The organism is Stenotrophomonas sp. GD03654 (assembly GCF_029845105.1).
In the GTDB taxonomy this organism is placed as follows: Bacteria; Pseudomonadota; Gammaproteobacteria; order Xanthomonadales; family Xanthomonadaceae; genus Stenotrophomonas; species Stenotrophomonas africana.
In genome coordinates, this window is sequence record NZ_JAOCLC010000001.1 from 170,379 (window position 1) to 228,049 (window position 57,671).

At 64.1% G+C, this 57,671-nt stretch carries 46 protein-coding genes (2 of these 46 cut by a window edge); 39 read left to right on the top strand and 7 right to left on the bottom strand.

All coding sequences use genetic code 11. The features are described from left to right. The 4 genes from N5J73_RS00805 to N5J73_RS00820 form a co-directional block, all read right to left on the bottom strand. A protein-coding gene (locus tag N5J73_RS00805) for a DUF736 domain-containing protein (RefSeq protein WP_154352398.1) crosses the window boundary here: on the bottom strand, positions 1–168 show its 5' portion. It extends 147 nt beyond the left edge of the window; only the first 168 of its 315 coding nucleotides appear in the window; its start codon is at positions 166–168; its stop codon lies off the left edge, out of view. A gap of 264 nt (positions 169–432) precedes the next feature. Next, positions 433–3,426, bottom strand: a complete 2,994-nt coding sequence (locus N5J73_RS00810) for a Tn3 family transposase (RefSeq protein WP_099539826.1) — start codon at positions 3,424–3,426, stop codon at positions 433–435. A 23-nt stretch (positions 3,427–3,449) separates the two neighbouring features. Continuing rightward, positions 3,450–4,721: a site-specific integrase gene (locus N5J73_RS00815; protein WP_017355000.1), complete on the bottom strand. Its 1,272-nt coding sequence runs from the start codon at positions 4,719–4,721 to the stop codon at positions 3,450–3,452. Next, positions 4,718–5,131, bottom strand: a complete 414-nt coding sequence (locus N5J73_RS00820) for a helix-turn-helix domain-containing protein (RefSeq protein WP_014159604.1) — start codon at positions 5,129–5,131, stop codon at positions 4,718–4,720. The genes N5J73_RS00815 and N5J73_RS00820 overlap by 4 nt, the downstream gene beginning before the upstream one ends. Before the next feature lie 105 nt (positions 5,132–5,236). Between N5J73_RS00820 and N5J73_RS00825 the strand changes: the two genes are divergently transcribed. From N5J73_RS00825 to N5J73_RS00875, 11 genes are all read left to right on the top strand, one after another. Continuing rightward, positions 5,237–5,854 carry a cation transporter gene (locus N5J73_RS00825; RefSeq protein WP_014159605.1) on the top strand — a complete coding sequence of 206 codons (618 nt, stop codon included), beginning with the start codon at positions 5,237–5,239 and terminating at the stop codon, positions 5,852–5,854. Positions 5,855–7,039: 1,185 nt separating this feature from the next. Further along, positions 7,040–8,755 (top strand): phosphoethanolamine--lipid A transferase, encoded by a 1,716-nt coding sequence (locus tag N5J73_RS00830; RefSeq protein WP_055765228.1) that lies wholly within the window; start codon positions 7,040–7,042, stop codon positions 8,753–8,755. A gap of 71 nt (positions 8,756–8,826) precedes the next feature. Continuing rightward, on the top strand, positions 8,827–9,198 hold the full coding sequence (locus N5J73_RS00835; RefSeq protein ID WP_027080084.1) for a diacylglycerol kinase: 372 nt from the start codon (positions 8,827–8,829) through the stop codon (positions 9,196–9,198). 141 nt (positions 9,199–9,339) lie between these two features. After that, a complete protein-coding gene (locus N5J73_RS00840; RefSeq protein ID WP_126941536.1) occupies positions 9,340–9,651 on the top strand; it encodes a hypothetical protein in 312 nt (103 codons plus the stop codon). Between the two features lie 56 nt (positions 9,652–9,707). Continuing rightward, entirely contained in the window at positions 9,708–10,961 is a 1,254-nt protein-coding gene (locus N5J73_RS00845; protein WP_062167469.1) for a TolC family protein, read from the top strand. Continuing rightward, positions 10,958–12,211: an efflux RND transporter periplasmic adaptor subunit gene (locus tag N5J73_RS00850; RefSeq protein ID WP_062171269.1), complete on the top strand. Its 1,254-nt coding sequence runs from the start codon at positions 10,958–10,960 to the stop codon at positions 12,209–12,211. Before N5J73_RS00845 ends, N5J73_RS00850 begins: the two co-directional genes overlap by 4 nt. 15 nt (positions 12,212–12,226) lie before the next feature. Beyond that, on the top strand, positions 12,227–15,463 hold the full coding sequence (locus N5J73_RS00855) for a CusA/CzcA family heavy metal efflux RND transporter (RefSeq protein WP_027080081.1): 3,237 nt from the start codon (positions 12,227–12,229) through the stop codon (positions 15,461–15,463). A 78-nt stretch (positions 15,464–15,541) separates the two neighbouring features. Beyond that, positions 15,542–18,001 carry a heavy metal translocating P-type ATPase gene (locus tag N5J73_RS00860; RefSeq protein WP_027080080.1) on the top strand — a complete coding sequence of 820 codons (2,460 nt, stop codon included), beginning with the start codon at positions 15,542–15,544 and terminating at the stop codon, positions 17,999–18,001. Between the two features lies 1 nt (position 18,002). Continuing rightward, positions 18,003–18,728, top strand: a complete 726-nt coding sequence (locus N5J73_RS00865) for a response regulator transcription factor (protein WP_051176182.1) — start codon at positions 18,003–18,005, stop codon at positions 18,726–18,728. Positions 18,729–18,797: 69 nt separating this feature from the next. Then, positions 18,798–19,520: a hypothetical protein gene (locus N5J73_RS00870; protein ID WP_017354992.1), complete on the top strand. Its 723-nt coding sequence runs from the start codon at positions 18,798–18,800 to the stop codon at positions 19,518–19,520. Positions 19,521–19,907: 387 nt separating this feature from the next. Continuing rightward, on the top strand, positions 19,908–20,186 hold the full coding sequence (locus N5J73_RS00875; RefSeq protein ID WP_027080079.1) for a hypothetical protein: 279 nt from the start codon (positions 19,908–19,910) through the stop codon (positions 20,184–20,186). A 12-nt stretch (positions 20,187–20,198) separates the two neighbouring features. Here the strand turns inward: N5J73_RS00875 and N5J73_RS00880 are convergent, their stop codons facing one another. Both N5J73_RS00880 and N5J73_RS00885 read right to left on the bottom strand, forming a co-directional pair. Next, positions 20,199–21,296, bottom strand: coding sequence for a UvrD-helicase domain-containing protein (locus N5J73_RS00880; RefSeq protein WP_017354990.1), 1,098 nt, complete (start codon positions 21,294–21,296; stop codon positions 20,199–20,201). Next, positions 21,274–22,854: an AAA family ATPase gene (locus tag N5J73_RS00885; protein WP_017354989.1), complete on the bottom strand. Its 1,581-nt coding sequence runs from the start codon at positions 22,852–22,854 to the stop codon at positions 21,274–21,276. The genes N5J73_RS00880 and N5J73_RS00885 overlap by 23 nt, the downstream gene beginning before the upstream one ends. 272 nt (positions 22,855–23,126) lie before the next feature. On the opposite strand from N5J73_RS00885, the gene N5J73_RS00890 reads away from it, so the two are divergent. The 28 genes from N5J73_RS00890 to N5J73_RS01025 all read left to right on the top strand — a co-directional run bounded on the left by N5J73_RS00890 (position 23,127) and on the right by N5J73_RS01025 (position 56,858). Beyond that, on the top strand, positions 23,127–24,167 hold the full coding sequence (locus N5J73_RS00890; RefSeq protein ID WP_017354988.1) for a DNA-binding protein: 1,041 nt from the start codon (positions 23,127–23,129) through the stop codon (positions 24,165–24,167). A gap of 74 nt (positions 24,168–24,241) precedes the next feature. Further along, entirely contained in the window at positions 24,242–24,592 is a 351-nt protein-coding gene (locus tag N5J73_RS00895) for a helix-turn-helix transcriptional regulator (protein ID WP_049404629.1), read from the top strand. A 174-nt stretch (positions 24,593–24,766) separates the two neighbouring features. Continuing rightward, positions 24,767–25,186 (top strand): CopL family metal-binding regulatory protein, encoded by a 420-nt coding sequence (locus N5J73_RS00900; RefSeq protein ID WP_080354476.1) that lies wholly within the window; start codon positions 24,767–24,769, stop codon positions 25,184–25,186. A gap of 115 nt (positions 25,187–25,301) precedes the next feature. Then, positions 25,302–27,173 carry a copper resistance system multicopper oxidase gene (locus N5J73_RS00905; RefSeq protein WP_017354985.1) on the top strand — a complete coding sequence of 624 codons (1,872 nt, stop codon included), beginning with the start codon at positions 25,302–25,304 and terminating at the stop codon, positions 27,171–27,173. Next, entirely contained in the window at positions 27,170–28,447 is a 1,278-nt protein-coding gene (locus N5J73_RS00910; protein ID WP_017354984.1) for a copper resistance protein B, read from the top strand. The genes N5J73_RS00905 and N5J73_RS00910 overlap by 4 nt, the downstream gene beginning before the upstream one ends. Before the next feature lie 108 nt (positions 28,448–28,555). Continuing rightward, complete coding sequence (locus N5J73_RS00915; RefSeq protein WP_239522785.1) at positions 28,556–29,230, top strand: cytochrome c; 675 nt, start codon at positions 28,556–28,558, stop codon at positions 29,228–29,230. A 19-nt stretch (positions 29,231–29,249) separates the two neighbouring features. Beyond that, positions 29,250–29,759: a DUF4440 domain-containing protein gene (locus N5J73_RS00920; protein WP_026070602.1), complete on the top strand. Its 510-nt coding sequence runs from the start codon at positions 29,250–29,252 to the stop codon at positions 29,757–29,759. A gap of 173 nt (positions 29,760–29,932) precedes the next feature. Beyond that, positions 29,933–30,298, top strand: a complete 366-nt coding sequence (locus N5J73_RS00925) for a DUF411 domain-containing protein (RefSeq protein WP_017354981.1) — start codon at positions 29,933–29,935, stop codon at positions 30,296–30,298. 70 nt (positions 30,299–30,368) lie between these two features. Beyond that, complete coding sequence (locus N5J73_RS00930) at positions 30,369–30,719, top strand: four-helix bundle copper-binding protein (protein WP_026070601.1); 351 nt, start codon at positions 30,369–30,371, stop codon at positions 30,717–30,719. A gap of 162 nt (positions 30,720–30,881) precedes the next feature. Then, the gene (gene copC, locus N5J73_RS00935; protein ID WP_017354979.1) at positions 30,882–31,265 is read left to right on the top strand and encodes a copper homeostasis periplasmic binding protein CopC; all 384 of its coding nucleotides are present in this window, start codon (positions 30,882–30,884) and stop codon (positions 31,263–31,265) included. Positions 31,266–31,275: 10 nt separating this feature from the next. After that, positions 31,276–32,205, top strand: a complete 930-nt coding sequence (copD, locus tag N5J73_RS00940) for a copper homeostasis membrane protein CopD (protein ID WP_017354978.1) — start codon at positions 31,276–31,278, stop codon at positions 32,203–32,205. A 61-nt stretch (positions 32,206–32,266) separates the two neighbouring features. Next, positions 32,267–34,693 (top strand): heavy metal translocating P-type ATPase, encoded by a 2,427-nt coding sequence (locus tag N5J73_RS00945; RefSeq protein WP_154352391.1) that lies wholly within the window; start codon positions 32,267–32,269, stop codon positions 34,691–34,693. Positions 34,694–34,737: 44 nt separating this feature from the next. Then, positions 34,738–35,160 carry a hypothetical protein gene (locus N5J73_RS00950; RefSeq protein ID WP_049404632.1) on the top strand — a complete coding sequence of 141 codons (423 nt, stop codon included), beginning with the start codon at positions 34,738–34,740 and terminating at the stop codon, positions 35,158–35,160. A gap of 129 nt (positions 35,161–35,289) precedes the next feature. Beyond that, complete coding sequence (locus N5J73_RS00955; RefSeq protein WP_239503521.1) at positions 35,290–36,612, top strand: TolC family protein; 1,323 nt, start codon at positions 35,290–35,292, stop codon at positions 36,610–36,612. Beyond that, the gene (locus tag N5J73_RS00960; protein WP_017357198.1) at positions 36,609–38,021 is read left to right on the top strand and encodes an efflux RND transporter periplasmic adaptor subunit; all 1,413 of its coding nucleotides are present in this window, start codon (positions 36,609–36,611) and stop codon (positions 38,019–38,021) included. Before N5J73_RS00955 ends, N5J73_RS00960 begins: the two co-directional genes overlap by 4 nt. A gap of 1 nt (position 38,022) precedes the next feature. After that, positions 38,023–41,172 (top strand): CusA/CzcA family heavy metal efflux RND transporter, encoded by a 3,150-nt coding sequence (locus tag N5J73_RS00965; RefSeq protein ID WP_049404640.1) that lies wholly within the window; start codon positions 38,023–38,025, stop codon positions 41,170–41,172. Positions 41,173–41,344: 172 nt separating this feature from the next. Next, positions 41,345–41,857 carry a MerR family transcriptional regulator gene (locus N5J73_RS00970; RefSeq protein WP_017357196.1) on the top strand — a complete coding sequence of 171 codons (513 nt, stop codon included), beginning with the start codon at positions 41,345–41,347 and terminating at the stop codon, positions 41,855–41,857. Further along, entirely contained in the window at positions 41,854–42,168 is a 315-nt protein-coding gene (locus tag N5J73_RS00975; protein ID WP_065427866.1) for a DUF2933 domain-containing protein, read from the top strand. The genes N5J73_RS00970 and N5J73_RS00975 overlap by 4 nt, the downstream gene beginning before the upstream one ends. Position 42,169: 1 nt before the next feature. Further along, positions 42,170–42,835 (top strand): isoprenylcysteine carboxylmethyltransferase family protein, encoded by a 666-nt coding sequence (locus N5J73_RS00980; protein WP_017357195.1) that lies wholly within the window; start codon positions 42,170–42,172, stop codon positions 42,833–42,835. Continuing rightward, positions 42,832–45,219, top strand: coding sequence for a heavy metal translocating P-type ATPase (locus N5J73_RS00985; RefSeq protein ID WP_049404642.1), 2,388 nt, complete (start codon positions 42,832–42,834; stop codon positions 45,217–45,219). The genes N5J73_RS00980 and N5J73_RS00985 overlap by 4 nt, the downstream gene beginning before the upstream one ends. Beyond that, a complete protein-coding gene (locus N5J73_RS00990) occupies positions 45,216–45,623 on the top strand; it encodes a hypothetical protein (RefSeq protein ID WP_049436410.1) in 408 nt (135 codons plus the stop codon). The genes N5J73_RS00985 and N5J73_RS00990 overlap by 4 nt, the downstream gene beginning before the upstream one ends. An 82-nt stretch (positions 45,624–45,705) precedes the next feature. Then, entirely contained in the window at positions 45,706–47,091 is a 1,386-nt protein-coding gene (locus N5J73_RS00995; RefSeq protein WP_017357192.1) for an MBL fold metallo-hydrolase, read from the top strand. Continuing rightward, complete coding sequence (locus tag N5J73_RS01000; protein ID WP_154352390.1) at positions 47,088–48,605, top strand: thymidine phosphorylase family protein; 1,518 nt, start codon at positions 47,088–47,090, stop codon at positions 48,603–48,605. The genes N5J73_RS00995 and N5J73_RS01000 overlap by 4 nt, the downstream gene beginning before the upstream one ends. Beyond that, positions 48,602–49,516, top strand: coding sequence for a ribose-phosphate diphosphokinase (locus N5J73_RS01005; RefSeq protein WP_017355176.1), 915 nt, complete (start codon positions 48,602–48,604; stop codon positions 49,514–49,516). The genes N5J73_RS01000 and N5J73_RS01005 overlap by 4 nt, the downstream gene beginning before the upstream one ends. Beyond that, the gene (locus N5J73_RS01010) at positions 49,513–51,978 is read left to right on the top strand and encodes a hypothetical protein (protein ID WP_017355175.1); all 2,466 of its coding nucleotides are present in this window, start codon (positions 49,513–49,515) and stop codon (positions 51,976–51,978) included. The genes N5J73_RS01005 and N5J73_RS01010 overlap by 4 nt, the downstream gene beginning before the upstream one ends. Before the next feature lie 25 nt (positions 51,979–52,003). Continuing rightward, the gene (locus N5J73_RS01015; RefSeq protein ID WP_017355174.1) at positions 52,004–53,596 is read left to right on the top strand and encodes an AarF/UbiB family protein; all 1,593 of its coding nucleotides are present in this window, start codon (positions 52,004–52,006) and stop codon (positions 53,594–53,596) included. Positions 53,597–53,659: 63 nt separating this feature from the next. Next, entirely contained in the window at positions 53,660–55,735 is a 2,076-nt protein-coding gene (locus N5J73_RS01020; RefSeq protein ID WP_082316348.1) for a heavy metal translocating P-type ATPase, read from the top strand. A gap of 19 nt (positions 55,736–55,754) precedes the next feature. Next, complete coding sequence (locus tag N5J73_RS01025; RefSeq protein WP_036196077.1) at positions 55,755–56,858, top strand: acetate/propionate family kinase; 1,104 nt, start codon at positions 55,755–55,757, stop codon at positions 56,856–56,858. A gap of 36 nt (positions 56,859–56,894) precedes the next feature. Here the strand turns inward: N5J73_RS01025 and N5J73_RS01030 are convergent, their stop codons facing one another. After that, positions 56,895–57,671 carry the 3' portion of a hypothetical protein gene (locus tag N5J73_RS01030; RefSeq protein WP_017355170.1) on the bottom strand. 423 nt of this gene lie beyond the right edge of the window, so 777 of the gene's 1,200 nt are visible here — the last part of the coding sequence; its start codon lies beyond the right edge, outside the window — the gene reads right to left on this strand; it ends in the stop codon at positions 56,895–56,897.

Genomic DNA, 57,671 nt, shown 5'->3' on the forward strand with positions numbered 1-57,671 from the left:
CCACGCCGCGCCGATGTCGTGGCCGGCGGCCTGGAGGCGGAAGTCGGGGGCGTTCTCGCTGCTGCCCTTGTCGTTGGGAACCAGCTTGGCCTTGACGTTGAGGGTCAGGGTGCGGAGCGTGCCGGTGAAGCCGTCTTTGTCTGCGGTGAAGGTACCGATGTTGGCCATGATGATTTCTCCTTTCGGTGGAACAAGGTTCGCGCCCATCGCGTCCTTGTTGTGATCCGGCCAGCGGGGGACGGGCTGGCTGCACCGCTTGCGGTCGAAACGCAGTGGAGAGCCGGGAGGCGAACAGAATTTGCTGCGCGAGGAAGCCGCGCAGCGGCGGGGAAATTGAGGGTCGGCAGGGAATCGTTACGTACAGGGCCAAAAACCACCTAAGCGATTGAAACGCAATGATAATTGCCTTGTCCCGATAGCGCATCTCCCCGTCTATGGGGCCTGTTCAAGGACTTTCGCTGTATAGCTCAGCGGCGCCACTTCCCTATCAAGGTCGAGATGGTAGTCGCCGAAGCGGTTGATGTGGCTGGTCCGAAACGGCGACAGTCCGGCCAGGATCTCGGGCGTCAGTTCAACTCCCTCCTTCCGCATCTCAGCCAAGGTCCGGCTCATGCCTTCTACGTTGTGGAGGATGATCATGTTAGCGACCAGCTGGCTGTACTTGATGATCTTGCGCTGCTCGTGTTGGACGTTCTCAGCAATGATCCCCTGGCTGCCAAAGAACACCCATTTTACGAAGCCGTTGTACTCCTCGCTCTTGTTGGTCGCAGCATGGATCGTTTTCCGAATCTCGTTGTCATCGATGTAGCGCAGCAAGAACAGCGTTCGGACGGCCTTGCCAAGTTCCCGGAAGGCGAAGTACAGCTTGTTCTTCCGGCTGTAGGTGCCCAGCCGGCGCAGGATCGAGGACGCGGTGATCTTCCCCAATCGGATCGAGATCACTACCCGCAGCATGTCGTGGAGATGGGTGGCGATCAGTTGCCAGTCGATGCTGTCTCCGAACAGTGCCTGGATGTTCTTATAGGTCCTGCCAGGTTCAGGCCGGAAGAATGTGAGATCCTTGATGTTTCGTATCCTGGGCATCAGCTGGATGCCCAGCATGTGGGCCAAACCGAAGACCGGATAGCTTTGGGCCTGCGTGTCGCCATGGACGATCTCGGGCTGGATGTCGGACGTGTTGGCCAGCAGGCCATCGAGGATGTAGATGCCCTCGTGCACGCCACAGGGAATGAAGTGGCTGAACAGCGCCACGTATTTGTCGGACACATGGTAGTAGCCGATGCCGCCGTAGCCGCCGTAGCGGATGTGGTACTCCGACAGCAGGTTGTCCTCGTACACGCTCCACTTGGTGCCATCTGCTGACGCGCTCTTGCCGCTGCCCCAATAGCCCGGCAGGTCAAATTTGTTGTAGGTATTGATGACCTCCACGATGGCCTTCTCAAGGACATCTTCGGTCACGTATTTGAGGTTGAGCCAAGCGACCTGGCGACGGCTGAAGCCCTTGATCGACCGCGCCGTCTGCGTCGGACCCAAGTTGCAGCCATAGCAAAACAGCGTGGTGATCACCCGTCGAGGGAGATCTTCAACCTGGCTCTCGGTGCCGGCGATCGGACGGAAGAATCGGTGCAGATCCAGCCATTGGCTGGCGTCGATCAGGACATCGACGATGCTGGACTCCGGGAGCCGTTCGGCGATGAGGCGGTCCACGGTGGCAATGGCGCTTGAGACCTCGGCGCGTTGCCCCTTCCGCAGTACCAGGCGTCCTTCCAGAATGTCCGCATGAACATTCTCGGGGAAACGCTCGTCAACTTCGTCGGCCAAGTCGGTCAGTTGTGCGCGCAACCCGGCCACGAAAGTCGCAGCGTCGGTGGGCAAGCCTGACACCTGGCCATAGGCTTCCAGTTCCTGGGCCAAGGTGGCTTCATCGACCAGCTGCTCGCGGTAGTCGTCAAATCGTTCGCTGCTCGGGATGAAGAGATCTCCCGACTTCAGTTCGTCCTTGACCTGCACCAGCACGGCCAGCTCGAAGTACTTACGGTGCATCCAGCCGGCGCCTGCCGCGCTGGCCCGCTTGCCAAACACGTGCTGACGCCAGAGCTTGGACATCCAATCGAAGTCCTTTTCCGGGTCCAGGCCGAGGGATGCGACCTCGATCAGCTCACGGCGTTGGTTGCGCAGCGACAGCACCGCTGCAATCAACGGCTCCATGCCGGCATCGTGGCTGGTTGCCCGCAAGTTCATCAGCTCCAGCCCATTGAACAGCAGCGGCCTGACCGCGCCGTAGGGTTGCAGCATAAAAGGCAGATAGTTCTTTCCTGCGTATGCCATATGTTCTTCGCATTCGGCCAACAAGGTCGACACTTCCGCTTCCAGACTGTTATCGATGGCATCCACGCGCTGACTATCGCTGCCGTCGAGCTGATAGGCCTGCAGGATTTCCTTGAGCTGGCCGATCAGGAAGTCGGCCCGCTTGGCATGTTCGAGCTGGTAGGCCAGCAGCTTTTGCTGGGCCGTGTTCTCCAGCCCGCGCACCTGCTTGATGAACAGCTCGGCTGCGTCATCCAGCGTCTTGGCATGCTGGGCGCGAATGAAGATGGTGGCCAACGCATAGCGCTTGTCCGGAGCCAGTTCGGCTAACTCGCTGGCGTCATAGGCGCGAGCCATTGCACGGAATTGCTTGAGCTTGGGCACCGGCACATCGATGGGAGGCAGCTGCTCGGCCAACTGCTGCAGCATGCGGATGTGCTGCAGATAGAACCGGACCTCCTTGTTGGTCGGTCGGCCAGGCTCGCGCTTGAGCGATTGCCAGCCAGTAAATCTGGAGCCTTCCGGTGCGCGCAGCAATTCGTCAATGAGCGTGCGCGTGGCAGGCGTCAGCGCGTGACTGATGCTGCGGTAGTAGCCCAGATTGACCCGCTCACGTGCGCCGATGGCGGCCAGCTCCAGGGTGCGGAAGCCTGGCAGTTCGTAGCGGTGGTGCACCAGCTCTTCGAGCAGGACGTTCACGATGTCCGGGATGGTGTGCTTGGTCTGGGCTGCTCCGGTGGCCACCGTGTCCAGCCAGGCCAAGCCTGATTTGTCCAGGGGATGTACCCCGATGAACTGCCGAAGCTGCGGCATATGGCGGCGCTGGCTACCGGAAGCGTCGTAACGTTCGAGCTGGTCGGTGTCCAATACGCGCCCGAGTCGGGCGGCCTTGGCGATGTGCTTCCGGATCCGCTCGGGCACTTCGGCTAACACCGTGAAGTAACCCAGGCGCTGGAAGAGCTTGAGATGAATCAGTACCGCCAGCTGCGGTCCCGGCTGGGTGGTCAGCTGCTTGGCGAATGCAATCTCAGCGGCGGTGGGGGTATAGATCTCCTCCAGTTCCTTGGCGGTGGGATCAGGCTTCAGTCGCGGGTAGGCGGTCTCGTGAAGGGTAGCCATTGGATCCGGAGGTTATGAGGGGATCAATCCCAGTGCCGGCCGTCGTCTGTATTGAGAGACGCTTCCAGGAAACACTGGTGCGTATCGGCCATGCGGTGCATGTCATCGAGCAACGTGGCCAGGATTTCATCCAGATCCCGGTCGGGATCGGTGGGAACAGTCAACTGGTACTCGCTGCTGGCAGTGTTCAGGCGCACAGCCTGGAACGGGGCCAAGCAGATCTCTTCGATCCGGCCTCGGGCCTTGGCCGCGCCGCGGCCCGTGCGGGCAAACGGGGTCAGCACCATGCGCAGGCGCAGCTGCAAGGCCGGTTTGCCCTCGGGCGCCGGCAGTGCCATCGCCGGTACCGGCGCGGTTGGACTGGGCAGGCTTGCTTCAATGCGGTCACGGGCAAAGGGGTCACGCCCGTCCAGATAGCGCATGGCCGACTGCACATCGCGCCAGCCCACGTACTCCATCAGCGCCTTCATGTCCCAGCCTTGGTCGTTGGCCCAGCTGGCAAAGCCGCGGCGCAACGAATGGCTGCTGTGGAGCCCCGCATCGGCAAAGCCGGCACTGGTCAGCAACTCGCGTAGCAGGCGCACCAAGCTGTTGGGATGCAGGCCCTCGGCGCTCACCTGGCCCCATTGGTTAACCGCCCGAAACACCGGCCCTTCGTGCAGGTCGGCCGCCTGCAGCCACACCTGGGTCGCCTCCACCGGGCACAACCGCGACAACGCCGGCACCTTGTAGGTGACGCCGGCGGCCTGGCGGTCGCCCTTGCTGCGCGGCAGGAAACAGGTCATCCCCTGTCCCGGCACCAGCGTGAGATGGGCCACGTCCAGACGCAGCAGTTCATCGCCACGGAAGCCCCGCCAGAATCCGAGCAGCACCAACGCTCGGTCGCGTTGATGGCGCAGCGCCGCCGCTCCGTCGCCCCGGGCATGCGCCGCCGCGATCGCGGCAGCCAACCAGTCATCGAGCTCGACCAGCCGCCGAATCTGCAGCGGCGCGGCTTGCTTGACCTGGCCCGGGTGCAGGGTCTGGATGCCTTTGAGCACCTTGCGCACCAGCGGCGACCGGGTCGGGTCGACAAAGCCGTGGTCGCGGTGCCAAGAGGCAATGGCGGCCAGCCGGTGGCGAAGCGTGCTGGCGGCTAGGGTCTGCGCATACGCGGCCAGGTACCGCGCCACGCTGTCCGGTGTCGCTGGGAGGTGGCCTTGCCATTCAACCTCGAAGTGCCGCAGCGCCGACGCATAGCTGCGCACCGTGTTCTGGCGCGTGGCTGCATCGAGGTAGCGGTCCAGTTCGGTCACTGACGCGTGGCCTCCACAGCGACCGGCTGCCGCAGGGTCGACAGGATGGTGCATTCAGCCCGCTGCCCACCGTGGCAACTGGCAATCACCCGTTCCAACTCGGTGGCCATGCGCTCCAGGTCGGCCATGCGCGCCCGCACGTCGGTCAGATGGCTGCGTGCCAGCCGGTCCACGTCCCCGCACGAAAGCTCCTCATCGCCGGCCAGCTGCAGCAGGCTGCGGACCTCCTCCAGGCTGAAGCCTAGGTCCCGGCCGCGCGCAATGAAGCGCAGCCGCTCGATGTCGGCCGGGCCATAGACCCGGTAGCCATTGCCCGAGCGCCCCGGGCGCGGCAACAGGCCGATCCGCTCGTAATAGCGGATCGTCTCCAGGTGGCATCCACTGGCGTCGGCAGCCTCACTGATTTTCATTCGTAGTACGCTTGACTCCGTAGTAGCTACGGACTTTACACTCACCTGCTGTGTCATGCCAGCGACCCGCCCGGGCCCGGCTTCCCTGCGACTGGAGATGTTCCGATGAGTGATTGCGGCTGCCACCACGAGGCCAAGAATGCGCAGGAGCGGCGCGTCCTCTGGATCGCCCTAGCGTTGAACGCGGCGATGGCCGTGATCGGCGGCATCGCCGGCTGGATTGCCCATTCCACTGGCCTGCTGGCCGACGCTCTGGACATGCTGTCCGATGCCACCGCCTATGCCATTGGCCTGGTCGCTATCGGGCGCACGGCGCGCTTCAAGGCCAATGCCGCTTGGGTCAGCGGCAGCGTGCTGCTTGTGCTGGGTGTGGGCGTGTTGGTTGAGGTGGGCCGCCGGGTGATGTACGGCGCCGAGCCGGTCAGCGGCTGGATGATTGGCACCGCCCTGCTGTCGCTGGCGGTCAATATGGCGGTGCTGCGCATGCTGGCACCGCTAAAGTCCGGCGAAGTGCATCTGCGAGCGACGTGGCTGTTCACGCGGGCCGATGTGGTCGCCAATGTTGGGGTGATCCTGGCCGGTCTGTTGGTGTGGTGGCTGGCCAGCCCGTACCCGGATTTCGTGATCGGCGCCCTGATCGGCCTGTATGTGATCAAGGAAGCCTTCGAGATTTTAGGTGATGCCCGCCGGGCAGGTGCCGACGCGCGCAAGACGGCTGCATGACCAGGCTTGGCCGACTGAGCTCGGACTCTGGCGGCTGCGCTTGAACCCGGCACTGTCACGTGGCGCAGCTGGCCCCCGACCTAATCCGTCGCAGCTCAATCTGCGTGACCGTGCGGAAGCTCAGGCAAAACGTTAACTTTCTGTTCTTCGGATGCCGGATTCCGTCAATTTCCCGCGCCAGCTTTTGCCTGGCCACCTGACTCGCAGAGGCCACTCGAGCCCGCGAGATTGATGAATAAGCGTCAGCTTGCTGATGAGCGGGACCCAAGGTATCTTTCCGGCCTCAAATGTATCAGTCCTAGCCACACGTGCCTTCCATTGTCATCCATGCCAAGCGCTACGCTCTGGCACTGCTGCTCGCAGTGATGATCATCGTGCCTGTCGTTGATGCTTCGGTCTGCTTCTCTGAGGAGCAGTCACACCAGGAAGTGGCAGGGCCAGGCGATGGCCACCCCGATAAGGCGCATGCCGCTTGTGGTCACGGTCACTGCCACCACAGCAGCACTTTTGTGGCGTCCAACGGTTTCACCAGTGCCGAAGCCGCAAGAAATGAAGGCGGGCACACGTTCTACGAACAGCCCATGACGTCCCACATCCCGGACACGCTGATTAGACCTCCCAGGCTTTGATCGCATAACAGGCGCAACGCGCCTGTCAGTCCTTCTGCGATCACCTTTGTGTAGGTCTTTCCATGAACACATCTTGTTGCTGGGCGCTCCGTGCGCTCGGCCGACGCGTGGCTGCACGTGCAGTCGCCGGCCAGTACTGCGCCGCCTTGAAGAAGGCGACCTGAATGCCCTTCTCAACATCTACCAATCTCCGAACTGCACGCGATCGAGCGGCACTACTGATGGCAACCTCCGTGCTTGCCATCGGCGCATCTCTTGGTGTGCGCGATTTTGGGCCTGTCGACGAACCGAGATTTGCCTTGGTTGCCACCCAAATGGTGGCAACCGGAAGCTCGCTGTTCCCGCGTCGGGGAGCGGAGCTGCACCCAGACAAGCGTCTCTTCATGTGGATCTCGGCTGCACTGCTGTCACTGACCCAAAACCTGCGGACCGCGGTCCTGGCCCCTTCGCTGGTGTCAGGCGTTGCATATGTGTGGATGGCTTTCCATCTAGGAACGCGCAATGGCGGCCGTGTGCGCTAGGGGCGCGCGCGGTGGTCAATAAAAAGGAATCACCAATGCATTACGTGAAAACAGAATTCAACCGAGGCAGTTCGCGCGGGGGCCTAGGCTCAGATCCACTGGGCCGTCTTGGCAAGCCCATCTGCGGCCCGCAGCTGGGCGTCAACACGTTGATTATCATCGTGGCGATGTACTTCACGTTCTTTCTCAACAGCGCGTTCTTCGCAGAAGTAATTGCGAAGAGTGGTGCGGACGGAGCAGCTCGTGCGCTACTTGTTATCTCTACGGGAGCGATCCTCACTGCCTTGAATGTGCTCATTCTCGGATTGCTATGCGTTCGATGGACGGTGAAGCCGGTTCTTGCATTGCTTCTCGTCGTGTCCGCTACTGCTGCCTACTATTCAGACAATTACAGCGTCTACTTCGACGCCAGCATGGTACGAAATGTGCTGAAGACCGACGGCGCTGAAGCCGGAGAGTTGCTGACCTGGGGCTTCTTTCTTGCGGTACTAATTAAAGGCGTCGTGCCAGCTATCGCGGTATGCATGGTAAGGCTCCAACGTTCTTCCAATGTGACGCGGGCGATACTTGCAAGAGTGCTTCTACTTGGCATGGCGGTTGTTGTAATCGTTGGCGCGGCAATTGCGTCATTCGACGACCTCTCATCACTCATACGCAATCACAAGCAAGTCAGATACCTTGCAAACCCTGGAAACTACATCGCTTCCATTGCGAAGGTTGTGCGAGAAGACACCCGTGCGGAGCGCGGTCCGATCCAAGTGGTTGGCCCCGATGCCATGATGACGCCTCATCCGCCAGGCGCGAAGCCCCACTTCTTGGTCATCGTTGTAGGTGAGACGGTTCGTGCGCAGAACTGGGGTTTGAATGGATACGGCAGACAGACAACGCCACAGTTGGCAGCGTTGGACGTCGTCAATTTCTCAGACGTGACCGCCTGCGGGTCAAACACCGAAGTGTCGGTGCCCTGTATGTTCTCTGCGTACGGGAGGCGAGACTACGATCGAGACAAGATCAAAGGTTCGGAGTCGCTTCTGCATGTTTTGGAGCGTGCCGGGGTCAGGACCCTATGGCGTGACAACCAGACTGGATGCAAGGGCGTCTGCTCTGATCTGGCATTTGAATCCTATCGCGTGCCGGTCAAGGATGTTCTGTGCGACGACCAAGCATGCCGTGACGAGATTATGCTGCAAGGTCTGCATGACTCGATCGAGGACAACCCTGGTGATGTCGTTGTCGTTCTACATCAGCTGGGGAACCACGGACCCAGCTACTTCAAGCGATACCCGGAAGATCTGACGAAATTTACTCCCGACTGCCGAAACGCAGACTTGGGCAAGTGCACACGCGGTGAAATCGTCAATGCGTATGACAACGCGGTCCTTGCGACAGATGACTTCCTTGCAAAGACAATTCGCATGCTTGAACAGGACAAGAGTCACGATACCGGGCTGATCTATGTCTCCGACCACGGCGAGTCATTAGGGGAGGCGAACGTCTATCTTCACGGGCTCCCCTACGCTATCGCCCCTGATACTCAGATCAAGGTGCCGATGGTGATGTGGATGTCTGATGGTATGAAGAGCAGCAACAACCTGGACCTTCAATGTGTCCGGGACCGATCAAAGCAGCCGTCCAGCCACGACAACCTCTTCCATTCTGTGCTTGGCCTGATGCAGGTTAGGACGACGGTGCTAGACGAGAGCCTAAATCTGTTCTCAGGCTGTACCAGCAACGCCGGTCACAGCCTATAGCCGACCACGGCGAGTATCGCTGTTGGAAGACCCGTGAGCGTCTCTTGGGCCCAAAAGAAGGAAACATCGAAGTGGCAGATATGTACGGTCATCGTCCGCGGAGCATTGCGCGCGTCTTTGAGGCGCTTCGCTGGTCTCTCCAGGGGCTGAGATCAGCTTGGCTGCATGAATCGTCGTTTCGGTTGGAAGTTGTTATGGCCGCGGTGGCATTACCTACAGCTATCTTTTTCGGCAACTCAGGGGTAGAGCGAGTGCTTCTCATGGGGAGCGTACTGTTCGTTTTGGCATTCGAGCTGCTGAACTCCGCTATCGAGGCAGTGATCGAACGGTATGGCCCAGAAATCCATGAGCTGGCTGGTCGTGCGAAGGACATGGGGTCGGCTGCGGTGTTCGTGGCTCTTTGCAATGTCGCCCTCACATGGGCCGTTATCCTTGTGGGTTGATTCCCTGGGTCCCGACCTGAACGGGGCTAGGGTGCGTTCAAGCACAGCCACCGTAGTGTTTTTATGTAATTGTATCCGTCCAAAAGAGGTTGCTAACCTTTCCCAATGCGTCGCTCTCTGCCTGCTATTCGTATATACCTGATGCTGCTGCTTTTGGCGGCGTTCGTGGTCGTGCCTGTGGCCGAGGCATTGGCGTGCGCGCAAGAAGCGACGGTCAGCGTGGGCGATGTGCACGCCTTGCAAAGTGATTCAGACTCCGAGTCGAGCAAGAGCAAGGATTCGTCCAGTGCCGATGCCTGTGGCCATGGGCATTGCCACCATTCAACGGCAAGCCTCCCAGCTGCCGGTCACGACGATCTGTTCGCCGATGGCCGGATTTCGCTGCACAGTACCGAGCACGGGGACGTCTACGCCCTCCGACTCGACGGACCCATGCGCCCCCCCCGTATCTGATCTGGCTCTGCCCCGCATTTGCGGGTAGTTCGCTCAGATAATTTACGGGAGTTTTTATGTCGATTTTGACGGGTCGGTCGCTTTCAGCGACCGGGTTGGCTGTCGCTGTTCTGCTGGCGTTGGTGCCAACCGGGCATGTAGCTGCTCAAACTGCACCATCTTACGAATCGTTGCTTTCTCGCTTGAACCAGATGCCTGCGACGGTCCAAGGCGTCGCGCTGGCTGAGGCAGCCGAGGCGCGGGTACAACAGGCTCGGGCACTGCCCAATCCGACGGTCTCCATCGAAGCGGAGAACGCCTACGGCACTGGTCCCTACAAAGGTTTCTCAAACGCTGACAGCATTGTCACCCTCTCCCAGCCGCTGGAGATTTGGGGTCAACGAGGGGCCCGAGTGCGCGCCGCGCGTGCGGAGGCTGGGGCTGCAGGCTTGCGGGGTGATCTGATGCGCAGTGACGCAGCGGGTCGCCTGGCTGCGACATACGCCGAAGCAGAGGCTGCGCTGCGCCGATATGAGTTGGCCAGCGAGGCATTGGCCTTGATTGAACAGGACGCCAAGGCGGTAGCTGCGATGGTCAGCGAGGGACGTGAGCCCAACCTGCGCGGTGTGCAGGCACGGAGCGAGGTCGCCAATGCAAAGGCCAGCCTAGATGAGGCCGAGGCCTACCGGGATGCGGCGCTTGCTCGCCTAGCCGGGGTGTCCTTAGTGGACAGCCCGCTGACCGACATCGGCGAAAGCCTGCTTGACCGAGTGCCCTCTCACCCAATTGACAATGAGGCCGCCCCGCTTGCCGTTCGTATCGCCCAAGCCGAAGCGGACGCCTCCGGCCGCCTTATCGATGTTGAGCGCAAGCGTGCGTTGCCACAACTGAGTGCATCCGTGGCTCAGACGCGCTTCCGCCAAGCGGGCGACCAAGCTTACAACGTGGGCATCAGCCTTTCGATCCCCCTATTCGATCGTAACCGCGGTGCGATCCAGGCGGCCTATGCGGAACAACGTGCTGCCGAAGCGGTTCTGGAGGCTCAGAGGCGTGACAGTGAGGCGGCCCGTTTGGGAGCGGTAGCGAGTCTCAAGGCATCCAACAGCCGCGCACGAGCAGCGGATGAAAGCGTACAGGCCGCAGATGAAGCCTATCGGCTGGCCCGCATCGGATTTGAGGCAGGTCGTATATCGCAATTGGAGCTGCGCAGCACGCGATCAACCCTGATCGCTGCGCGTGGCAGTGCTGTGGATGCCCGTCTTAGCCGGGTGGCAGCAGAAATCGACCTCGCCCGCCTTGAAGGGCGCGCACCGTTTGTGGAGGCAAAATGAACAAGTACGGAAACAAGACGCTCATCGGAGCGACGCTGCTGGCTACCTTGATGATGACCGGCGCGCTGACCTCATGCAGTGGCGGGGCGCAGGAGGATGCCAAATCCACCGGTACGGAGGCAGAAAAGCCGGCTGGAAAGGATGATGGTCACGACGATCACGCAGCTGACGCAAAGCCGGGCTCCGCCGAGGCGCACAGTGAAGGTGATGGTGATGGCGAACATGGCGAAGAGGAGTCCGAGGAAGGTGTAGTCAAGCTGACGCCTGACCAGATCAAGGCATCTGGCATCGGCGTGGTGGCTGTCGGCCGCGGCGGTGGCGCATCGACCCGCCTTGCAGGTCGCGTCGAGCCGGCCATCGGGGGGCGTGCTGCCATCGCCTCAACGGTCACCGGCCGCGTTGAGCGCGTGCTTGTTGCGCCGGGTACAGCCGTCAAGAGCAACCAGCCCCTGGTGATCATTGTCAGTGGAGAAGCTGCGACCTTCAAAGCCGCCGCCACTGCCGCTGCGGCGGAGGCCGAAGCCATTCGCCTGGCCTACGGCCGCGACAAGTCTCTTGTCGAGCAGGGCGTAGTGGCTCGCCAGGAGCTGGAGGCCTCGCGCGCGCGCTCTTTGGCCGCTGATGCCGCCGCTAGTGCTGCACGTGCACAGGTAGCGGCCAGTGGATCTCCGGACAGTTCCGGCCGGGTGACAATCTCCAGTCCTGTCGCTGGCGTGGTTGGCAACGTCCAAGTGACGCCCGGTGGTGTCGTCTCAGCTGGAACGCTTGTTGCGGAGGTTTCCAATCCGGACATGAATGAACTCGTATTCACTGCACCGCCAGCACTGGCCACTCTCGCGGTGCCCGGAATGAAGCTGGAAGTGACTGGCCCGGGCGGAAGCTTCGAAGCTGAGGTGATTGCCGCCGCTGCGAATGTGATGCAGCAGGGAGGCACCGCGACCATTCGCGCCAAACCAATTTCGGAGAAGTTGCCACCGGCCGGCTCCCCCGTTTCGGCCGTCATCATCGCCGATAGTGCCGCTGAAGGTATGAGTGTGCCGGCGGATGCGGTCCAAAGCGTTGATGGCAGAAGTGTTGTCTTCGTTGCCGTCCAGGGTGGTTTCCAGGCTACGCCGGTACTCGCTGGTCGTCGTGCAGGTAATCGAATCGAAATCCTTAACGGCCTGACAGGTAGTGAGCGCCTCGTAGGCGCCAATGCCTTCCTGCTCAAAGCCGAACTGGCCAAGGGCGAAGCCGAGCACGGCCACTAAGGGAACTCATACACCATGTTCAAGATCATCATTGAAGCAGCGGTCAAGTTCCGTTGGCTCGTGGTGTTTCTGGCTGCTTCGATTGCCTGCTTTGGCTTGTTCCAACTGAGCAAGCTGCCAGTCGATGCTGTACCAGATATCACCAACCGCCAGGTTCAGATCAATACCATCGCACCTGCCCTTACTCCGGAGCAGATTGAACGCCAGGTCACCTATCCTCTGGAGACGGCCTTGGCCGGCATCCCAGGTCTGAACACCACTCGCTCCCTATCACGCAATGGCTTCTCTCAGGTCACCGCGATCTTCACTGATCAGACCGACATCTATTTCGCCCGCCAGCAGGTGGCAGAGCGGATGCGGGAGGCTGCCGGAGATCTGCCCGAGGGCGTGTCCCCCATGCTCTCCCCGGTTACAACCGGGCTGGGCGAGGTTCTCATGTGGACGGTGGACTTCAAGCCATTCGACCCCAAGAAGCTGGCCAAGCCCGGCCAGGCTGGCTGGCAAGAGGGTGAGGTCTACCTGACACCAGAGGGCGATCGTCTTGGAACCGCCCAGGAGCGCGCAACGTACCTGCGTACTGTCCAGGACTGGATCATCGCACCACAGATGCGCTCCAGCCCCGGCCTGGCCGGTGTTGATACGGTGGGTGGGTACGTCAAGGAATACGGCATCTACCCCGACAGCGCTCGACTGGCGGCATACAACTTGGGTCTGGCCGATCTGGTCCAAGCACTGGAACGCTCCAACGTCCAGGCTGGCGCGGGTTTCGTCCAGCGTGCGGGCGAAGGCCTGGTCGTTAGGGCAGACGGCCTTGCCCTGACGACCGACGACTTGGCTCAGTCGCCGGTGGCCACCAAGGACGGTGTGGTCATCCGGGTGGCCGATGTTGCCGAGGTCGGTATGGGGCGCGCCCCACGGCTTGGTGCAGCTAGCCGAAATGGTCATGAGGCGGTACTGGGCACGGCACTGATGATCGCCGGCGGCAACAGCCGCACCGTCGCTCAAGCTGCAGCTGAGCGCCTGGCACAGGTCAATGAATCTCTGCCCGCCGATATCTTCGCAGAGCCAGTGCTGGACCGTAGTGTGCTGGTTAACTCCACTGTCAAGACTGTCGCCAAGAACCTGACCGAAGGTGCCCTGCTGGTCGTAGTTGTGCTGTTCCTGCTCCTGGGCAACCTGCGTGCGGCAGCCATCACCGCATTGGTCATTCCGCTGTCGTTCCTGTTCGCTGTTATCGGCATGAACAAGTTCGGCATCAGCGGCAACCTCATGAGTTTGGGTGCGCTGGACTTCGGCATCCTTGTGGATGGCGCGGTAATTGTGATCGAGTCCACCCTGCTGATGCTTGGCAAGCGGCGTGCGGAACTCGGCCGACCCCTCAATGCCATGGAGCGACTGCGTGTGGCCGCCGACTCGGCGAGGAAAATGGCGCGCCCTGCAGCCTTCGGCCAGGTGATCATCCTGTTGGTGTTCGCACCGATCCTTACGCTGGAAGGTGTGGAGGGCAAGACGTTCCAACCGATGGCCGCCACCTTCATGCTCGCCCTCGTTGGCGCGTTTATCTTCTCGTTCACCTTTGTACCGGCGATGGCTGCCCTGTTGGTCAGGGAGCCCAAGCTCCACGCGAACAAGGAGGGGCACGAGAGCGACCAAGACGAAGAACATGAGACTGCCATCATCCGCGTCCTGCGCGGCCGTATTGAACCGGCGATCCAAGCGGCGATTCGTAGGCCCAAGGCAGTGTTCGCTGGCGCCATTTTGATGCTCGCGATGGGCGTGGTCGGCTTTACGATGCTGGGTCGAGAGTTCATGCCAACGCTTGATGAGGGAAATCTCGCTATGCAAGCGTTGCGTGTGCCATCGACGTCGCTTGAGCAATCGTTGGCTATGCAATTGGCGCTGGAGAAGGCCATTGCTGCTGAACCAGAGGTTGTGACGGTCTTCTCGCGGACCGGTACTGCAGAAGCAGCTATCGACCCCATGCCGACCAACATCTCCGACAGTGTGATCGTACTTAAACCGAGAAAGGAGTGGCCAGACTCTTCCCTGAGCAAGGAGGATCTGATTGCAAGGTTTGAGAAGATCGCCGCCTCGCAGATAGGCAACAGCTTTGAATTCAGCCAGCCCATCGAGCTGCGCTTCAATGAGCTGATCTCAGGCGTGCGTACGGACCTGGCCGTCATGATCTACGGCGACAACTTCGAGCAACTGCAAGCTGTTGCCGATCAGGTCGCGCTGAAGCTGAGGAATGTCCAGGGCTCAGCGGATGTCCGTGTTGAACAGATTTCCGGCCTGCCCACGCTCAATGTGGCAATCGATCATCTTGCAGCTGCGCAGTATGGCCTCACGGCAGCGGACGTGAGCGACGCGCTTTCAACCGGTATTGGCGGCGCTGCGGCAGGCAAGATCTTCGAGGGCGACCGCCGGTTCGATGTTGTTGTGCGCCTCGGCGACGATGCACGCAATGACCCCGATCAGCTCGCGTCACTGCCGATTGCAACTCCAACTGGGGGCATCGTGCCGCTCTCCTCTGTCGCACGCATTGAGATCAGCGAGGGGCCGAACCAGATCAGTCGAAACAATGGAAGCCGTCGTGTGGTGGTGCAGGCAAATGTTCGCGGTCGTGACTTGGGCGGGTTTGTTGGAGAGGCCCAGGCGGCGGTGAAGGACGTACAGCTTCCGCCGGGCGCCCACATGACGTGGGGAGGTCAGTTCGAGAACTTGCAGCGGGCTGAAAAGCGACTCATGACAGTTGTTCCGATTGTCTTCCTATTGATCGGCAGCCTGCTGTTCATGGCATTGGGCAGCGCAAAGGAGGCGGGCCTGGTGTTCACCTGCGTCCCACTGGCCCTGGTTGGCGGAATTCTCGCGTTGCTGGTGCGTGGTATGCCGTTCTCGGTATCTGCCGCCGTCGGATTCATCGCGGTATCGGGTGTTGCGACCCTGAATGGATTGGTGCTCATGCAAGCCATCAGAGAGAGGCTTGATGCAGGTGACAGTCCATTGATCGCTGCAATGAACGGTGCCGGCAGCCGAATTCGCGCGGTGGTGACCACCGCGCTGGTGGCGATCGTTGGCTTCATTCCAATGGCTATTGCGAGTGGATCTGGTGCTGAGGTGCAGAAGCCTCTCGCCACGGTGGTCATTGGCGGCCTGTTGACCGCAACAGTGCTAACACTTCTTGTGCTGCCGACATTTGCGGGACGCTTGGCCAAGGCAGGCCCGAAAGGGCAACCGGAAACTGTCCACTGAATGATGGAGTGTTTGGGCCCGGCAGAGCATCTGCCTGCCGGACTTCCCGTTCCATTTTTATGACGTTGGAGGGAACAAATGAACCTGACCACAGAACTCGAACTGCCAGTAATACTCCCAGGTGTCTCTCGGGACGACAGCTGCGTCCAGAGGCTGGTCGCTGGTCTTCAGGACATGGAGGGAGTATCGCGCGTGCACATTCGCGAGGGTAGCGACGAAGCTCTCGGAACGCTCTGCATTCATTACGACCCCGAGATCGTCTCGCTTCAGCGAGTGCGAGAGGTGGCGGCATCCGTGGGCATTGAGTTGGGTGATCGGTATGGCCACCTTTTCTTGGAGCTTGGTTCGGCCGTTCACGCACGAAAGGCAAGGACAATTGCGGCGCAAGTGCAGGCCGTACCAGGCGTCATTGAAGCCACCACCAGCCCAGCTGGTGGCATAAGCATCGAGTACGAGAGAGCCAAGACAGGCGAGGCGGAGCTGAGAGCGAAGCTTGAGGCGCTGGGTGTAGCGCAAGAGCCACCGAGTCCGAGGGGAGATTTGAAGGATCAGCACGAAGGACACGATCACAAGGACCGACAGGACCCCGGTCATTCCCACGGGGGCACGCTAGGTGGCAATAGTGAGCTGATCTTCTCACTTGCTTGCGGCCTGCTCCTGATCGTGGGATTTGCGATTGAAAAGCTTGGGTTGACCCAAACGCCCTGGATCCCCACAGCGTTTTACGTAGCAGCCTACGTCTTTGGCGGCTGGTTCACGCTTGGCGAGGCGATCGGGAACATCAAGCTGAAGCGCTTTGAGATCGATACGCTGATGCTGGTTGCAGCGGCAGGCGCAGCCGCGCTCGGCGCATGGGCCGAAGGCGCCTTGCTTCTGTTCCTCTTCAGTCTCGGTCACGCCCTTGAACACTACGCGATGGGCCGGGCTAAACGTGCGATAGAAGCTCTCGCCAAGCTTGCCCCAGAAACTGCCAGGGTGCTGAGGAATGGGCAGGTCGTGGAAGTCCAGGTTGAATCGTTGATACCTGGAGATGTGGTGGTCGTACGTCCCAATGACCGGATGCCGGCGGACGGATTCGTTATCAAAGGGGCTAGCAGCGTTGACCAAGCCCCTGTCACCGGGGAAAGCATCCCGGTTGATAAGCTGGCAGTCAATGACGCTGCTCTAGCACGGGATCGACCTGATTCGGTGGTAATGGAGTCACGTGTTTTCGCCGGCACTATCAATGGCTCCGGCGCCCTGGAGGTTGAAGTCACGCGTCGATCAGGCGAATCGGCACTGGCCCGCGTCGTCAAGATGGTGAGCGAAGCCGAAACCAGGAAATCGCCAACGCAGCGCTTCACAGACAAGTTTGAGAGGGTATTCGTTCCCGCTGTTCTGATCTTGGCCGTGCTGTTACTTTTCTCATGGATCGTGATCGATGAGCCATTCCGCGACAGCTTCTATCGAGCGATGGCGGTACTTGTAGCGGCAAGCCCTTGCGCACTGGCAATCGCGACTCCAAGCGCGGTTCTAGCGGGAATTGCGCGAGCTGCGCGAGGTGGCGTACTCATCAAGGGTGGCGCACCACTGGAGGAGCTGGGCATGGTCCGTGCCATCGCGTTCGACAAGACTGGAACGCTCACTGAAGGCAAGCCGCGAATTACCGACATCAAAGTGATGCAGGGAACGACAGAGCAGGAACTGCTTCACGTTGCCGTCGCCGTCGAGGCTTTAAGTGACCACCCTTTGGCCGCAGCTATCGTTCGAGATGGTAATACTCGCCTGGGCGATGGACCGGTCATGGTAGCGACAGACCTCGCTAACTTCGCTGGAAGAGGCGTTCAGGCGAAGGTGAACGGCATTGACGTGTGGATAGGAAAGGCAGAAATGTTCGGTAACGACGGCATTGGCGCTCTATCCGCGGGTGCGGAGTCTGCCATTGAGGAGCTCCGTAACGCCGGCAGAACCACGATGGCCGTTCGCCTAGGTGATCGCGACCTAGGTGTCATCGGCCTTATGGATACGCCCCGGCCAGAGGCGCGTGAAGCCCTGGACAAGCTAAGGCGCTTGGGCATCCAACGAATGATCATGATCTCTGGCGACCACCAGACTGTAGCTCAAGCCGTGGCAACGGACGTGGGTCTAAACGAGGCATGGGGAAATCTCATGCCTGACGACAAGGTGAAGGCAATACGTCAGTTGAAGGAGACGGAGCGAGTGGCAATGGTCGGCGACGGTGTGAATGACGCACCCGCAATGGCTAGTGCCAGCGTCGGAATTGCAATGGGTGCCGCCTCTTCGGACGTAGCGCTGGAGACTGCCGACGTCGCGCTTATGTCTGAGGATTTGAGACAGGTTGCATTCTCTGTAGCGCTTAGTCGACGCACGAAACGGGTGATCCGTCAGAACGTGTATGTGAGCCTGGGCGTCGTAGCGTTGTTGGTTCCTGCGACCATCCTAGGTCTTGGCATTGGACCGGCTGTGGCAGTGCATGAAGGTTCAACCTTGTTGGTTGTATTCAATGCGCTGAGGCTCCTTGGCTTCCGTCAGTCGTGACATGCGAATTCTAGTGATTGAGCGCGATCGAGAAGTCGCTTTGAAGATTCTGGCCTACTTCGAGGCCCGAGGGCATCAGCTTGATACCATCGGGGACGGCATCGCCGGCCTTCACTTTGCGGCGTCCAATGGTTACGACGCAGTCATTCTTGATTGGATGCTTCCTCGCATGGAAGGCCCGGAGGTTCTGAGAAGGCTGCGGTTGAATCACGGTGTTTCAGTTCCTGTTGTGATGTTGGCTGCAAAGGTTGCGCTCTCGGACAAAATCATCGCTTTCCGCTCCGGTGCAGATGACTATGTGACCAAGCCTTTTGAGCTCCCGGAGCTCGAAGTTCGCCTAGAGGCGTTGGTTTCCCGTACGGAGGGACGCGTAACAAGGAGGCGGCTGCTGATCGGAGAGCTCACGTTGGACCTGAGTACGTTGGAGGCCACACGGGCTGGAAAACGACTGCATCTGTACCCAGCTTGCAGGAAGCTCCTTGAAGCGCTGATGCGGGCAAGTCCTGCCGCTGTGACCAGGCGGCAGCTTGAGCACACTCTCTGGGGTGACGACCTGCCCGACGGGGATCTTCTGCGATCACAGATGTCCAGCCTGCGGCGAAGCATTGATGGTCCGTTTGAGGAAAAGATGATCCAGACGCTGCCGCGGGTTGGGTATCGACTGATACCGCCATCAAGGCCTATGCCCCCCCCCGGGGAAGGGAGGCCCTATGACGGTGAGGCGTAGACATGGCTGCAGAGCCGTCAGTGCAGACCTTGAGCGCCTGACTATTTGGCCACGTATTCTGATCAGAGTATGACCATGTGGAAGCCAGCCGCACTCCCAATTGGCGCGTTCTTGGCCGCAGCGATTTGGGGCGCAGCGGCCATGGTGCCCTTCGCGCCGGCATCAGAAGAGATGATGTTTTGGATACCGGTGTCGATTGCGCTAACGAGTGCGGCTGCTGCATTGGTAGTTGCGATGATGCAAGACATCATTCTGGTCGCGGTAAAGAGATGGCCACTGTTCGTGAAATTCTATCCAACCCTCTGCTTGGAGCCACTCCCCTTTGCATTCCTTCCAATCGTGCTGTCACTCGCCGGAATTGCGGAGTTCGGTCCAGCGATGCTGAGTGCAGCTCTATTGCTGATCGGCTTCTCGTTTGCGGAGACTCTCTTCGCCGCCGCCCTCCACAGAGCCCGGGCGACGCCGACCGCGGTTGTGATCTCGATGCAGTGCGCTGCTCTGGTGTTTGCAGTTTACATGTACAAGAAAGGCATCCAAGCGAACGTCAGTGACATCAGTTGGCCGTGGTTCGCATCGTCTGTCACTGCCATGAGTCTATTCTCCTTCCTAGTCGGAAGGTATTGGGCCAACCTGCTTCGTGATGCTGAGGTGGGGTTCTCTCCCTTACTGAAGTGGGTTCTGGTCACCTTCATAGCTGAAGGATCTACTAGTGAATGGAGCCGGTGGAGATTGAAGCAACCTATTAAGCAACGCAGACCACCGGGGCTTCGGTCCAAGCCTCGCAGGAAATAGGATCCGATCAACCAATCCAAATCATGGAGGCTAATTCTTGACAACTGCGAGCGCGACAAATATGACGCAAGGGCGGATGGGACCACCCGTCGTCAGTCTCGCTCTGTGAGAGGTGGCGCATCGAGATCACGTTTGTGGAGGTCTTCTACCGGCCGGAAGCAATACCCCGAGGTAGGTCCGTGGTGGCGACTTCTGGTTTCAATGCGCCCGAAGCCCACCGGAGCCTCAAAGATGCGCGCTCAGGGTTGCAGCGGTCGCTGGCGACAGTCGTCATCGGCCGGAGCCTGTCCCCCGCCTACCAACCTTGCTGGCAAGGCCGGTGTTTTTTGATTGCAAGATTCAGACCTATCCCGCCTGACAATCACATTCCCTGGAGTCACCGCCAACATGAATGAAGCCGAGCTGGAACAAGTGCGTACGGCGATGTTTACCGACCCCGGCGTGAAAGCGGTGGATGACCTGCGCCTAGTCCCCGCCAAAGAGCGCGGTCGTGCGATCGCGGCCACCATCACCGTCGCTGCGCCCTCGGTCGACCTGGACCTGGTGCATGCGGTGATCGCCCGCGTGCTGGCCGATCAATTTGACATCGATCAGGTCATGCTGTGCTTCAACGACCCGGGTCCGGTGCCACCACAGCCCACAGCGGCGCCCTTGAAGAAAATGTGATCGCCCGTGGCTCTATGCGTCTGCGTTGGCGGGCGCATAGAGCTGATAACCCGGCAACGCGCACGCGCCGGCATACACAAAGGCCACGCTTTGCCGCGCCCGGGTGAAGGCCACGTAGTACTTTGGTGGGGCGGTGATACGCGCTGCATCTGCCGTGCGCAGGTACTGTGTCAGCGGGCCGTTCGGAAAGATGAGGACCCGGCTGTAGGTGCGGCCCTTGCACTGCCCAAAGTTCACGGCCGGTAGTCCGTCGCACGCTTGCCGCCGGTCATGCCGGAGCACGGTGGGCGCAAACTCCTGCATGTACGCTTCAACATCCGCTGGAGCGACGAGGTAGATGCCATCGTGCCCGGTGACCTCGCCATTGCCTGATTGGGTTCGCGGCATCTGCGGATAGAGCGTGTCCGCCATATCGCACAGGGCCTGGACGCAGCGAAGGCTGATGAGGCGGTGATCCAGCTGGCATAAGCCGTCCGCCTCCCAAATCTGAAACAGCGCTGCCAGATTGGGTCCACGATACTGGCTGTGCCTTTGAGCATAGTTGGTGGCATACGTCGCCTGCCGCGTATCACCCACCAACGTGATGGCAATGCCGCTCTTCAACAGCCGCTCGACCAGATCCAGATCAAAGCCGGCGAGGTCCTGAACTTCGTCGATGTAGAGCTCGTCGTACATGGCCGCCAGGCGTGCCATGACCTGACCTTGGGTGAGCTCATCGCAGCGCACAGCGAAATCGGCCGCCCGGTCCGAATACATCCGGTTGCCTGCCAAGTAGTGGCGCGCCACCTGGGTGCGTGGGGCCCTGTTATTGGTGACACCTTCTACGAACAGGATGGTCTCGATGCGAGGCTCAGGGCAAAGCGCTGCCTGGTACGGGCGGATGCACTGGCACAGCAGGAAGCCATACCAGCTGTGCAAAGTGACATGCACGGGGACCGCACCGGCGTGGACCTCAAACGAGCGCCGGATCTCTTCTAGATTCTCCAGCGTGTAGGTGACAATCGCGATGCGACGCCCAGGCCGCTCCAGGGCCTGCCGGACCAGCAAGGTGGTCTTGCCCGAGCCGGCCGCCGAAAGCAGGACCCGGTTAGGTGATGGCGCGCTGGACATAGTCCGGGAACCTGATCGAGTGCGGGCTGTTGAAGATCGCCAGGGCCGTATCGGTCTTATGGCCCTTCATGTACTTGAGCAGCGCCACCTCATCGGCAAACGTCTTGCCCAGCACGGTATTGAGTTCGGCCAGCGAGTTGGCTTTGATCAGCTGCTCTTCCAGCGATGGGGCGCTTTCGTCGGAATCGTAATAGATCGCGTTGATGTGTTCGGCATAGCGCTCCTGCACAACGGCGATATCGCCATCATTGTCGGTGATCACCTTGGCCTGGATTTTCAGCCGATCTGCAATCTGCAAGAAGCGCTTGAATGCCAGCGACTTGACCGAAATGATGTCTACGCCGCGAGCCATCGGCGCCACGCCATGGTGGTCGCTGTAGGCGCGCTGCACGATCAGCTCGTCGGAAGGGCCTTCCACCAGGATCGCCTGCTTGGCCAGGATCAATCGCAGCGTGTCGTGGCCCGGCAGCTTCATGAAATAGTCATGGGTATCGCTCGGCAGCTGGTCCAGCTTCATCTGGCCCTGCGCGCTGAACAGGATCACGTTGTCCACGCCCAGCTTATTCAACACGAAGCTGCTGTGGGTGGCGATGATCACCTGCTGGGCGGTGGAGAGGGCCGCAATCTTGTCGATCAGCTGGGTCATGCTGGAATAGGACAGATGGTTCTCCGGCTCCTCGATCAGCAGCACGTGGGCAGCGCCGGCCGCGTGCATCGCCAGCTTCATCTTCACCGCGCTTTGCTCACCCTTGCCGGCCTGGGTGAACGGGAGCTCATCCAGGTAAGGTGACAAGCTGGTTTCCCATGTTGAGCGCGGCGATGTGTCCACACCCACCGTCAGCGCCCGGTGGCTGATGTCCCCGGTGTGCTCGGTCAGGTACGCATTGATGGCCGCCACGTCCGCCTCTTCGGAAAAACTCTGCCGCATGCGGCGGAAGCTCAACGACAGCGAGACGCGCTGCGCAGGCGTCAGTGCCTGATCGATGATGCCGGCGATATAGCGATCGGCACCGGACAAGGTCTTGATGCCGTGAGTGTCGATGATGGTCGAATCGAACGGAATGCTGCGAGCGGTGACGCCATTGTTGGCGAAGGAATACCAGCGCACCGTGTAGTACTCCACCGGCAGGCTGACCGCACCCTGGTGCTGCTGCAGGTAGGCGTTGAACTCCTCGCGGTAGTCGTCGTTGAGCTCGACCAGCAGCCGGATGCCGGCGGTATCCAAGCGCAGGGAGTTGTTGGTGCCGCGCAACGACGCCAGCGCGACATCTGCGCCCAGATAGGCTTCGATGGAGATCCGTGGCGGCGAAGCCGGCGTGCCTGCAGCAAGGGTCGCCAGATATTCCTGCACCGCGGGCTGGTGGAACAGGTAGGGCGTGAGCTCGTAGGCGAGATTGCGCCCATGCAGTTGCCCGGTGACCACCACGTGGATGGCCTCCAGCAGGGTGGACTTACCGACCTCGTTGTCGCCCACCACCAGGTTCATGTGGGCGTTGAGGGGCAGGTCCAGATGGCGAAACGACTTGAAATTGTCGATGACGATACGTTCGATCGGCATGCACAGTCCTTTGATGGCCAACGAGTTCGGTGGCGGCGCCTGCTTGCACCCCGGCTGGCCTCCTTTCCGCTCTGGGCCAAACTACCCAGGGATCGCCAGCCTTGGGCGGTTTCGTACTGTTTTGACGACTTGAAATGGCCGAAACGCTGGTTACGCGGGATAATTCAATATTATCCCGCCTTTAGATACGACCCGTACTCGGCGAGTAGTGTAACTTGATTGGTATGTAATTACGTGGTATGTAATACATTACGAAATAGTCGGAGAGTGCGATGGCACGCGGCGGCTTGTACAAGAGCGACATCCAGAAGGCCCGCGATGCGCTGCGGGCACAGGGCAAACACCCGTCGGTGGACGCGGTGCGGGTGGCGCTGGGCAACACCGGCTCCAAGACAACCATTCACCGCTACCTGAAGGAGCTGGAAGAAGATGAAGGGCAAGGCCTTGGCGCCAAGGTCGCGGTCAGCGACGCGCTACAGGACCTGGTCGGTCGGCTTGCCGGTCGCCTACACGAGGAGGCCGAGGCTGTAATCGCCGAGGCCCGGCAGCGCTTCGAAGCGCACTTGCAGGAGCGTAGCGAGGCGCTGGAACGCACCCAGCAGGAGGCGTCCACGCTGAGCGCGCAGCTTCAGCGCATTGAAACTGCCTTACGCGAAGAAAAGACGACCCACGCCGCAGCCCAGCAGGCCTTGGCCGAACGGGTCACCGAGGTCGCGCAGCTCGGCGAACGGATCGCGGGACTGACCGCGCGGCTGGCGGAGCACGAGGCGCATGCCCAGTCGCTGGAGCAGAAGCACCAGCATGCTCGCGAGGCGTTGGAGCACTACCGCACCTCGGTCAAGGACCAACGCGAACAGGAACAGCGCCGCCACGAGCACCAGGTGCAGGAACTGCAGGTCGCGCTGCGCCAGGCCAACGAGGCGCTGACCGCCAAGAACCACGAACTGGTTCAGCTCAACCGCGACAACGGGCAGTGGCTGGAACGCCACAGCCGCCTAGAGAGGGAACTGGCGCAGGTGCGGCAAGCTGCGGACGACCAGCGGAAGGAGCTGGACGCGCTGCGGCTTACGGCTGCGGAGTACCAGGCCTTGCTGGCACGCTGGACCCAGGACGCCCAAGCGTTGGAGAGCGCACGGGTCAAGCTGGCCAATGCTCACGCCGACTTGGCCAAGGAGCGAGAACGGCGTGAACAAGCCGAGGCCGAAGCGTTGCGTGCCGGTGTGCGCCAGGACACCTTGGAGCAGTTGCTGGCGCAGTTGCGGCCCGATCGCGCCGACAGTTCAGGTACCAACAAAAATCCGGCAACCAAATGATTTCACGGAAGAAAAAAAAATTCTGGGGGGCATTTTTGCACGTATCTCGGCTTAACCCCACATCCGCCATCCTTATGGGGTTTCCATGGGGGGTGCGCGTGACTTTGTCCGTCGACTCAACACCGACCTTCGCTCGACGCCTCCAACAAGCCCGCCTGCACACGGGTTTGTCGCAGAAGGAGTTGGGCATCCGGGCCGGTCTGGATCCTTACGTGGCCAGCCCCCGAGTCAACCAGTACGAACGTGGCAAGCACGAGCCCAAGCTGGAGACTGCTGAGCGGTTGGCCCAAGCGTTGGGGATCCCCGCCGCCTTCCTTTACACCGACGATGATCTGCTGGCCAAGTTGCTCCTGCGCTGGGGCTCGCTAAGCAAGCAGCAGAAGCGGGAGTTGGTGAAGCTGATCGAGGCCACACCCGAGAAGTAAACCGAACAAGCGCTAGCCCTATGGGCAACCCTTCGCCTCAACCCGCCCATTGGGCGCTCCTGGAGGGAGCTGCAGTGGCCGTGACTAGTGCGACTGACAAGTGGCGGCATCTCAGGCCTACTTGAGATTTTGTTCACGACCGATACACACGCGCCTTGTCTAAAGTGATTTACAATGTCGCCCGTGTCAGCCTCCTCACTTCTACTGCGACTGCTCCTGATCGTCATGCTCGTGCTTAACGGCGCGTGGTCGGCATTTGCGTCGATCAGTATGAACCCGGCCATGGAAGCGCAGGCCAGCGAAGTGGCTGCCGCGGTGCAAGGCGACGAAGACTGCGTCGCCCATCACAGTGCTGAGAATCATCCCGATGCCACCTCGATTGAAAGGGCTGGCACTGGGCATGGCGACCATGCCGGTCCCGACTGTTGCAAGTCTTCTGCGTGCCGGTGCGCCTGCGTACACGCGTGCGCGAGCGCACTTCCGGCGCGCCTGCATGTTTCGGTGCAACTGGCCTTGGGCCTGGATGTCATGCCGCTGCCCCTAGGGCATGCGGCACCTGCCTTGCCTCATCTGATCCGACCACCGATCGGCTAAGCGTCCCTAAGCGCCGCAATGGCGCCGTTGGTGTGGCTTGCATGCCTATTTATAGGCCAGCCGCCCGCTCTGTACCACCGCCCGCCGGTGGCAACACGACGCTTGGAGCATTTTCATGTCGCATGATGATTTTCGTGGTCCACACGGTGGACCGCCGCTGCTACCTTCGCGGCGGCGATTTGTCCAGGGCTTGGCCTTGGGAGGCGCAGTCGCAGGATTAGGTTTCTGGCCCAAAGCCAGTTGGGCGCTCAAGGGCCCGGGACAACCCAACGTACTATCGGGCACCGAGTTTGACCTAACCATCGGCGAGACGCCGATGAACTTCACCGGCAAGACCCGCACCGCGATCACCGTCAATGGGTCCGTTCCGGCGCCGTTGCTGCGTTGGCGGGAAGGCACCACGGTCAACCTGCGTGTCTCCAATGCATTGCCCGCTAACTCCCTCCATGGCGCGGACACCTCCATCCATTGGCACGGCATCATTTTGCCGGCCAACATGGACGGCGTGCCGGGCCTGAGCTTTGACGGTATCGGACGTGGTGAGACCTACCACTACCGGTTCACCCTGCATCAGGGCGGCACCTACTGGTACCACAGCCACTCGGGGTTCCAGGAACAAGCCGGGCTCTATGGCCCGATCATCATCGACCCATTGGAGCCGGAGCCCTTCAGCTTCGATCGCGACTACGTCGTGATGCTGAGCGATTGGACAGACCTGGACCCGACGGCCCTGTTCGATCGTTTGAAGAAGATGCCGGGCCATGACAATTACTACAAGCGCACGGTCGGCGATTTTGCGCGCGATGTGAAGCGCAACGGCCTGTCGGCCACGTTGGAAGATCGCAAGATGTGGGGCGTGATGCGGATGACGCCCACGGATCTGTCCGACGTCAACGCCAACACCTACACCTACCTGATGAACGGCACGACCTCGCTGGGCAACTGGACCGGTTTGTTCCGCAGTGGCGAGAAGGTGCGCCTGCGTTTCATCAATGGCTCTGCCATGACGTACTTCGATGTGCGTATTCCGGGGCTAAAGATGACCGTGGTGGCAGCAGATGGCTTGTATGTCCATCCGGTTTCCGTCGACGAGTTCCGCATCGCGGTAGCAGAAACCTTCGATGTGATCGTGGAGCCCTCCGGGCAGGACGCATTCACCATCTTTGCCCAAGACTCCGGTCGCACCGGCTACGTCAGCGGCACGCTCGCCGTGCGCGAAGGATTACGCGCGCCCGTTCCGTCTGTGGATCCCCGGCCGCTGCTGACGATGGCAGACATGGGCATGGATCATGGATCGATGGATATGTCTGGCGGCAGCAAGGGCATGGAAGGCGGCTGTGGTGCGGCCATGGGCATGCCTGGCATGACCCCACCTGCCAGCGGTAACGCGACCTCGGCCCATGCAGGCCATGCGATGCCCGCCGCCGGCGATGGTGCCATGGCAGGCATGCAGCACGGGGGCATGCAATCACACCCTGCCAGCGAGACCAACAATCCCCTGTTGGACAACCAGGCCATGAGCGTGAGTTCGCGCTTGGATGATCCGGGTAATGGCCTGCGCGATAACGGCCGTCATGTACTGACGTATTCCATGCTCAAGAGCACCTTTGAAGACCCTGACGGACGCGACCCCGGTCGCGAGATCGAGCTGCATCTGACCGGACATATGGAGAAATTCTCCTGGGGCTTCAACGGTCAGAAGTTCTCCGATGTCAAGCCGCTGCGGCTGAACTACGGCGAGCGTATGCGCATCGTATTGGTTAACGACACGATGATGACCCATCCCATCCATTTGCACGGCATGTGGAGTGACGTGGAGGACGACAACGGCAACTTCATGGTGCGCAAGCACACGGTGGATATGCCGCCGGGTAGCCGACGCACGTATCGCGTGCGTGCCGATGCGTTGGGCAGCTGGGCGTTCCATTGCCACCTGCTTTATCACATGGAAGCCGGAATGATGCGCACGGTGAGGGTCGACGAATGAACATCAATAGACGCGATACCACCCTGACTGCGCTGACGCTGGCTATCTCGCTGGCCCTGGCCAATGCGGCCAGCGCCCAATCCATGCAGCACGGCTCCATGCCGATGGAGCAGGGCGCGCAGACCCAGACTCAGGATCACTCTGCACAACAGGCGCCGACATCAAAACCTGCGCCAGCCCAAAAGCCTGCAACACCGGCCAAGCCGAGCGAAGCGACGATCGATCATGCGACGATGGGCCACGCCGCGCCGCAGGCTAAAGCAGCCGAGCCTGCCATGCAGGGCATGGACCATTCGCAAATGGGGCACGTCTCGCCCGCGAGCACACCTGCGGCGCCCACAGCACAGGCGCAGTCGATGCAGGGCATGGATCACAGTCAGATGGCACAGCCCGCTGCAGCCGACACCTCTAGTACGGCCACGCCTGCGATGCAGGGGATGGACCATTCCAAGATGGGGCACGGCGCGCCTCCGAGCACGCCCGCAACGCCCAAAGCGCAGACACAGTCGATGCAGGGCATGGACCACAGTCAGATGGGACACGGGCCTGCAGTGCCAACGCAGCCGCGCACCCCGATACCCGCGGTGACGGACGCGGATCGCAAGGCGGCCATCGCGCCGGAACACGCGCATCCGGTGCATGACAACTCGATCAAGAGCTACGTGCTGCTCAATCGCCTGGAAGCCTGGGATGCCGATCCGGGCACCGGGCTGGGCTGGGAGGGCCAGGCTTGGATCGGTACGGACCTCAATCGCGTCTGGCTCCGCAGTGAAGGCGAACGCACGGATGGTCAGACCGAGTCGGCTGATCTGGAAGTGCTCTACGGCCGCAGTATCTCCACGTGGTGGGATGTGGTGGCCGGTGTGCGTCATGACTTCAAGCCTGGGGCATCTCAAAACTTCGCCGCTATCGGTGTACAGGGCTTGGCGCCGATGAAGTTCGAAGTGTCCGCCACAGCCTATCTCGGCGAAGGGGGCCAGACTGCCGCCAATGTCGAGGCCGAGTACGAATTGCTGCTAACCAACCGGCTGATCTTGCAGCCGCTGGTGGAAGTCACCGCCTATGGCAAGAACGATCCATTGCGCGGGATAGGTTCGGGTCTGAGTACCGCTGAGGCGGGGCTACGACTTCGTTATGAGTTCACCCGAAAGTTCGCTCCCTACATCGGCGTGGTGTACGAGCGCGCGTTTGGCAATACCGCAGACATGCGACGCGAGCATGGCGAGTCCTTTGAAGACACGCGCTTGGTCATCGGCCTTCGTACCTGGTTCTAAGGGGAACTGACAATGAAATCCAACAAAAGGATGTGGGTATGGCTCGGTGCCGGCGTGGGATTGGTTGCGGTCGCGGCAACTGCCACGGTCTCTCTGGGCGTGTACAACGTGGCCGCCGACGATCCGCATAGTCGCCCGGTGTATGCGCTACTTGAAACGGCGCGCGAGCGTTCCATTGAGGTGCGCGCCGCCAAGCTTCAGGTGCCCACGAACCTGGATGATCCTGAGCGTATCCGCCAGGGTGCGGGCAACTACAACGCCATGTGCGTGACCTGCCATCTTTCGCCAGAGGCGGCGGCCACCGAGATGAGCAAGGGCCTGTACCCCGCGCCACCGAACCTAAGCAAACAGTCGGTCGCTCCAGCTGAGGCGTTCTGGGTGATCAAGCACGGCATCAAGGCCAGCGGCATGCCCGCGTGGGGCGGCAGCATGGACGATGAGTTCATCTGGAACATGTCGGCCTTCCTGCAGAAGCTGCCCACGCTGGACAAGGCCGGTTACCAGGCGTTGGTGGCCAGCAGTGATGGTCATTCGCATGGCGGCGGCGAGACGCAAGGCCACCATGACGACGAAAAGGCCGAGGATCACCCTGCCCTATTCGAGCCGGGCAACAACTCCATGCCGCATGCGCACCCGCCGGGCGTGGACGACGATCACCACGGCCCGACACCCAGCGACACGGAAGTCGGGTTGGTGAGCCACGGCCATCCCGACGGCAAGGTGGAGTCGCACCCTGCACCACACACGCCCGTGGCCGATGACGGCCATGCGCACACCCATTGATCTCCTTGGAGCCCACGCAATGAACGCAACAGCAATCTCGTTCACCCTCGCACTGGCACTGGCCGTCGTGTCCCCCGCAATGGCGCAGGCGACACAGCCGCACGCACATCACCCCGCTGCCGCGGCATCTGCGGACGTCGACGTCCCAGTCACTGCAGAGGCCGCGGTCGCCGTAGCGGAGCGTTTCAACAGGGCCCTGTCTAGCGGCGATCTGGCCACGGTCGAAGCCCTGCTCGCTGCCGACGTCCTCATCCTCGAGTCCGGGGGTGCCGAGCGCAGCCGCGAGGAATATCTGGGTCATCACGCAGTCAGCGATGCGGCATTCCTCAAGGGCGCCCATCGCCAGCTGCTCCGTCAGCGTGCACGCACCGCTGGTGAGTTCGCATGGGTCGGAACCGAAAGCGAGCTGCACGCCCAGAAAGACGGTAAGCCACTGACCGTCCAGAGCACCGAGACCATGGTGCTGAAGCAGACCACCGACGGTTGGCGGATCGCCCACATCCACTGGTCTTCGCGGACCAAGCGCTAAGCGGAGAACCAGAAATGAAAACCTGCAGATTGAACCGACTTGCGTGGGCGGCTTTTGCGGTCGCCGGCCTGGGTGCCTGCACCCAAGCGGCTACACCCGCGCAATCCACCATCGCGCCCACTGCACAGGTCGTCCCGGAAACAGCCGACGCGACTCCAGCCGCCCTGCCACGCATGACCGTCCACAAGACCCCGACCTGCGGGTGCTGCGGTAGCTGGATCGACCACGTGAAGAAGGCGGGGTTCACCGTGGATGTGCATGACATGGATGACCTGGGTCCGGTCAAGGAGCGCCTGGGTGTCCCCTATGCAAAGGGCTCCTGCCACACGGCCGAGGTCGACGGATACGTCATCGAAGGCCATGTCCCGGCCGAGGACATCAAGCGCCTCCTCGAAGAAAAGCCGGACGCACGCGGCCTGGTCCTGCCCGGAATGCCGCTCGGTTCGCCGGGCATGGAGGTCCCGGAAGGACGCCAGCAGCCGTATACGGTCGAGCTGGTCCATCACGACGGAACCACCGAACCCTTCGCACAGCATTGATCCGCAAGAGCAACAGGGGGCGGTGTTGCGGGCGCGCCGATTCTCGTCCGCGATGAAGCAGGAGATCCACATGACTCACCATTCCGAAGACCACCGGTCTCAGGCCATGAACGAGTGCATCGACAACTGCACGCAATGCCACGCGATTTGCCTTGAGACCATCAACTATTGCCTGAGCAAAGGAGGTGCCCACGCAGCCCCGGAGCACATCGCCCTGCTGGCGACGTGTGCCGATATCTGCGCCACCAGCGCCGACGCCATGTTGCGTGGCGCCAGCGCTCACTCGGTGGTTTGCAGTGCCTGCGCGGAGATCTGCCGCCAGTGCGCCGAAGCATGCGACGCCATGAACGACCCGGAGATGGCGCGCTGCGCCGAAGTTTGTCGCCGTTGCGCGGAAAGCTGCAGCGCCATGGCGGCTTGACGCGTCGAGGATCCCGCCTGAGCGGCGGGATCCTCATCTCAAATATCAAAAGCCGACCAACCGTGGTTTCGGTGACAGCCCGACACCTAACGCTTGTCGGATCCAACACAGCACGGCGCCGAACGGGGCTTTGCATCACATTCGCAATGAGGATTTATCCCTATGAAATCATCAAACGTCCTTCGCTCCTTCGCGCTCGTCCTCGCGATTGCGGCTGGGCAGTTCTCCCTGCAGATCGCGCACGCCCACGCCGCGCTGCAGCAGTCCACACCGGCGGCAAATGCGGTGGTGGCTTCGCCGGGCCAGATCGATCTCGTGTTCAACGAAACATTGATTCCGCGGGCGTCGCGTCTCAAGTTGCTCATGAAGCACGGCAGTTCCACCATGCCGATCGAGAATTTCACGACCGAGATCGTCAACAACGGTAAGACCCTGCGTGCCAAGTTGCCCCAGCCGCTGACTCCGGGCGTCTATACCGTGGAATACCGCGCCGTCGGTGGTGACAACCACCCCATGCCGGGCAGCTTCAGCTTCACGGTGCGCTGAGGAGTCGCGAATGTTCGACCTGTCGGCTTATGCACTGAGATTCCTGGAATACCTTGTCATCATGGTTCTTTTCGGGGTTCCACTCTTCGGTTGGTACGGGTCGCGTCGATCGGCACTCGCCGACGCCTTGGCCGGGTGGTCACTCATGGGCGTTCTATTGGCGGGTGCCGTAGCCGGTCTCGTGCTCACCGGGCTCGATGTCGTCTTCAAGACCGCGGGCATCATGGGAATGCCGCTTGCCGAGGTTGATCGCGCATCGCTTGGCTGGTATCTGCTCGAGACGTCCGCGGGCCGGGCAGCCATGGCGAGAGGCGCGCTGCTGGTCGCCCTGATGTTCGTGCTCGGATGGCATCGTCGCCGCGGGAAGGTGGAGACCGCCTTCCCGCTGGGGGCGATGCTGGCGGGCGGCGCACTCGCTTCGCTGGCATGGAACGGCCACGCCGCCGCTGGCGAGGGCTTGGCAGGCGCGGTCCGGCTTGCTGCAGGCATCGTCCATCTTCTCGCGGCAGGCGGCTGGATCGCAGCGGTCCTGATGTTCCTTGCCATGCTGCTGCGCGGCAAAGAGACGAACGGCAGCGGGCGTCTGCGATCAACGCATGACTTTCTGCATGGTTTTTCGACGCTGGGAACGATCTTCGTTGGTGCGCTCATCGTGTCCGGCATCGCGCACTACGGGGATCTCACCGCGTGGTCGTTTTCGGCCCTGTTCCAGAGCACCTACGGGAAGTTGCTGCTGTTCAAACTGGCCCTGTTCGCTGGAATGCTGGGTTTGGGAGCGCTGCACCGATGGACGCTGGTGCCGCGCTTGGAACGAGCGCTGACCAGCGGAGATCCCGCGCAGGAGGTGCGGGCTTTGCGGCAGAGTGTTACGGCTGAGGCCGCGCTGGCCATCTTGATCCTGATTGTTGTTTCAGTGCTCGGGACGCTCAGCCCCGAATAGCTGTGTAACCCGCAATGGCACACTGCCTTGGCAGTCCATCCCCACTAAAGCGAGCATCGGCATGAACTCACCGTCGTCCCATGACCATCACCATTCTGCAGGCGCAGCCCCTGTCGAGGCTGCGGATGGACGGGTCACCGATCCGGTCTGTGGCATGCAGGTCGATCCCGCCACGACGCAGCATCATGCGACCCACGCCGACACACCTTTCCACTTCTGCTCGGAGCGATGCCGCGCGAAGTTCGTGGCCGATCCGGAGCGCTATCTGACGCCCCAGGACGAACCCGAGGTGGCACAGCCCCGCGCCATCTACACCTGCCCGATGCACCCGGAAGTCCGGCAACAAGGTCCAGGCAACTGTCCCTTCTGCGGCATGGCGCTGGAGCCGGAAATGCCGAGCCTGGAGGACGATGACAATCCGGAACTTCGCGACTTCTCGCGCCGGTTCTGGTGGACGCTTCCGCTGACTGTGGTGACGCTCGTGCTGGCCATGTTCGGCCAGTACCTCCCGCGTGTCGTGCTGGGCGACGTGCAGATCCTGCCGTTGTCGATCGACGTGCAGACCTGGGTCGAGCTGGTCTTGACCACACCAGTCGTGCTGTGGGCCGGCTGGCCGTTCTTCGAGCGCTGCGTGCAGTCGATCCGCAACCGCAGCCCGAACATGTTCACCCTCATCGGGATTGGCGTTGCGGCCGCCTTTGGCTACAGCCTGGTCGCCACGCTGGCACCCGGCTTGTTCCCACCGTCGTTTACCGAACATGGGCGCGTCGGGGTGTACTACGAGGCGGCGGCGGTGATCGTTTCGCTGACCCTGCTCGGCCAGATGCTGGAACTGCGGGCGCGCTCGAAAACGTCCGCGGCGATCAAGGGCCTGCTTGGCCTGGCGCCGAAGGAAGCCCGGCGGGTCAACGCCGACGGCACCGAGGAAGACATCCCGCTGACCCACGTCCACGTCGGCGACCACCTGCGCGTGCGTCCCGGCGAGAAGGTGCCGGTGGATGGCGAAGTGGTGGAAGGCCGCTCCAGCGTCGACGAGTCGATGCTCACGGGTGAACCGATTCCGGTCGAGAAGACCGCAGGCGACCAGGTCATCGGCGCGACCCAGAACGGCACCGGCGCGCTGGTGATCCGCGCCGCCAAGGTGGGCTCCGACACCGTGCTGTCGCAGATCGTGCAGCTGGTCGCGCAGGCGCAGCGCTCCCGCGCGCCGATGCAGCGGATGGCCGATATCGCGGCCTACTGGTTCGTGCTCGCGGTGCTGGCGATCGCGGTGGCCACCTTCTTTATCTGGGGCTCCTTCGGTCCGGAGCCGGCCTGGACCTTTGCGGTGCTCAACGCGGTCTCGGTACTGATCATCGCCTGCCCCTGCGCGCTGGGCCTGGCGACGCCGATGTCGATCATGGTCGCCACGGGCAAGGCGGCGCAGGTGGGCGTGCTGTTCCGCGACGCCGAGGCCATCGAGCACATGCGCCGCATCGACACCCTGATCGTCGACAAGACCGGCACCCTCACCGAGGGGCGCCCCGCCTTCAAGGAAGTCGTGGCCTTCGAGGGCTTCGACGCCGACCGGGTCTTGCACCTGGCCGCCAGCCTGGACCAGGGCAGCGAGCACCCGCTGGCCGACGCCATCGTCGCCGAGGCTCGACGCCGGAACTTCGAGTTCGACCGCGTGGAGGACTTCGACTCGGTGACCGGCATGGGTGTGCGCGGGTCCGTGGCCGGCCATGCGCTTGCGCTGGGCAATACCGCGCTCATGGACGACCTGGGCGCCAATCCCGCTGCGCACGTCGACGTGGCCGAGCGGATGCGCCGCGAGGGCGCGAGCGCCATGTTCCTGGCCGTGGACGGGCGCCTGGCGGGGCTGGTCGCGGTTGCCGACCCGATCAAGGCGTCGGCCGCGGCGGCCATCAACGAGCTCCACGCCGCCGGGCTGCGCATCATCATGGCCACCGGCGACGGGCTCACCACCGCACGGGCCGTGGCCACCGAGCTGGGCCTGGACGAGGTGCATGGCGAAGTCCGCCCCGAGGACAAGGCCGAGCTGGTGCAGCGCCTCAAGCGCGAAGGCCGGCGGGTGGCGATGGCGGGCGACGGCATCAACGACGCCCCGGCGCTCGCCGCGGCCGACGTCGGCATCGCCATGGGCACGGGCACCGACGTCGCGATGTCCAGTGCCCAGATCACCCTGGTCAAGGGCGACCTGCGGGGCATCCTGCGCGCCCGGAAGATCTCCCAGGCCACCGTGGCCAACATGAAGCAGAACCTCACCTTCGCGTTCCTCTACAACGCGCTGGGGGTGCCGGTCGCGGCCGGGGTGCTCTACCCCGCATTCGGGATCTTGCTGAGCCCGATGGTCGCGGCGCTTGCGATGAGCTTGAGCTCGGTGTCGGTGGTGGCCAACGCCCTTCGCCTTGCCAAGTCGGCCGCCGTACCGTCCTCGCCGACCACATCTGTGCCGCGCCAGCCCCTGGGCCTGGCCAAGGATTGACTTGGATCAATTGCATCGGTTCCAGTAAGAGGTAAGCTCACGCCATGGTCCGCATCCGCCATCGGAACTTGTTCCAGCGCACCGCCCTCCTCGCGATGGTGGCCCTGCTCTGGTCCCAGTTCGCGCTCGCAGGCCATGGCGATTGCCTGGATCTCCCAGTCACGCCGGCGGCGTTTGTCGCTGCCGCCACCGACACCCGACACGACCATGGCCACGGCTGCGATGCCGAGCTCCCCTCAGCGAGCAAGGCAGTGTGCGACGCGCACTGCACCGAGGGTGACATCTCGGCGGACAGTGGGCGCATCCCTTCGATTCCGCCGCTGCTGGCCGAAGCCTGGTTCTCCTGGCTTGCGATCGCCGCGATTGCGGATGCTGCGCCAGGTGTCACGGCTACATGGGTGGATTCGCCGCCCAGACCCGCCTGGCACCGACCTACCGCCCATCCAGCGGCACTCCTGCTGATCTGATGCCTGGACGCTGACTGCTCCGCACGTCTGTGCGGCGCAGTCCTGTGCGTTCGCGCCGTGGCTGCGTCACGGCATGTGTTCCTGCCCTCGTCCGAGCGACCTGCGTCGCGTCGGCCCAAGGACACTGATATGGCATCCCCGTTCGACCGACTGCCGGCCAGGCGCCTGCACCCTCGCCCTCTGTCCCGCCGTCTGCCACCGCTCCGGCACCTTCTTGCCGGCGTGCTTGCCGGCGCCTTGTGGGCCCTGGCGCTGCCGGTGACCGCCACCGAACCCGTCCCGGGGCACAGCCTCGAGTCGATCCGCGCCTGGGTTCTGGAACACAACCCGGAATTGCGGGCCATGGACTTCGAGGCCCAGGCCGCCGAAGCACGGATCCAGCCAGCGGGCGCCCTACCCGACCCGACGGCTTCCCTTGGATTCCGCGGCCTCGATCCGGACAAGCCCTGGCGCTCCGCCGGTGCCGAGCGCGAGGTCAACTACGCGCTGCGCCAGCGCCTCCCGCTTTGGGGCAAGCGCGCCCTGGCGCGGACCGCGGCCAGCCAGGACGCGGTCGCGGTCGGACTCGATCGCCTCACCACTGCGCGCGACTTGCTGGCCGACGCCGAGGCGGCCTACGCACGCTACTGGCATGCCGACCAGGCCGTGGCCGTGCTTGATCGCCGCATCGCCCTGCTCCGCCAGGTGGAAGAGATGGCCGGCGTGCGCTACGCCCTGGGTCGCGCGGCGCAGCAGGATGCCATCCGCGCCCAGGTCGAGCAGACCAGCCTCCAGCGCGAGCGGATCGAACGCCTCGCGACCAAGCAGGAGGCGGCCGCCACCTTGAACGCGGTGCTGGGGCGCCGGTCCGATGCACCGCTGGCGACTCCCGACGAGGCGCCGCGCCTCGCCGTCCACAGCGCCTCGCTTGCCGAGGCACTGGATGACGCCGATGCGCATCCCGCGGTGCGCTCGCAGCAGGCTCGCGCCGAGGCGGCGCGCACGAACGTGGTACTGCAGCGTCGCAACCGCTTTCCCGACATCACCCTGGGCGTGGGTGCGATGCAGTTCGGCAACGGCATCGAGAGCACCGAGCTGATGTTCGAGGTCGAGATCCCGTTCCAGCAGCGTGCCCGCCGCGAGCGCGAGCGCGAATCGCGCCTGCTCGAAGACGCAGCGCTTGCCCGCAGGGACGCCACGCTGCGGGCCGTCGAGGAACGCGGCGCTTCCGCCTGGTCGCAGTGGACCAACGCGCGCGAGCGTCGCGGACTGATCGAGAACACGCTGCTGCCGCAGGCCGACGCCACCTGGCAGTCCGCCCTGGCCAGCTACCAGGTCGGTGAAGTCGACTTCGGGACGCTGCTGGAAGCACTCAATGAATGGCAGGGCGCCGACCTCGCACGGGTCGATGCACTGCGTGACGAACTGTTGGGCGCCGCCGCCGTGCGCGCCATCGAAGGAGAGATCCGATGACCCGTGTCCAGACCCTGTCGCTCGCCATCGGCGTTGCACTCGCCGCCCTCGCCGTCGGCTGGATTGCCGGCCGCGCCACGAACGACTCCCCGACCGCGGGCACGTCGATCGACGGCCCGGCCGCAGAACGCAAGGTGCTCTATTACCGCAATCCCATGGGCTTGGCGGACACGTCGCCGGTGCCGAAGAAGGATTCGATGGGTATGGACTACGTCCCGGTCTATGCCGACGACGCACCGCCGGCGGCACCGGGCACGGTGGTGCTGCCGCCGGACAAGGTGCAGGCGCTGGGCGTGCGCACCGAAGCGGTCAAGCGCGGAGCCCTGTCCGCTACCGTGCGCACCAGCGGCACGGTCGAGGTCGACGAGACCCGGCAGTACGCGATCGCCCCGCGCTTCGAAGGCTGGGTGGAGCGGCTGTACGCGAACCAGACCGGCATGCGGGTCAGCGCCGGGCAGCCGCTGCTCTCCGTCTACAGCCCGCAGCTGGCCGCGGCGCAGCAGGAATACCGGCTGGCCGACGAGACCGCCCGCAGGCTGGCCGGGTCCGATCCCGCGAGCGCGGCGTCGATGGTCCGCCTGCGCGATGCCGCCCGCACCCGCCTGCGCAACTGGGAAATCAGTGACGCGCAGATGGGCAAGACGGGCCTGGTGCTCACCGCGCCCGCGGACGCGGTCGTGATCGAGAAGCCGGTGGTCCAGGGCGCGCGTTTCGAGCCCGGCGAAACCATCCTGCGCCTGGCGGACCTGTCGAAGGTGTGGGTGATCGCCAAGGTGCCGGCGGCGCAGGCCGCGGGTATCCAGCCCGGCCAAACGGCCCGCTTTGAAACCGTGGCCCTGCCGGGCCAGGTGGCCGAGGGCGAGGTCACCTTCGTGCAGCCCGTCATCGATGCGATGACGCGCACCGTGGATGTGCGCATCGCCCTGCCCAACCCCGCTGGCGACCTGCGGCCCGGGCTGTATGGGACGGTGGTGCTGGAGGAGCCGGGGGCTGGACCGGTCCTGACCGTTCCGCGCTCGGCCGTGCTCGACAGCGGCACGCGCCAGGTGGTGCTGGTCGAGACCGGCCCTGGCCGCTTCGCACCGCGCGATGTCAGCCTGGGGCGGCGCGGCGGCGATCGCATCGAGATCCTCGACGGCCTGACCGAGGGCGAGCAGGTCGTGGTCTCCGCCAACTTCCTGATCGACGCCGAAAGCAACCTGCAGTCGGCACTCCAGGGTCTTGAGGGTCACACAGGACACGGCGCGCCTTCGGGCACCGCTGAGGATCCACACGCCGGGCACGGCGAGGACGCCGCCGACCCGCACGCAGGTCATGGTGACGAGGCCTCTGATCCGCACGCCGGTCATTCCATGCCGGCTACCCCGGAAGAGACTCCGCCCGCCCCCACCGGCCACGAGGGGCACTGACATGCTTGGCCGTCTCGTTGAATGGTCGGTGCGCAACGTCTTCCTGGTGCTGCTGATGGCGCTGGCGATTGTCGCCGGTGGCATCTACGCACTGATGAACACGCCGCTGGACGCACAACCGGATCTGTCGGACGTGCAGGTGATCGTGTTCACGGAGTACCCGGGGCAGGCGCCCCAGGTGGTCGAGGACCAGGTCACCTATCCGCTGACCAGCGCCCTGCTCGCGACGCCGAAGTCGAAGGACGTCCGCGGCTTCTCGTTCTTCGGCGCCTCCTTCATCTACGTCATCTTCGAAGAAGGCACGGACCTGTACTGGGCGCGCTCGCGCGTGCTCGAGAACCTCAACGTCGCGTCGAAAAACCTGCCGGCTGGCGTGGCACCGGCACTGGGACCCGACGCGTCCGGCGTGGGCTGGGTCTACCAGTACGTGCTGCAGAGCGACCGCCACTCGCTGGACGAGCTGCGCGCGATGCAGGACTGGTACCTGCGTTACCAGCTCACCACCGCGCCCGGCGTGGCCGAGGTCGCCAGCGTCGGCGGCTTCGTGCGCCAGTACTCGATCACCGTCGATCCGGTCCGGCTGCGCGAGTTCGACATCCCGATTTCACGCGTGTCCGAGGTGATCGCCGAGAGCAACCGCGACGTCGGCGGCCGCGTGATCGAGATGGCCGAGACCGAGTACATGGTGCGGGGCCGCGGCTACCTGCGCGGTATCGAGGATATCGAGAGCCTGGTTCTGCGCGCCGAAGGGGGCGCACCGGTGCTGATCGGCGACGTCGCCCGGGTCGAACTGGTACCCGATGAGCGCCGTGGCATCGTCGACCTGGACGGCGAAGGCGACGTTGTGGGCGGGATCGTCATTGCGCGCTTCGGCGAAAACGCCCTGGCCGTGATCGGGGGGGTGAAGGACAAGATCGCCCAGCTTGCGAGTGGACTCCCCGAGGGCGTCAGCGTCCAGGCGGTCTACGACCGCTCCGATCTCATCGTGCGCGCGATCAAGACGCTACGCACGACGCTGCTCGAGGAGAGCCTGATCGTCGCACTGGTGTGCCTGGTATTCCTGTTCCATGCGCGCAGCGCGCTGGTCGCGATCGTCATGCTGCCCGTCGGCGTGCTGATCGCGGTGATCGCGATGCGCATGCTGGGCATGAACTCCAACATCATGAGCCTGGGCGGCATCGCGATCTCGATTGGCGTGATGGTCGACGCGGCGATCGTGATGATCGAGAACGCGCACAAGCACATCGAGCGCTCCGACGGCTCCCGCAGCCGGACCCAGCTGATCATCGATGCCTGTCGCGAGGTCGGGCCGGCGCTGTTCTTCAGCCTGATGATCATCACCGTCTCGTTCCTGCCCGTGTTCGCCCTGGAGGCTCAGGAAGGTCGCCTGTTCAAGCCGCTGGCCTTCACCAAGACCTTCGCGATGGCCGGTGGCGCGCTGTTGTCGATCACGCTGGTACCGGTACTCATGCTGCTGTTCGTGCGCGGCAAGATCGTGCCCGAGCACAAGAATCCGGTGAACCGGTTCCTGGTTGCGGCCTATCGGCCGGTGATCAACGTCGTTCTGCGGCATCGCATGGCCACAATCATGTTTGCGTTGGCCGCCCTGTTTGCAAGCCTGTGGCCTGCATCGCGGCTGGGCAGCGAGTTCATGCCAACCCTCAACGAAGGCACGCTGCTGTACATGCCCGCGTCGCTTCCGGGCATGTCGGTGACCAAGGCCTCGGAGCTGCTGCAGCAGCAGGACCGGATCATCAAGGGCTTCCCGGAAGTGGAGTCGGTGTTCGGCAAGGCGGGCCGTGCCCTGACGGCCACCGATCCCGCACCGCTGGAGATGTTCGAGACCGTCATCAACCTCAAGCCCGAGGACGAATGGCGGGACGGCATGACCACCGACAAGCTCATCGCCGAGATGGACGCGGCGCTGAAGTTCCCGGGCGTCGCCAACTCCTGGACGATGCCGATCAAGGCGCGCACCGACATGCTGGCCACCGGCATCCGCACGCCCGTGGGCATCAAACTCTTCGGCACGGACCTTGAGCAACTCGACGCGCTGGCCACCGAGATCGAAGCCGTGGTGCGCGAAGTGCCGGGCACGACCAGCGCGTTCGCCGAACGCCTGACCGGCGCCTACTACCTCGACATCACCCCCGACCTTGGCAGCCTGGCCCAGTACGGCGTCACCCTGGGCGAGGTGCAGAACGTGGTGGCCGCCGCGCTGGGCGGCGAGATCGTCACCACCATCCTCCAGGGCCGCGAACGCTTCAGCGCGATCGTGCGCTATCCCCGCGAACTCCGCGACGATCCGCACCGGATAGGCAGCCAAGTCCTTGTGCCGGTGCCCGGCGGCGCCCAGGTGCCGCTGGGCGAACTGGCGCGGATTGAGGTCAGGAAGGGTGCGCCGAGCATCCGCACCGAGAACGCGATGCTGGCGGCGTACATCTACGTCGACACCCGAGAGAGCGATCTCGGCCGCTACGTGAAGGCTGCGCAGGAAGCGGTCACCGAGCAGGTGCAGTTCCCGCCTGGCTACTACGTGACCTGGAGTGGACAGTACGAATACATGCAACGTGCCGCGGAGAAGATGCGTGTCGTCGTTCCGGTGACGCTGGCGCTGATTTTCCTGCTGCTGTACCTCAACTTCCGCCGTGTCACCGAGTCGCTGATCGTGATGCTGTCGGTGCCCTTCGCACTGGTCGGTGGCATCTGGCTGATGTGGATGCTCGACTACAACACCAGCGTCGCGGTGATCGTGGGCTTCATCGCGCTGGCCGGCGTCGCCGCGGAAACCGGCGTGGTGATGCTGATCTACCTCGACCACGCACTTGAAGCGCGTGCCGCGCAGAGGCAGGCCGAAGGCCGGGCACTGGATTCACGGGACCTGCGCGAGGCCATCATCGAAGGCGCGGTCGACCGCGTGCGCCCGAAGATGATGACCGTGGTCGCGATCATGGCGGGCCTGCTGCCCATCATGTGGAGCAGCGGTACTGGCTCGGAAGTCATGCGCCGAATCGCTGCGCCGATGGTAGGTGGCATGGTGTCTTCGACCATCCTCACCCTGGTCGTGATCCCGGCGCTGTACTCGCTGATCAAGCAGCGGCAGCTGGCCAGGAAGCCGCACCCCTCCTCCGCACTACCCAAGGAGAAGTAGTGATGGGGCCGTTCAACGCAGGCAGGGACCGACGGCTCATGCAACTGTGGCCGCGAACATCCGTCCGTCCACGGCCAATTCGCGCGTTACTGGCTTCGCCCACCGCAAGGCCGGTTGACCTGTGTGCGAGACACAGGTCTAGCCTGATCAACACCTCGCCGGGAGCAAGCCGATGACGACCAAGGAAGAAGTGACGCTGCCGCTGATGACGGTCCGCCAGCTGGCACGGCAGGGCGATGTCACGGTGCATGTGGTGCGCAACTACCTGCGGCGCGGTCTGTTGCAAGCGGCCACGCATACCGAGGGCGGCTACCAGTTGTTCTCCACCTCGGAGCTCCTTCGCCTGCACTTCATTCGCACGGCGCAACACCTTGGCTTCACGCTGGGGGAAATCGAGGAAATCATCCACCACAGCCTGCTGCGACATAGTCCCTGTCCGCTTGTGCGGGACATCATTCGGCGCAGGCTCGACGACACCCGCCAACAACTGGACAGGCTGCTCGCCATGCACGGACGAATGGAGCGTGCCATCCACGCCTGGGCGGAGCTTCCGGACTCCATTCCGACTGGCGATGACGTCTGCGCATTGATCGAATCTGTTGCCGCTGCTGAAGGCGGCGGGTTCGTCAAGTCCACCCCCCGGCGACTTCTTGGACGCCGCCCCACAGAGGAGAATTTGCCATGACAGCCTCCAGTCCTGCCCCCTCAGGCTCCCGACGCTGGGTCTTCTGGATCTTCCTGGCGCTGGCCGTGTTCTATCTCGCCGTCGAGCACCGCGCCCACCTTGGGGGGACGCTTCGCTGGTTGCCCCTGGCCATCCTGCTGCTATGTCCCTTGATGCATGTGTTCATGCACAAGGGGCATGGCGGTCATGGAGGTTCCGGAAGTCATGGGCGCGACGGCAATGCCGACGACACACCCCATGGCCAGCATGAGAGCCGTAGCAAGCGGGCACTGAACGACGAAACGTCCGACACCTCGAACGGAGGGCACTGACATGCAGGCACCCGACTCCGGCTACGGTCTTTGGCTCCTCGCCGCCATCAACGCCGCGTTCTTCATCTTCTTCGCCTGGAGCTTCTACAAACCGCTGACCCGTTGGGACTGGCGTGGGTTCGGTATGTTCTCCGCCTTCGTCGTGGCCCTGTTCGCGGAAATGTATGGCTTCCCGCTGACGCTGTACGTCCTGGGCGGCTGGCTCAGCGCCAACTATCCGCAGGTGGACTGGCTGAGCCATGACGCGGGCCATCTGCTCGAGATGTGGTTCGGCTGGCGCGCCAACCCGCATTTCGGCCCATTCCACATCGCAAGCTTCGTCCTGATCGGCGGCGGCTTCTGGCTGCTGTCGGCCGCCTGGCCGGTGCTGTATCGGGCACAGCGTGAAGGCCGGCTCGCCCGCGAGGGCGTGTATGCGCGCATGCGTCACCCGCAGTACGTCGCCTTCCTGCTCGTGCTGACCGGTTTCCTGCTGCAGTGGCCCACGCTGCTCACGCTCGCCAGCTATCCAGTGCTCGTGTGGGCCTATGCCCGCCTGGCGCGTCGTGAGGAAAAAGACTGCTTGAGCCGCTTCGGCGACGACTACGTCCGCTACATGCAGGAAGTGCCGGCCTTCATCCCGCGACGCCGGCGCGGCCCCGCTCCATCCCAAGGAGAAACCCGATGACGCACGTCCACAAACCCACTGTGCGCACGCGCACCTGGCCCATCGGCGACATGGTGAGTGCCGGCTGCGCGCGCACGCTGGAGAAGGCCGTGGCCGCGCTGCCTGGAGTCAACGCCACCAGCGCGAATTTCGCTACCGCGACCCTGCAGGTGTCCTACGACCCGGCCCGCCTGTCGGCGGGCGCGGTCGCCACCGCGATCCGCGACTGCGGCTTCCAATGCAACGCGCCGATGCCCGATGCCGACCCCGCCGCAGGCGCGCACGCCCATGCTGCGCATGCCGGGCACGGACAGGAATTGGCCGCAGAGCGCCCCGCTGACGCCCACGCCGGCCACGGCGATGACGCCACGGATGCCGGGGGCCACGACGCCCATGCGGGCATGAACCACGGCAGCGATCTGCACGCCGCGGCGCGCGACATGGGCCGCCGCTTCCTGGTCGCCCTCGCCTTCGCGATCCCGGTATTCGTGTGGTCGCCCATGGGCGGGCTGATAGAGCCGCCGCCGGTGCCGTTCGGACTGCGCGAGAACGTCTGGTTGTTCCTGCTGGCGACCGGCGCCGTGCTGTATCCGGGCTGGCCATTCTTCAGCGCCGCGATCCGGTCCCTGCGACGGGGTGTGCTGGACATGGCGGTCCTGGTGCTCCTGAGCGTGGGCACAGGTTACGGTTTCAGCATCGCGTCGACGTTCTTCTTCGACGGGCCGAACTTCTACGAGGCCTCGGCCGTCCTGCTGACCTTCGTCCTGCTTGGCCACTGGCTCGAGATGCGGGCTCGCGCCGGCGCCTCGGACGCCATGAAAGCGCTGCTGAAGCTGTCCCCACCCCGCGCGGTCGTCCGGCGCGAGGGGCAGGAGCTCGACATTCCCACCGCTGAAGTGCTGGTCGGCGAGACCGTGATCGTGCGGCCCGGGGCGAAGATCCCGGTCGATGGCATCGTGACGGAAGGCAGCTCTCAGGTCGACGAATCCATGCTGACCGGCGAGTCGATGCCGGTGCGCAAGGATCCCGGAGAGTCCGTCGTCGGCGGATCGATCAACAAGAGCGGCGCATTCGCCTACACCGCCACCAAGATCGGCAGCGACACGGCACTGGCGCAGATCATCAAGCTGGTCCAGACCGCGCAGAACTCCAAGGCGCCCGCGCAGCTGCTCGCCGACCGCGCCTCGCAATGGCTGGTGCTGGCTGCGATCGTGATCGGGCTGCTGACCTTCGCGGTCTGGTTCTGGTGGCTGGGACAGCCGCTGCTGTTCGCGCTCACGCTGACGATCACCGTCTTCGTCATCGCCTGCCCCGATGCACTCGGTTTGGCCACGCCGATGGCGATCATGATCGGCACTGGCCTGGGGGCACGACACGGCATCCTCTTCAAGCATGCCGAATCGATTGAGAAGAGCGCACGCCTGGACGTGGTGATCTTCGACAAGACCGGCACCCTGACGGTCGGCGCCCCCGAGGTGGTCGACATGGCGGTCGCGCCGGGCTGGACGCAGGAGCGGTTGCTGGCCGCGGCCGCCGCGGTCGAGGCGCACTCCGAGCACCCGCTGGCGCAGGCCATCCTGAAGCGTGCCGGTCCGGTAGCCGAGCGCGCTACCGCGTTCACCAACATCGATGGCCAGGGCGCTACCGGCGTGGTTGACGGGGTGCAGGTGGTGCTGGGCAACCGGATCCTGATGGTCGAGCACGGCATCGACCTCTCGGTATTGGAAGCGGAGGCTGCGCGCCTCACCGGTGCCGGTCGCACGGTGATCTATGCCGGGGTGGGTGACCGGCTCGCAGGCTTCTTCGCGATTGCCGACGCGATCCGGGAGACCTCGCGCGCGGCCATCGACGAATTGCACCGGCGCAACATCAAGGTGGCGATGATCACCGGCGACAACCGCCCCACGGCCGAGCGCGTGGCACAGGACCTGGGAATCGACATCGTGCTGGCCGACGTGCTGCCGGGCGGCAAGGCCGATGAGGTCATCAAGCTGCAGTCGCAGGGCCTCAAGGTCGGCATGGTGGGCGACGGCATCAACGACGCACCGGCGCTCACCCAAGCCGACGTTGGGTTCGCGATCGGCGCCGGCACCGACGTCGCCATCGAGAGTGCCGACATCGTGCTCATGCACAGCGACCCTTATGACGTCGTTCGCGCGACCACCATCGCCCACGCCACTCTGCGCAAGATGCATCAGAATCTGGGCTGGGCCGTGGGCTACAACGTGCTGGCCTTTCCGCTGGCGGCCGGTGTGCTCTATCCGTTCGTGCTGTCGCCAGAAATCGCCGCGCTGTCGATGTCGGGCAGTTCGGTGATCGTCGCCCTCAACGCGTTGCTGCTCAAACGCCTTCCACTGGCGGATGCCGCCACCCCTCGCAGCCCATCTAAGGAGTCCACACCATGAATACGGTCACACACGTCGCCCATTCCAGACCCCGAGGTACCAATCGCAGCCATTGGGTCGCCGCACTGGCCCTCGCGCTCGCGTTCGCATTGCCGGGGGTCGTCTCCGCGAACGAGGGTGGGTTCCGCCACAACGTGTTGATGCGCGGCCAGGTGCTGGAAAAGCAGGACGGAACGCTTGTGGTCTGTGTCGGGCAGGCCGACGGTGCCCAGGTCGGGCAGGTGCTGGACGTGATCCGGCACAAGCGCCGTATCCGGCATTCGCGGGCCGGCGGTCCACGCTACCGCCGCGAGAACGTTGGCCAAGTGCGCATCGTCGAACTGTTCGACAGCCACTACGCGGAGGCTGAAGTGATCTCCGGGAGCCCCAAGGTCAACGACACAGTGGAGCTGATCCGCCCCTGACAGGCGCGCGGGCGATGCAGATGCGCCTCGGCCCTCGCCATGCCCTCCGCAATCACTTCCCTTCCAGGACAGGAGCCACACCATGACAGCGTCTTCCAACCCCACCCTGCAATTCCTCGGTGCCGCGGGCACCGTGACCGGCTCGCGCTACCTGGTCGAGGCCAACGGTCAGCGCGTGCTCGTGGACTGCGGCCTGTTCCAGGGCTACAAGCAATTGCGCGAGCGCAACTGGGCTCCGTTTCCCGTCGAGGCGTCATCAATCGACGCGGTGGTCCTGACCCACGCCCACCTGGACCATTCGGGCTACTTGCCCGCACTGGTCAAACAAGGGTTCCGCGGCCGGATCCACTGCACCCATGGCAGCGTGGCCCTGTGCGGCCTGCTGCTTCCCGACAGCGGACACCTGCTCGAAGAGGAGGCCAAGTACGCGGCCCGCAAGGGGTACTCCAAGCACAAGGAACCACGGCCGCTTTATACCGAGGATGACGCCCGCCGCAGCCTGAAGCAGCTCAAGGGGCATGACTATGGTCGCGACATCGAGGTCGCATCAGGCGTCACGATCCGCTTCCATCCTGCCGGCCACATCCTGGGCGCTGCCCATGTCAGCCTTGACGTCCAGGGCCAGCGCCTGCACTTCAGTGGCGACCTGGGACGGCAGCAGGAGTCGCTGATGAATCCGCCGACGCCCCTGCCCGCCTGTGACGTCCTGGTCTGCGAATCCACATATGGCAATCGGGAACACATTCCGATCGACCAAGAAGCCGAGCTGGCACCGATCATCCGCCGCGTTGCCGCCCGCGGGGGCGTGATCGTCATTCCCGCCTTTGCCATCGGCCGCGCCCAGGCGCTCATGCTGCATATCGCCCGGCTGCGTGAGCGCAAGGACATCCCTCGCGTGCCGGTCTACCTCAACAGCCCGATGGCGATCAACGCGACCCGGCACTACCACGACCACCACTCCGAGCACCACGTGTCCGACGAGGACTGCCAGCGGATGTTCGACGTGGCCACCTTCGTCAACACTGTAGAAGAGTCGAAGGCACTCAACCGCCAGCGCGGGCCGATGATCATCATCTCGGCCAGCGGCATGATCACCGGCGGGCGCGTGCTGCACCACATCGAGGCGTTCGGCCCCGATGACCGCAACGCGATCCTGCTCGCGGGCTACCAGGCCGGAGGAACACGCGGTGCCGCGCTGGCGGCAGGCAAGCGCACGTTGCGCATGTTCGGCCGCGAGGTCCCCATCCGCGCCGAGGTGGTGCAGCTGGAGGGCTTCTCCGGCCACGCCGACGCCGGGGAGCTGCTGGACTGGATGCGCACCGCGCCGTCCGCGCCGCGCATGGTCTACCTCACCCACGGCGAGCCCGACGCTGCAGACACGCTGCGCGGGCGCGTGCAGCGTGAACTGGGCTGGCGTGCGCGCGTGCCGGGGCACCTGGAGCAAGTCGGATTGGAGGATGCGAGATGACCACGCAGGCCCCGGGCCACACCCGCCTGCGCGTCACCCGTGCCGGCATCGACACCTACCAGCAGCCGGTGGTCTATATGCACCGCGACTGCGAGGTCTGTCGCTCGGAAGGCTTTGCCGCGTTGACGCGCGTCAGGCTGGACGTGGACGCCCGCACGCTGGTGGCGACGCTGAACGTGGTCATCGACGATCGGCTCGGCCTGGACGAGGTGGCGTTGTCGGAGGCCGCGTGGACGCTCCTCGATCCCGCGCCCGACGCCCTCGCCGGCGTCAGGCACGCGGAACCCGCGGCGTCGGCGGGCGCGCTCCGTGCCAAGGTGTTCGGCGCCCGGTTGGACGACGCGCAGTACTTCGCCCTGGTGCAGGACGTGATGGAAAGCAGGTTGTCGGACCTGGAGCTTGCAGCTTTCGTCACTGCCAGCGCGGGTGACCGCCTGGACCATGCGGAGACGACCGCGCTGACGCGAGCCATGATCTCCGTGGGCCAGCGCCTGGACTGGGGCGAAGGGCCGGTGCTGGACAAACACTGCGTAGGTGGCCTGCCGGGCAATCGCACCACCCCGATCGTGGTGGCCATCGTGGCTGCGCTGGGCTACCGCATCCCGAAGACCTCGTCGCGCGCGATCACGTCGCCCGCGGGCACCGCCGACACCATGGAAGTGATGGCGCCGGTGGCGCTCGACCTGGCGGCGATGCGCCGGGTGGTGGAGCGCGAGGGCGGCTGCATCGTGTGGGGTGGCAACGTGCGCCTGAGCCCGGCCGACGACATCCTGATCCGGGTCCAGCGCCCGCTGGATTTCGACAGCGACGGCCAACTGGTCGCCAGCGTGCTGTCGAAGAAGATAGCCGCGGGCTCCACCCACGTCCTGATCGACATGCCGGTGGGTCCGACGGCCAAGGTGCGAGGTGAGGCCGCGGCCCACAGCCTCGGCACGCGGCTTGCCCACACCGCGGGCGCGCTGGGATTGCAGTTGGGCATCCATCGCTCCGACGGCACCCAGCCGGTGGGTCGGGGAATCGGCCCGGCGCTCGAGGCGCACGACGTGCTCAAGGTGCTGCGCAACGCGGCCGATGCACCCGCCGACCTTCGCGAACGCGCACTTGCGCTGTCCGCGGCGCTGCTGGACATGGCAGCGGGCAGCAACGCCGGCACCGGACTGGAGCGCGCGCGCGGCGTGCTGGATTCCGGGGCGGCGCTGGCCAAGTTCCTGGCGATCTGCGAGGCCCAGGGAGGCTTCCGCGAACCGCCACGGGCGGCGTTCACCGCCGACGTCCCGGCGCCTGCATCGGGCCGCATCGCGGCGATCGACAACCGCAGGCTGGCCAAACTGGCCAAGCTGGCCGGCGCCCCGACATCCCCCACCGCCGGCCTCGAAACCGGTCTGCGGATCGGCGATACGGTCGAGCGCGGACAGCCCATGATGACCCTGCATGCGGAGTCGCCGGGAGAACTGGCCTACGCCCTGGAGCACGCCGCGACGCTGCAACCCTTTGTGCTTGGAGAGGTTCCATGACCCGTGTGCTGATGCCCTTCCCGGCCGATGCAGTGTTGGCCGGCACCATCAACCAGCCCCTGCAGGCGCGCATTGCACCCGTGGCCTGGCGGCACTTCCCCGATGGCGAGTCGCTGGTCACCCTGGACGACGCACTGGACGGCGCCGATGTGGCGATCCTGGCCAGCCTGCGCAACGCCGATGCCCTGGCCCTCCCGCTGCGCTTCGCCGCCCGGACCGCGCGCGAGTTCGGGGCTCGTTCGGTCGGCCTCATCGCACCCTACCTGGGGTATATGCGCCAGGACACCCGCTTCCATCGCGGCGAGGCGGTCAGTACACCGCTGTTTGCGCAATTCCTCGAAGAGGCTTTCGACTGGCTGGTGACCGTGGACCCGCACCTGCACCGCGTCGAGCGCCTGCAGTCGCTCTACCGCATTCCGACGGTCCACGTATCGGCGACGCCGGCCGTGGCCCGCTGGATCGCTGAGACCGTCCCCGACGCTGTGCTGATCGGCCCTGACAGCGAGAGCGAGCAGTGGGTAGCGGACATCGCCGCCCTGTCCGGCATGCCCTACCAGGTGCTGGCCAAGGAGCGGCACGGCGACTACGACGTGCGCGTCAGCCTGCCCGACCCGCAGGCCGTGGCGGGCCGGACCCCGGTCCTGATCGACGACATCGTGTCGTCCGGCCACACCATCCTGGAGACCCTCGCACACCTGCGCCGGTTGTCGTTGCCGCCGCCACTGCTGGTCGCCATCCATCCGGTGTTCGCCGGCGATGCCTATGCCCGCCTGCAGGAAGCAGGTCTGGCCCGCATCGTCAGTACCGACACCATTGCCCACCCGTCGAACGCGATCGCGCTCGGCGCGGACCTCGCTGACGCGGCATCGACCCTGATGTCCGCTTCGGCCGACTCCCCGGAGGACCCATGAACCTGCATCTCAACTGCTGCACCGCCGACCAGCTGTCGGCCGCCGAGCGCCAGCGGACCCTTGAACTCGCCGACGCCCACCGGCGGGCCGATCCCGCGTTTGACCATTGGGCGGCCGGCTACGGCGTGATCCGACATGACCCGCTCACCCAGCTCCGGGTCCGCCAGATGGTGCACGAGCTGGTGGCCTTGGGCCGCACGCCCGATGCCGGCACCGCCTGGCAGCGGCTCGCCGCGGCCGATCGCGTCACCAGCGCCGGCATGTGGCTGGTGGCCCACATGACCTACAGCCAGCGGGTCCGCACCGACGGCGCGGCCCTCGAGGCCGATGACTTCAAGGCCACGCCCGAAGGCCACACTGGCGGGTCCCTCAACATGGTGCCGGCCTACGCCGGCTACCTGCTGATGGACGCCCTGGATGGCGTCACCCGCGCATGGATGATGGGCCAGGGGCACTGCGTGGCCGCCATCGACGCGCTGAACGTGCTGGTTGGCAACATGACCGCCCGGCACGCCGAACGTTACGACCGCTCCGACGCGGGGCTGAGCCGGTTCGTCGGCGACTTCTATGCCTACACCCTCAATCCGGACGGAACACCGGCGTCGCCCCTGGGCTCCCACGTCAATGCGCACACCGCCGGGGGCGTGATGGAAGGCGGCTATCTCGGCTTTGCCGAACTGCAGTACGTGCATGCACCGCTCAAGGACGAACGCCTGGTGGCGTTCCTCAGCGACGGTGCGTTCGAGGAACAGCGCGGCAGCGACTGGGCGCCGCGCTGGTGGCGTGCCGAGGACAGCGGGCTGGTCAGCCCGATCATCATCCTCAACGGGCGGCGCATCGAACAGCGCAGCCAGATCGCCCAGCAGGGCGGCGAGCGGTGGCTGGACCGGCACCTGCGATTGAACGGCTTTGATCCGATCGCGCTGGACGGGCGCGATCCGGCCAGCATCGCGTGGGGTATCCATGTGATGGAGTCGCGCCTGCAAGCGGGCGCCGCCGTTCCCGATGCCGACGTGCGGCTGCCCTATGGCATTGCCGAAACCGTGAAGGGCTTCGGATTCCCCGGCGCCGGGACCAACGCCTCGCACAACCTGCCCCTGCCCGGGAATCCGTCGAAGGAGGCCGAGGCACGCGCGCTCTTCAATCAAGGCGCCGCGGCGCTGTTCGTGGCCGCGTCCGAGCTCGAGGAGGCTGTTGCCGCACTCAACAGCCACGACCTCCAGCAGCGCGTGCGCGAGCGCGACCATGCGCTGGCCGATCGCCAGGTGGAACCGCCCCGCGTCCCGGCGATCGCCGACCGCGGCGCCGGCGGCGAGAGCTCGCCGATGACCGCGCTCGACGAGCAGTTCGTCGCCATCGCCGAAGCGAACCCGGGGCTGCGCGTGCGCGTGGGCAATCCTGACGAGCTGCGCAGCAACAAGCTCGATCGCACCCTGGACGCAATGAAGCACCGGGTGCACGAGCCCGAGCCCGGTGTCGCGGAATCGACCACTGGCGCGGTCATCACCGCGCTTAATGAGGAAGCCGTGGTATGCGCCGCGCTCGGCAACAAGGGCGGGCTGAACCTGGTGGTCACCTACGAGGCGTTCGCACCGAAGATGCTTGGCGCCGTGCGCCAGGAATTGATCTTCGCGCGTCACCAGGCACAGGCGGGGCGACCGCCCGGCTGGCTGGGCGTGCCTCTCGTGCTGACCTCGCACACGTGGGAGAACGCGAAGAACGAGCAGTCCCATCAGGATCCGACCATGGCCGAGGCGCTCCTGGGCGAAATGGCCGACATATCGCGCGTGGTGTTTCCCCCGGACGCCAACGGCGCCGCCGCGGCCCTCGCCCACGCCTACGCGCAACGCGGCACGGTCACCACCCTGGTCGTCCCCAAGCGACCGGTGCCGCACGAGCTGACACCGACGCAGGCGCAGGCGCTGGCCACCCAAGGTGCGCTGTGCCTGGCCGGCAACCCGGCGACAGCGGCGATCCTGCTGGTCGCCACCGGTGCTTACCAATTGCAGGAAGTGCGCCACGCGCAGGTGCGCCTCGTTGAACGTGGCGTGTCGGCCGCGATCGTCTATCTCGGCGAGCCCGGCCGGTTCCGCACGCCGCGCGATCCGGACGAGGCGCGGTACGTGCACTCCGACAGCGAGGTCCATGCACTGTTCCCGGCGGAACGGCCGCGCATATTCGTCACGCATACGCGGCCCGAGCCCTTCCTGGGCGCGCTGCGCCGGCTCGACACTGGCCCGGCCACGACCGCGGCGCTCGGCTTCGTCAACCGCGGCGGCACGCTGGACGTGCCGGGACTGCTGTTCGCCAACCGCAGCACCTGGGCGCACGTGGTCGATGCGGCCGCGGGCGTCCTCGGCCAGTCCCGGGGCGGCCTGTTGTCGGAAGCGGAGCTGGCGGCAGTGGATGGTCGGGGCGATCCGGCCACGATCCTGCGTCCTGCAAGTGGGTCGACGCCATGAGTTGTCCAACCGGGAGCGCGCGTTGATGGCGGGCACGGTGCGGCGCGGAGGCCAGATTGCCTGGGCGGGACTCAAGCTCGGCGTCGCCGTGCTGCGCCTGCGCCGACGTGCACCCGACCTGCTTCCGGCATACGTCAGCACCACACTGGTGGGGTTGGGCACCACCTTCGTCAAGCTGGGCCAGGGCTTGAGCCTGCGCTGGGACCTGCTGCCGGCGCCCTATCGCGAGGCGCTGTCGCGATTGCACAGCGATGTGCCCCCCTTCCCGGCGGAGGAGGCCATGCGTATCGTCGAACAGGCGTTTGGCGCGCCGGTCGGCGAACTTTTCGCCAGCTTCGATGACAAGCCCCTGGCCGCGGCTTCAGTGGCCCAGATCCATCCAGCGCGCATGCATGATGGTCGCGATGTGGTCGTCAAGATCACCCGCCCCGGGATCCATGCCCAGGTGCAGGCGGATCTGCTGCTCCTGCGGCGCACGATGCGCGTCGCCCAGTGGATCTGGCCGCCACTGAAACGCCACCGGCCGCTCGAACTGGTGGACGAACTAGGCGCATTCCTGCGTGACGAGATCGACATGCGTCACGAGGCGCAGAACATGCGGCGCATGGCCAAGGTGCTGGATGCCCTGCCCGGCATCACCCAGCCGCACGTCGTCGAGCCGTATGCCACCCGCAACGTGCTTGTGCAGGATCGAAGCCACGGGACCCGTCTGGAGGCCGCGTACGGCACAGCGGCCGCTCCCGCACTGGCAAGGGCGCTGCTCGGTGCCTACGTGCATCAGCTCTTCGGCGCCGGCGTCTTCCATGCCGACCCGCACCCGGGGAATCTGTTCTTCTTTGACGACGGTCGCCTGTGCCTGCATGACTTTGGATCGATCGGCGTGCTCGACCCTGCATCCCGGCTCGCGCTCGGCGGCATGGTCGAGGCCATTGCGGCCGACGACGCCGAGGGCGTGCTGGATGCAGCGATCGCCATGGGCTTCTTCCCGTCGCAGGTCGACCGCCGCTCGCATGTGCGCGAGATCCACCTGATCCTGGCCGAGATGGCCAGCCGTCCGCTGGCGCAGTGGTCCATTGCCGAGGCAATCTGGCGCGTGGCACGCATTGGGCAGGGCGCTGGCTTCCGGCTTCCGGCCCACCTGCTGTCCCTGATCCGGACGCTGTTCCTGGTCGAGAACACGCTGCGGGCGCTGGATCCGAATCTGGACCTGCTGGGGACGCTGTCCGCGCAGGCGGCCGCGATCGCCGACATTGCCGAAGCCAGCCGCCCCAGCGGCAACAGGCCGCTTGCCATGCGGCTGGCCCGCACTGCGCGCCAACTGCCACAGATCGCCACCGACCTGTTGCGGCAGGCGCAACTGAGCGACGGACGACCCGCCTTCTCCGTACACCACCATGGCCTGAGTTCCACGCAGGAGGCAATCGCGCGCACGGGCAACCGGCTGGCGTTGGCCCTGGTCACCTTGGGCCTGTACGTAAGCGGTGCGCTGTTGAGCCTGCATTCCGACGGCCCGCAAGTGTTCGGTCACATGCCTTTCCTGGCTATGGTGGCTTTCGCTGCTGCGGGATTGCTCTCACTGCGGCTGGTGATGGCCATCGCCAGATCGGGACACTTGTAACAGAACACTGATCTATCTCCCCGCTGGTGCCCGGCGCATCAGTGCATCCAGGAAGGCAGACCCATGACGCAACACAATCATCATCATCAAGATCATCAGGCGCACGGCGAGCAACCGCCGCATCCCCGCACGGGTGCTGAAGGTGACGTCCATGCCGGGCACGACAAGCATGCCGGCCACAGCGTGGCGAGCTTCCGCGACAAGTTCTGGCTCACGCTGCTGCTGACCATCCCCACTCTGATCTGGAGCGGGATGATCCAGCATTGGTTCGACTACACCGCACCACAGTTCCCGGGGTCGGCGTACATCCCGGCGGTGTTCGGCACGATCGTGTACTTCTACGGCGGCTCGCCGTTCCTCCGCGGCGGATACCACGAGCTGAGAAATCGCCTGCCGGGCATGATGACGCTGATCTCGCTTGCGATCACCGTCGCCTTCCTTTACAGCGCGTTGGTCACGCTCGGCGTTGTCGAGGGCTTGGACCTGTGGTGGGAGCTGGCGACGCTGGTGGCGATCATGTTGCTCGGCCACTGGATCGAGATGCGTTCGATCAACCAGGCACAGGGCGCTCTCAAGGAACTCGCGAAGCTGCTGCCTGATATGGCGGTGCGGTTGGATGAGGCCGGTACCGCGAAGGAAGTCCCTGTCGCGGAACTGAAGCGCGGCGACCTGCTGCTCATCAGGCCCGGCGCGAGCATTCCCGCCGACGGCGTCGTGAAGGAAGGGACCAGCGCCGTCAACGAAGCGATGATCACCGGCGAGTCCAAGCCGATGGACAAGTCGACGGGCGACCGGGTGATCGCCGGCACCGTCAACGGACAGGGCTCGTTGCGTGTCGAGGTGACGGGAACCGGCGACGAGACCGCGCTCGCGGGTATCATGCGGCTCGTCGAGCAGGCCCAGACGTCGCGCTCGCGCGCCCAGGCCCTGGCGGACCGGGCGGCGTTCTACCTCACGATCATCGCCATCGTCTCCGCCGCGGTTACCGCCATTGTCTGGCCACTCCTCGGTCGACCGTGGAGCTTCACGATCGAGCGCGTAGTGACCGTGCTCGTGATCGCCTGTCCCCATGCGCTGGGTTTGGCCATCCCGCTGGTGACCGCCATCTCGACCACGATTGGCGCACGGAACGGCCTGCTCGTGCGCGATCGACGCGGCCTGGAAGAGGCCCGTTTGCTGAACACGGTCGTGTTCGACAAGACAGGCACGCTCACGCTCGGTTCGCACCGCGTCGTGAAGACCACTGCCGCCGATGGACTCACCGACGACGAGGTGCTTCGCGTGGCCGCGTCGGTCCAGCGCGACGCTGAACATCCGATCGCGCAGGCGCTGATGACCAGCGCCAAGGAACATGGCATCGACGTTCCGATGTCGCAGGACTTCGAGTCCATGCCGGGACGCGGCGTGCGCGCAGTCGTCGAGGAGCGCTCGCTTCACGTTGGCGGGCCGGGTCTGTTGAGAATGCTCGCGGTCGAACCGCCGGAGACGCTTCGGCGGGCTGCCGAATCAGCGGCAGCCGATGGTCAATCTGCAACCTACCTGGTGGAAGGCGACCGGGTGCTCGCCGTATTTGCGATCGCGGATGCCATCCGTCCCGAATCGTTCGACGCGGTCAAGCGGCTGCACGACGAAGGACTGGAGGTTGTCCTGCTGACGGGTGATTCCACGGCGGTCGCAAACGCGGTCGCGAAGGAACTCAACATCGACACCGTCTTCGCCGAGGTATTGCCCGAGGACAAGGTGGCAAAGATCGAGGAGCTGCAGGCCCAGGGCAAGCGCGTCGCGATGGTGGGTGACGGTGTCAATGACGCTCCGGCGCTGCTCACGTCCGACGTCGGCATCGCCATCGGCACAGGGACGGACGTCGCGGTCGAGGCCGGCGACGTCGTACTCGTGCGCAGCGACCCGCGCGACGTGCCAGCGATCATCGAATTGAGCAAGGCCACCTATCGCAAGATGATCCAGAACCTGTGGTGGGCCGCCGGCTACAACATCGTCGCCATCCCTCTCGCCGCTGGCGTTCTCGCCGCATGGGGGATCCTGCTGCAACCTGCGCTTGGGGCAGTGCTCATGTCGCTGAGCACCGTCGTTGTGGCAATCAATGCGCAGTTGTTGCGCCGGGCGGTGCGGTCCCCATGAACATGATTCGGGGACACCTGTGACCACGCGCCGGCTTCTTGCACTCAACGTTGGCTCGTCCACCCTCAAGGGCGCGTCCTATCTGTTCAACACTGAGGGACACGGCGCGCAGTCTCGTCTGCTCGAGCGCTCCCGGGCCGAAATTCCAGTCGGCGTGGATGCGCAGGAGCGCCTTGCCACCCTGCTCGAGGCATTGTCGGAGCCGTGGCCCAGCCCCGACGTGGTGGTGCACCGAATCGTACATGGCGGTGACCTGCACGACGCCCGCGAGCTCGACGAAACCGTGCTCGCGAAACTGGATGCATTGGTGCCGTTCGCACCCTTGCACCAGCCGGTAGCCCTCGCTTTCGCGCGTGCCGCGCGCATGCGTTGGCCGCACGCGCGCCAAGGCGTGGCCTTCGACACCGACTTCCACGCGTCGCTCGCGCCCTGGAGCCGGCGCTTGCCTGTCCCTGAAGCATGGGATGCGCTGGGCATCCGCCGCTACGGTTTCCATGGACTCGCCTTTGCCTCCGCGCTCCGCATAGTGGCCAGCCACGACGCTGGAATCCTGAAGGGCCGCGCTGTCTTCGCGCATCTGGGGGGTGGCTGCAGCGTCTGCGCCGTCGAGGGCGGCCGCAGCCGCGACACCACCATGGCGCTCACTCCGCTGGGTGGAATCCCGAGCCCTACCCGCTCCGGAGATCTCGATCCCGGCGCGTTGCTGTATCTGCTGAGGCATGAACGCCTGGATGCGCAGGCGCTTGAAAACGGCCTGTACCGCAGTGCAGGCCTTGCCGGAATCGCCGGCCATGGCGACATGCGCGTGTTGCTGACGGATCCCGGCCCGCAGGCCCAGCTTGCCGTGGAGCTCTTTGCAGTCCGGATTGCGCAGTCCATCGCGGCCATGGCCACGGCAATTGGCGGTCTCGACCATGTCGTCTTTTCCGGCGGCATCGGCCATCGCGCGCCGGTTTTGCGGGCTCGCATCGTCGCGCGACTGGCCTGGCTCGGCCTGGCGCTGGCACCTGACGTCAACGATGCTGGAGCCACGCGGATCGACCGCGGGGGCGGGCCGAGCATATGGAACGTCGCGATCGATGAGGAGCGCGAACTGGCTGAATCGGCACTCGCCTGGCTGTAGCCACGACACGCCCCAAGGGTCGGCTCCGGTGGGGAATCACTCCTCGATCCGTGACGACGTGAGCACCGCTGCGAATCCACCACCGGGGGTGCGCATGTTCGTGGTCTGGCCCTGGTACAGCCTGGCCGCGAACAACAGGACACCCGCCTCGGACGCGAAGCAGCGCACATCCGCCTTGAGGGACTGGCCCCCATGCACGATCCGCATGCTCGGTGGCGCGAAGGCCTGTGCGATGTAGGTCGCCGACGCCATAGACGCCCAAGTCCGCCGGGTCAACTTGTCGCCCCGATAACTCCCACGGCTGCCAAACCCTGCTGCAGGCTTGAAGAAATATCCGTTGCGCACTGCCCACAACGCATCCCGGTTCGCGGGCACGAGTTCGACCGTGGGCGGGATCACCTGGCCCAGCAGTGCCGTCGAACCCGCATCGACCCCGAACCCGCCGAGCAGAGCCGGGTCCCCGAGCACCGCAAGGTTGCGCTTGTCGGCAAACAGCGCGTGTGCTCGGGGATGCGGCATCAGCGCGACGTCCCCTGCCAGGTAAGCCTCACGAATGTCTGCATGCGAGGCATCCTCGAGCGCGAAATCGGTCAACCGGTTGTAGACAGTGTCGATTCGACCGTGGGCATCCTCAAGCCCGTCCGAACCAAACGACAAATCCTCGGGAGCGCTGATCACGCAGTCCACGCCATGGTCCCGAAACGCGTTCGCGTACAGCACAAACTCGGGGTAAAGGAACTGCGCTCGCGGAGTGCTGTCCACGATGGCCAGGCGCGACGGCGTGCGCCCGGATTGCTGCCGAGCATCCTCCAT

Bases quoted from the DNA above. Each gene is read 5' to 3' on its own strand.
- N5J73_RS00810 (WP_099539826.1), bottom strand. From the start codon at position 3,426: ATGGCTACCCTTCACGAGACCGCCTACCCGCGACTGAAGCCTGATCCC.
- N5J73_RS00820 (WP_014159604.1), bottom strand. From the start codon at position 5,131: ATGAAAATCAGTGAGGCTGCCGACGCCAGTGGATGCCACCTGGAGACG.
- N5J73_RS00825 (WP_014159605.1), top strand. From the start codon at position 5,237: ATGAGTGATTGCGGCTGCCACCACGAGGCCAAGAATGCGCAGGAGCGG.
- N5J73_RS00830 (WP_055765228.1), top strand. From the start codon at position 7,040: ATGCATTACGTGAAAACAGAATTCAACCGAGGCAGTTCGCGCGGGGGC.
- N5J73_RS00840 (WP_126941536.1), top strand. From the start codon at position 9,340: ATGCTGCTGCTTTTGGCGGCGTTCGTGGTCGTGCCTGTGGCCGAGGCA.
- N5J73_RS00845 (WP_062167469.1), top strand. From the start codon at position 9,708: ATGTCGATTTTGACGGGTCGGTCGCTTTCAGCGACCGGGTTGGCTGTC.
- N5J73_RS00850 (WP_062171269.1), top strand. From the start codon at position 10,958: ATGAACAAGTACGGAAACAAGACGCTCATCGGAGCGACGCTGCTGGCT.
- N5J73_RS00855 (WP_027080081.1), top strand. From the start codon at position 12,227: ATGTTCAAGATCATCATTGAAGCAGCGGTCAAGTTCCGTTGGCTCGTG.
- N5J73_RS00860 (WP_027080080.1), top strand. From the start codon at position 15,542: ATGAACCTGACCACAGAACTCGAACTGCCAGTAATACTCCCAGGTGTC.
- N5J73_RS00865 (WP_051176182.1), top strand. From the start codon at position 18,003: ATGCGAATTCTAGTGATTGAGCGCGATCGAGAAGTCGCTTTGAAGATT.
- N5J73_RS00870 (WP_017354992.1), top strand. From the start codon at position 18,798: ATGACCATGTGGAAGCCAGCCGCACTCCCAATTGGCGCGTTCTTGGCC.
- N5J73_RS00875 (WP_027080079.1), top strand. From the start codon at position 19,908: ATGAATGAAGCCGAGCTGGAACAAGTGCGTACGGCGATGTTTACCGAC.
- N5J73_RS00880 (WP_017354990.1), bottom strand. From the start codon at position 21,296: ATGTCCAGCGCGCCATCACCTAACCGGGTCCTGCTTTCGGCGGCCGGC.
- N5J73_RS00885 (WP_017354989.1), bottom strand. From the start codon at position 22,854: ATGCCGATCGAACGTATCGTCATCGACAATTTCAAGTCGTTTCGCCAT.
- N5J73_RS00890 (WP_017354988.1), top strand. From the start codon at position 23,127: ATGGCACGCGGCGGCTTGTACAAGAGCGACATCCAGAAGGCCCGCGAT.
- N5J73_RS00895 (WP_049404629.1), top strand. From the start codon at position 24,242: ATGGGGTTTCCATGGGGGGTGCGCGTGACTTTGTCCGTCGACTCAACA.
- N5J73_RS00900 (WP_080354476.1), top strand. From the start codon at position 24,767: ATGTCGCCCGTGTCAGCCTCCTCACTTCTACTGCGACTGCTCCTGATC.
- N5J73_RS00905 (WP_017354985.1), top strand. From the start codon at position 25,302: ATGTCGCATGATGATTTTCGTGGTCCACACGGTGGACCGCCGCTGCTA.
- N5J73_RS00910 (WP_017354984.1), top strand. From the start codon at position 27,170: ATGAACATCAATAGACGCGATACCACCCTGACTGCGCTGACGCTGGCT.
- N5J73_RS00920 (WP_026070602.1), top strand. From the start codon at position 29,250: ATGAACGCAACAGCAATCTCGTTCACCCTCGCACTGGCACTGGCCGTC.
- N5J73_RS00925 (WP_017354981.1), top strand. From the start codon at position 29,933: ATGACCGTCCACAAGACCCCGACCTGCGGGTGCTGCGGTAGCTGGATC.
- N5J73_RS00930 (WP_026070601.1), top strand. From the start codon at position 30,369: ATGACTCACCATTCCGAAGACCACCGGTCTCAGGCCATGAACGAGTGC.
- copC (WP_017354979.1), top strand. From the start codon at position 30,882: ATGAAATCATCAAACGTCCTTCGCTCCTTCGCGCTCGTCCTCGCGATT.
- copD (WP_017354978.1), top strand. From the start codon at position 31,276: ATGTTCGACCTGTCGGCTTATGCACTGAGATTCCTGGAATACCTTGTC.
- N5J73_RS00945 (WP_154352391.1), top strand. From the start codon at position 32,267: ATGAACTCACCGTCGTCCCATGACCATCACCATTCTGCAGGCGCAGCC.
- N5J73_RS00950 (WP_049404632.1), top strand. From the start codon at position 34,738: ATGGTCCGCATCCGCCATCGGAACTTGTTCCAGCGCACCGCCCTCCTC.
- N5J73_RS00955 (WP_239503521.1), top strand. From the start codon at position 35,290: ATGGCATCCCCGTTCGACCGACTGCCGGCCAGGCGCCTGCACCCTCGC.
- N5J73_RS00960 (WP_017357198.1), top strand. From the start codon at position 36,609: ATGACCCGTGTCCAGACCCTGTCGCTCGCCATCGGCGTTGCACTCGCC.
- N5J73_RS00965 (WP_049404640.1), top strand. From the start codon at position 38,023: ATGCTTGGCCGTCTCGTTGAATGGTCGGTGCGCAACGTCTTCCTGGTG.
- N5J73_RS00970 (WP_017357196.1), top strand. From the start codon at position 41,345: ATGACGACCAAGGAAGAAGTGACGCTGCCGCTGATGACGGTCCGCCAG.
- N5J73_RS00975 (WP_065427866.1), top strand. From the start codon at position 41,854: ATGACAGCCTCCAGTCCTGCCCCCTCAGGCTCCCGACGCTGGGTCTTC.
- N5J73_RS00980 (WP_017357195.1), top strand. From the start codon at position 42,170: ATGCAGGCACCCGACTCCGGCTACGGTCTTTGGCTCCTCGCCGCCATC.
- N5J73_RS00985 (WP_049404642.1), top strand. From the start codon at position 42,832: ATGACGCACGTCCACAAACCCACTGTGCGCACGCGCACCTGGCCCATC.
- N5J73_RS00990 (WP_049436410.1), top strand. From the start codon at position 45,216: ATGAATACGGTCACACACGTCGCCCATTCCAGACCCCGAGGTACCAAT.
- N5J73_RS00995 (WP_017357192.1), top strand. From the start codon at position 45,706: ATGACAGCGTCTTCCAACCCCACCCTGCAATTCCTCGGTGCCGCGGGC.
- N5J73_RS01000 (WP_154352390.1), top strand. From the start codon at position 47,088: ATGACCACGCAGGCCCCGGGCCACACCCGCCTGCGCGTCACCCGTGCC.
- N5J73_RS01005 (WP_017355176.1), top strand. From the start codon at position 48,602: ATGACCCGTGTGCTGATGCCCTTCCCGGCCGATGCAGTGTTGGCCGGC.
- N5J73_RS01010 (WP_017355175.1), top strand. From the start codon at position 49,513: ATGAACCTGCATCTCAACTGCTGCACCGCCGACCAGCTGTCGGCCGCC.
- N5J73_RS01015 (WP_017355174.1), top strand. From the start codon at position 52,004: ATGGCGGGCACGGTGCGGCGCGGAGGCCAGATTGCCTGGGCGGGACTC.
- N5J73_RS01020 (WP_082316348.1), top strand. From the start codon at position 53,660: ATGACGCAACACAATCATCATCATCAAGATCATCAGGCGCACGGCGAG.